The organism is Paraburkholderia sp. SUR17 (assembly GCF_029536165.1).
Lineage (GTDB): Bacteria > Pseudomonadota > Gammaproteobacteria > Burkholderiales > Burkholderiaceae > Paraburkholderia > Paraburkholderia kururiensis.
The window spans coordinates 2523406-2580149 of the sequence record NZ_CP120508.1 but is presented as its reverse complement, the minus strand read 5'-3'; the positions used below and the strand labels follow the sequence as shown (position 1 = coordinate 2580149).

The following is a 56744-nucleotide window of genomic DNA, read 5'->3' as shown; positions in this document are numbered from 1 at the left end:
ACATGGAAGTCTACGTGTGCGAGTTCGGCGTCGAGCTCGAAGCGCTGCCCGAAACCATGACGATGCATGCGAGCGACGATCCCAAGCACCGTAATCCGTTCGGCACCTTTCCAATCGGCGAGGACGGCGGTCTGTTGATGCCGTATGAAACGTTGATCAATCCGCAAGTCGTTGAATCCACACCGCTGCATTTTCCGTGGCAGCAAGTGAAAGCCGAACTCGACAAGCTCGAAGCACTCGGCGCGGACTACGTCGGACGGCGTCTGTACATGATGTACAACCCCGTCACCGGCCGCACCAACGGCATCACGCCGAACTTCTTCGCAACAATGACCATCCGCCCGCCGAAGATCGTCGATCGTCCGCATCGGCATGTGTCTGCGGCGATCAACTATTACTTCTCCGGCAGCGGCTACAGCATGGTTGCGGGCAATCGCTACGAGTGGAAAGCGGGCGATCTGATGCTCTCCGCGCCCGGCTGGGCCGTGCACAACCACGCGTCCTACGACAACTATGTCTACGAACTGACGATTCAGGATCAGCCGCTCAACATCTACATGCAGTCGCTGTTGTGGCAGGAAAGCCTGAAGGAACCGCCCGCGCTGCTCGGCACGCAAACGGGGTTTTCGACCAACCGCTCCAGCGCGAAAGCGGCCTGATTTCATTGTCGAGGAAAGCAAAATCATGCGTGAGCTCTCATGGCTGAAGGGGTCGATTACGCCGATCGTCACGCCGTTCCAGAAGGATCAGGTCGATTACGACACGTACGCGAAACTGATCGACTGGCAGATCGTCAATGGCGGGCACGGCGTGCTCGTCAACGGCACGACGGCCGAACCGAGCGTGTTGAGCGTCGAAGAACGCAATCGCCTCGTCGACGTCGCGATCGAAGCAGCGCAGGGTCGCGTGCCCGTGCTCGCTGCGACGGGCTCGCAATCGCATGCGGAAACCGTCGCACTCACCGAACACGCGGATAAAGCGGGTGTCGACGGCATGCTGGTGGTGACGCCGTACTACATCCGTCCGCCACAGCGCGGACTCGTCGAGTATTACGTCGATATCGGCAGGCGCACCGACAAGCCGCTGCTGATCTATCACATTCCGGGCCGCGCGGCCGTCAATATGGAACTCGCCACCGTAAAGGCGATCCGCGAGCGTGCGCCGAATCTCGTCGGCATGAAGCATGCGGTCAACGACATGGGCTTCGTTACGCACATGCTCGACGCGTTCGGTGACGATTGGCGCGTGTTCGTCGGGCTCGAAGAGTTGAGCTTTCCGATGCTAGCGGTGGGCGCGTGCGGGCTGATGAACGCGGTCGGAAACCTCGCGCCGCGCAAGGTCGCCGATCTCGTCGAAGCGGTCGAGCGCAACGATTACGCGACCGCGCGCAAGCTGCATTTCGCGCTGTTCGAGCTGAACCAGTCGGTGTTCTACGACACGAACCCGATCCCGATCAAATACATGATGAAGCGCATGGGTCTGCTGCGCGAGAATGATCATCGTCTGCCCATGATGCCCGCGACCCGCGAACTCGAAGCGCGTCTCGACGGCGTGCTCGATCGCGCCGGTCTGATCTGATGGAGACGACGATGAGCGAGCGAATTCCCCGCCTGGAAATGTCCGACATGCGCGCCGACCTCGCCGCGTATCTGACGCCGCGCGTCGAGCGTTTGCGTTATCTCGGCGAACTGTTCAAGTGCGCGGGCAACGCGCCCGACGTCACGCTGACCTTCATGCATTTCACCGATGCGCTGAAGGAGGCGCTGCCGGATCGCCTGACCGAACTCGGTGCGCTGACGGTTGCGAGTTTCATGGAGAACCGCTATGAGCGGCATCAACACGAACGGTTAAGCGAGAAACTCGGTTTCGCGCGCGAGTGGATTGCGGAGATCAAGCGGCTCGAGCCATCGACATCGACAGCGTTGAATGACATTGATCGAGCCGCGCAAGCGTATGCGCTCAAGGCGCTGCGCACGCGTGGGCTCGACGCGCAGGCTGAATTCGACGCATTTGCCGCGCTCGTCACGCCCGCCGAGGCGATGGCGTTCGTGTTGCTGATCGGCCGTTACGTCACGCATGCGATCGCGGTGAATACGCTGGGCCTGCAGCCGCCCGTGCCGTCGATTTTCGACAAGGAAAGCTGATATGTCAGAACCGGTCTGGATTTCGGAGCAACAGGTTGTCGCGATGATGAACCTGTCTGGCGCGATCGCGGCGCTGGAAACAGGCCTCGCGCAACAGGCGAGCGGTGCGGCGACCAACATGAGCAAGACGCATGTCGCGTGGGGACACAGCAATCTTCACGCGATCGGCGCGGCGTTTCCGCGGGCGCGCATGATTGGCACGAAGACCTGGGCGCACACGGACGGCGGCGCGTGTCCGCTGCTGGTTCTCTTCGATAGTGAAAACGGTCAGTTGCGCGCGATCGTCGAAGCGTTCGCGCTCGGACAGATGCGCACGGGCGGTATTTCGGGGGTTGCGACGAAATGGCTCGCGCGGCCGGACGCCGACGTGTTCGCGTTGATCGGTACGGGCAAGCAGGCGATCTCGCAGCTTGCGGCCGTCGCGGCGGTGCGGAAGCTGAAACTCGCGCGTGTGTTCAGTCCTACGGCCGACAAGCGGCGCGCGTTTGTCGACAAGGCGCGCGCGAAGTTTACGGGCATCGAAATCGTCGAAGCGAAGTCTGTGGAAGAGGCCGTCGCCAATGCACCGATCGTTACTACGGTCACGCGCGCGACGGAAGCGTTTCTGTCCGCGTCGGCGCTAGCGCGTGGGACGCACGTGAACGCGGTCGGTGCGATCACGTGCGACCGCGTCGAGCTCGTCGACGACGTGTTCGCGCGTTGCACGAAAGCGGTCGTCGACGACGCCGGCACGGCGCGGCGTCTGTCGACGGAATACATTCGCGCGTTTTCCACGGGGAAAAACGAAGCCGACGGCTGGAGCCGTGTGCTGCCGCTGTGCGACGTCGTCGCGAAACGAATCGCGCGCGATGCGGACGATGATCTGACGATCTTCAAGGCGATGGGAATGGGTGTTTCCGATCTGGCGCTCGGCATGCGGCTCGTCGAACTGGCGCGCGAACGCGGACTCGGCGCGCCGATGCCGCAACCTCGCCGCGAAGCACCGCGGCTCGATTGAGCGGTCGATTCAGCGGTCGTAGAGGCGCTGCATCAGCTTGCCAAGCAGGGCGACTTCGGCTTCGGTGAGATTCGCGGTCCATGCGGCTTCGTACGCCTCCAGTTCCGCGTCGAGCCGCGCGAGCGCTTCGCGGCCCGCTTTCGTCAGCACGAGGAACTGATTGCGTTTGTCCGATTCGTCGGTGGCGCGCCCGACATAATTGAGGCCTTCGAGGCGCGACATGCTGCGCACCAGATTGGTCCGCTGCACGTGCAGGGTATCGGCGATGGCAGTCTGCGTGACGCCGTCGTTCGTTTCGAGCAGCGCGAGGATGCAGTAATCGACGGGACGAATGCCGTGCTGGTCAAACACGGGTTCGAGTAGCGCGTTCTTGAAGTTTTCTATCTGGCGGATGTGATAGCCGAGGCGGCGCTGCAGGAATCGCTGATCGAGCGTGGCGCTGCTCCAGCCGCCTGGAGTCAGCGCTTTGGTATTCAGCGTGACGTCGAGGTTGTCGTCGGAAGGCATGGGTGAGTCTGTCCTGAAGCGGTCGATAGAAGTAGTGGGGCAGTCTAAGTAGAACTACCCATGGAGTGCAAGCAAACGCGTATCTAAGATACGTATCAATGATACATGATCAACGATACCCGTTACCCGGAGAAAACATGAACTACGAAACCTTGCGCGTCGACATCGATAACCGTACCGCCACGATTACGCTGAATCGTCCGAACAAGCGCAATTGTATGAGCCCGCAACTGCATCGCGAGATGACGGATTTGCTGGAGAAGCTGCGCTACGACGACAACGTCTCGGTGCTGGTGTTCACGGGCGCGGGCGAAGCCTTTTGCGCGGGGATGGACCTGAAGGAGTTCTTCTTCGAAACGAAAGATTCGCCCGCGCGCTTCGACGAAACCTTCCGCACCGCGTGCGAATGGCGCGGCCGCACGCTGCGCTACTACCCGAAGACGACGATCGCGATGATCAACGGCTTCTGTTTCGGCGGCGCGTTTTCGATCGTCGAAGGTTGCGATCTCGCGGTCGCTGCGGATAACGCGACGTTCGGCTTGTCCGAAGTGAACTTCAAGCTGTTTCCGGGCGGCACGGTGTCGAAGTCGCTCGCCAATCTGCTGCGTCCGCGTGAAGCACTCTTTTATGCGCTGACGGGCCGCCCGTTCGACGGCACGGAAGCGGCGCGCATCGGCCTGATCAACTACGCGGTGCCCGCGAGCGAATTGCGCACCTTCACGATGGACATCGCGCAGGAGATCGCGCAGAAGGATCTCACTGCGTTGCGCGCAACAAAGGACGGCTATCGCTACGCGCTCGAAATGAGCTGGGACGCGTCGATCAACTACACGCTCGCCAAGCAGGTCGAACTGAAATCCCTGCAGGCGAGCATGGAAAGCGGCGACTGGGTCGAAGCCGGCATCAACGATTTCCTGAAGGGCGAATACAAGCCGGGCCTGGAAACGCATGGCCAGAGCGCGCAGCGCCGTTCGTAACGTCATCGCACGATCACGGAACCGCACGCATGCACCCGACCACCGCCGCCTTCGATGCGCTCACGATCGGTCAGCGCTTTCGCAGCGCAGGCCGCACGCTCACGCCAACGGATCTGTCGTTCAGCTGCATGTTGAGCGGCGACTGGCACCCGATTCACGCGGACGTCGAATATTGCCGCGCCGAAACGGGCGGCGAGCGGCTGCTGCACGGCTCGTTCGGCATCATGCTCGCGATGGGCATGGCCACCATGCTGCCGATGTTCGCCGAACGCGTGATTGGTGCGACGGGGCTGCGCGAGTGGCGTTTCGGCAAACCGCTGCGCGTCGGCGACACCGTGCATATCGACGTAATCGTTCATGACAAGCGGATCACGTCGGACGGCGCGCGCGCGATCGTCGAGCGCCGTCTGATTCTGCGCAACCAGCGCGACGACGTGATTCAGGAAGGGACTATCGGCACGATGATCCAACTGGGGACACAGGATGAATCTCGGTCAACTGATCGAACGTAATGCGCGTCTGTTCGGCGCGCAGCCTGCGATCGTCTTCGAAGGCCGCGCGACCACGCATCGCGAGTTTCGCGATCGCGTCGTGCGGCTCATCAATGCGCTCGTTGCGCTCGGCGCGAAGCATCAGGACCGCATCGCGATCCTGTCGCAGAACCGCACGGAATATCTCGAGTGCTACGGCGCGGCGGAACTCGGTGGTTTCGTTGCCGTCGGCTTGAACTACAGGCTGTCGGCGGCCGAACAGCTCGCGGTACTCGGGGATTGCCAGCCCGCCGTGCTGGTGTTCGAGGCGCAGTATCGCGAGCGCGTCGAAGCGTTTCGCGGCATGCTGCCGGACGTGCGCTTCGTTTGCCTCGACGACGCACCCGCCTGGGCGCAAGCGTACGGAGACCTGCTCGCCAGTGCCGATGCGCATGCACCCGCAACGCGTGCCACCGACGACGACATCGTCTATCTGATGTACACGAGCGGCAGCACGGGCAAACCCAAAGGCGTGATGCTGTCCAACGGCGGGCAGTATCTGCAGGCGGCGAAGCTGGCGCTCGCGCATGCGTCGCAAACCGACGACCGGATGGAAGTGGTGATGCCGCTTTATCACATCGGCGGTCTCACCGAACAGCACGCGTACGCGCTGGTCGGCGCGGTCACGTATTTGCATCGCGCGTTCGACCCGCTCGCCGTGCTCATGTCGATCCGCGAGCATCAGTCGACAGCCGCGCATCTCGCGCCGATCATGATCCACCGCATGCTCGATGCAATGGAAACGACGTCGCACGACGTCGCGTCGCTGCGCACGGTCGTGTATGCGTCGGCACCGATGTCGGTGAGTCTGCTGCGGCGCGCGATCGACCGCTTCGGCGCGGTGTTCACGCAGGTCTACGGGATGACGGAAGTGACGATCAGTTCGCTGCTCGCGTGCCAGCACGATCCCTACGGCGGCGGGCTCGCAGCCCAGCGGCTCGCGTCGGGCGGACAACCGTGTCACGGCGTCGAGGTCCGCATCGTCGATGGCGACGGCAAGGATGCAGCGCCGGGCGAGATCGGCGAAATCTGCATCCGCTCCGATGCGATGTTCAAGGGCTACTGGAACGCGCCGGAAGCCACGCGCTGCGCGTTTTCCGGCGACTGGTTCCATACGGGCGACGTCGGTTATCTCGACGACGACGCGTTCGTGTTTATCGTCGACCGCAAGAAAGACATGATCGTGTCGGGTGGCGAAAACATCTATTCGCGCGAAGTCGAGGAAGCGATCATGCGCCACCCGCAGGTCGCAGAAGCGGCCGTGGTCGGCGTGCCTGACGACGTGTGGGGCGAGTGCGTGAAGGCGTTTGTCGTGTGTCGCGCGAACCAGGCGCTCACCGAAGCCGACATTCTCGCGCATTGCCGCACGCTGATCGCGAGCTACAAGAAACCGCGCAGCGTCGAATTCATCGCCGCGCTGCCGCGCAAGCCATCGACCGACAAGGTCGACAAGATGGCGCTGCGCGAAGCGTACTGGCGCGGCCAGGCGCGGCTGGTGTCGTAGCACGGCGAAAGAAGACAGCAGCGAACAACGAGACAGGACGAGACGGACCGGCACGCCTGCGCGCCGGATAGGCAGGCCGAACGAGACCGGCGCTGCGCTTGGCGCGCACACGCCGGCCAACAGGAGACGGACATGGCTTCACGCGACACCCCGATCGACGTTTCGCGGCTGATCAATCATCACGCGATTTCGAAGTTGCAATACTGGATTTTCGCGGCCTGCTTTCTGGTCGCGGTGCTCGACGGTTTCGATTCGATGGCGATGGGCATCGGCGCGCCGTGGATCGCCGCCGCGCTCAAGCTCGATCACCGGCTGCTCGGACCGGTCTTCTCGGCGTCGCAGGGGGGCTTCGTGATCGGCGCGATGGTGCTCGGGCTGATCGCGGATCGCTGGGGACGCAAGCGCACGCTGGTGCTGTCCGTGGTGATCTTTTCGGTGTTCTCGTTCGTGACCGCGTCGGCGGGATCGTTCGAGGCGTTGTTCGCGTATCGCCTGCTGGTGGGCGTGGGGGTGGGCGGCGCGGCGCCGTGCTTCGTCGGGCTTGCGTGCGAATACGCGCCGGCGAAGACGCGCTCGAACGTGATCGCGTGGATGTGGACGGGCATTCCCGTTGGCGGCATCGCGGGCGGTCTATTTGCCGCCAACGTAATGCCGCTGATGGGTTGGCAGTCACTCTTCATCGTCGGTGGCGTGGTGCCTGGCGCGCTCGCGGTATTGATCGCGCTGACGGTGCCGGAATCGTACACGCGGCTCGCCCGTACGCCGCATTCGACGGAGGCCGTTGGCAAGCTGCGCGGCATCGTCGAACGGCTGGTACCGGGCATCGCGCTGCCGGCCGACGCGCGTTTCGTCGCGGCGCAGGACGCACGCGAGAAAGTGCCCCTCAGCGTGCTGTTCTCGCACGGCAACGGTCGCCGCACGGCCGCACTGTGGACCGCGTGCTTCTTCGTCTGGCTCACGCTGACGGCGATGACCGCGTGGTCGCCGTCGCTGCTTAAGATGGCGGGGATGACGCCCGCTCAGACGGGCGTCGCGATGACGATGAGCATGGTCGGCGCGACGCTCGGCACCGTGTTCATGGGCAAGCTGATGCAGTGGCTCGGCGCGTACGCGGCGATCGTCGGATCGCTGGTCGTGGCGGCACTGTCGTCGTCGGCAATCGGCCTCTTCACCGGCGGGTACTGGTTGACGATGATGTTCGTGCTGGTCTTTGGTCTCGCGATCGCCGCGGCCGTGGCCGGGCTCGTCGCGATCGCGGCGATGACGTACCCACCGGAACTGCGCTCGACGTCGGTAGGCTCGGCGGTCGGCGTCGGACGCATCGGCTCGTTCATCGGCCCGCTTCTGATCGGCGGCGCGATCGCGATGCAGCCGGGCGCGCGGGGCTCGTTCGTGGCTATGGGGATGACCTCGCTGATCGGCGCCGCCTGCGTCGCGGTGCTCAGCGCCGCGACGCGCCGTGGCCGCAGCGAACCCGCCGCGCCCGCCGACGCGCTCCCGCAATGATTCGACGGTTCCCGAACCTCACGATCCCTGGAGAATCCACATGACGTCCGCTTTCGGCACGCCGCCTGTCCACGATCTCTCGTCGCGTGTCGCGTCGCTCGTCCCTGCGTCGAAGGGGCTGTATTGGGGCGGCGAGTGGCATACACCCGCCGGCGCGCGCATGTTCGACACGATCAATCCATCGACGGGCGCGCGCCTCGGTGCGGTGTTCGAAGCGACTCCGCACGACGTCGATGCCGCAGTCGCTGCCGCGCGCACCGCCTTTCCCGCGTGGGCTGCAACACCGCCGCTCGAGCGCGCGCGTCGCCTGCGCGAAGCCGCTGCGCGCATCCGCGCGAACGCGCACGATCTCGCGCTGCTCGACGCCGCCAATTGCGGCAATCCGGTCGGCGCGATGCGCGCGGACGCTGAGATTGCCGCGACGCAGCTCGAATACTTCGCTGGTCTCGTGCTGGAAGTGAAAGGCGAAACCTTGCCAACGGGCAACGGCTCGCTGAACTACACGGTGCGTGAGCCGCTCGGCGTGATCGCGCGAATCTTCCCGTTCAATCATCCGTTTATGTTCGCGGCGGGCAAGATCGCGGCGCCGCTCGCGGCGGGCAACACGGTGATCGTCAAGCCTCCCGAGCAGGCGCCGCTGTCCACCGTGCGTCTGATGGAACTACTCGCCGATCTGTTCCCGCCCGGCGTGCTCAACTGTGTGACGGGCGGCCGCGACACGGGCGCGGCGCTTGCCGCGCACCCCGGCATAGCCGCAATTGCATTGATCGGCAGCGTGCCGGCAGGCAAGGCCGTGCTGCACGCTGCCGCTGACACGATGAAGCACGCGCTGCTCGAACTCGGCGGAAAGAACGCGATGATCGTGTTCCCCGACGCCAACTTCGACAAGGCCGTCGCGGGCGCGGCGCGCGGCATGAATTTCACGTGGTGTGGGCAGTCGTGCGGATCGACGAGCCGGTTGTTCGTGGAGGATTCGATTCACGACCGCTTCGTCGAAGCCCTCGCAGTGCGCGTCAAGGACAGTTACGTACCCGGTCCCGCGACCGATCTGCGCACAACGATGGGCGCGCTCGCGAGCAAAGCACAGTTCGACCGCACGATGCGCTACATCCGCGCGGGTGTCGAAGAGGGTGCGCGGCTCGTGTGCGGCGGCAAACGGCCGGACGACCCGCGGCTCGACGGCGGCCTGTTCGTTGAGCCGACGATCTTCGCGGATGTGGACGCGTCGATGTCGATCGCGCGCGAGGAAATCTTCGGGCCGGTGCTGTCGGTGATGCGCTGGCGCGATGAAGCGCAGCTGTTCGACGCGGTCAACGCACTCGAACTTGGCCTGACGGCAGCGATCTGGACGACGAGCCTGAAGACCGCGCATCGCAGCGCGGCGCGCGTCGAAGCCGGCTATGTGTGGATCAACGACTGCTCGATCCATATTCCGGGCGCGCCGTTCGGCGGCTACAAGCAATCGGGCATCGGGCGCGAAGAGTCGAAGGAAGAACTGTACGAATTCACGCGCCTGAAGAACGTCAACGTCGCGCTGGCCGACTAGCGGTTTTATCAATGTAGCGAAGCAGTGGTCGGCAAGTCATCAGAGTATTTTTGTTATTTAGTATGCCTAATAATATAAAGCAAAAATTATTAAGGAGACGCACAATGAAAAAGATCGTCGCCGCCACAGCTGGCATCCTGTTCTGCCAGCTCGCCGCAGCGCAGAGCAGCGTCACGCTCTACGGGCTGATGTCGGTTGGAATCGAATACGTCAATGCGGAGAAAGGACACTCGAACATCAAGATGCTGTCGGGTACGATGCAGAACTCGCGCTGGGGCCTGAAAATCCGTGAAGATCTGGGGGGCGGCTACGCGGCGATCGCGCAGCTCGAAAACGGCTTCGATATCACCAGCGGCGCGTTCCAGCAGGGTGGCCGCATGTTCGGGCGGCAGGCCTTCATCGGCTTGTCGTCGAACCAGTTCGGTTCGATCACGTTCGGCCGGCAGTACGACCTGTTTTGGGACGACCTGCAGCAGTTCGAAGCGGCTACTGCGTCCCACAGTCTCGCTGTGCATGTCGGCGACAACGACAATGCATTCGGTGGCTTTCGCTATAACAACTCGGTCAAATATGTGAGCCCTGAGGTCCACGGACTGTCGGTGCAAGGTCTGTATGCGTTCAGCAATCAGGCCGGTTCGTTCGGCGCGAACCGCGCGACCAGCTTCGGCATCAGCTACCGACAGACGAGTTTCCGCGCCGCCGCCGCGTATCTCGACATCGACCGACCGGGCAACGCGATTCCGACAGGCGCCGTCACCGACGACTACGTCGGTGCGCCATTCATCCTGTTCCACACCAGCCCACTTAGTACGGCCATCGGCGTCGAGCGGCAGCGCGAGTTCGGAGCCGGCGGCGCGTACATGTTCGGCCCGGTGACGTGGAACGTGCTGTTCTCGGACGTCCGCTTTCGATATCTCGATCAGACGTCGCTGCACCTCGACAACTACGACACCTCGCTGACATGGCAGGTCACGCCGTCGATCCTGCTCGGTGCATCCTACATCTACACGAACGGCAACTACGGCGGCGTGCCGTCGAACGCCCCGATGCACTGGCAGACCGGCTCGCTGAATGTGACGTATTCGCTGTCGAAACGCACCGACATCTATGTCTTCAGCGATGCCGTGTGGGCGTACGGCGCGCGGGCGACTGCAGTCACGTGGCTTAATTCGCCGTCGAGAACGAAGCAACAGGTCAACGTAATCGCAGGGATTCGTCAACGTTTTTAAGAAAATTGGTGTAACCGGGTAACCTTTTTGAGAAAGGAATTACGGGTATGCGAAGGCGTTTCATGTTCCTGCTTACGCTCATCGCGCTCCCTTTTGCGTCAGCGGCGGCAGACTTGCATCGGCGAACAATCGCAACGGGCGATGGCGCGATTGAATATCTGGATTGGGGCAGCGGCCCATCGATAGTAATGGTTGCCTCGCTGGGGCGCGGCGCAGAGGATTTTGGGGTAATCGCCTCCGAACTCGCCGACCGAGGTTTTCGCGTGATTGCGCCTCAACCTCGCGGCATCGGGCAGAGCACAAGCCCATCAAATCCGATGACTCTGCATGACTATGCCGCGGACGTCGCGGCGGTAATCGAGCAGACTGGAACAGGGCCTGCTGTGGTTCTCGGCCATGCTTATGGCAATACGGTTGCACGAACGTTAGCTGCGGACCGGCCAGACCTGGTTAGCGGTGTAATTCTCGTCGCCGCATCTGGACGAGCGCCCCTCGACAAAGATGTTCGTGCAGCTATTGCGAAGGCCTCTGATCTATCAGTGCCCGCTGCGCAGCGGCTGCAAAGCCTGGAGGTTGCGTATTTCGCGAAAGGCAACGACGCCAGGGTTTGGCTAGACGGGTGGTATCCGGACCTTCAAAAGCGCCAGTGGAAAGCGTTTAATGCTAGCAAGCCTGATGAATACATCACGGCCGGAGGACGTGTTCCCATTCTCGACATCCAGGGCGAAGAGGATGCGGTGATACCGGGTAGATACTCGCAAGACTTGCGTCGTGAGTTGGGTGAGCGTGTGTCGGTGGTAGTGATTCCACACGCGGGCCATGCGCTGATTCCCGAGCAGCCGACTGCGGTAATGAATGCAATTGCCGATTGGCTTCGTTTGCTGCAGCGTTCGTCTAGACCCTGACGACATTCGGCTTGTCGGCAGATGACGTTGAGCGGTGGCGGACCTCGCTCATATCCATCTCATTCAATATTCGGACTCGATAATCTACCGGCAGCGAGATTCGGGCGTGACGGTAGAAATTTTTCCAGAAAGCCAGGCGTGGTGCGGGTTTGCAGGCACATTGAGGGCGCGTGGTTGGTGACGGTAAAGTTGTACCAACCAGGAGAACGAGAATCGATGCTCACGGAGTTTGCACTTCGCAACCTCAAACCCCGCACAGCCTTGTACAAGATCGCCGACCGTGACGGCATGTACGTCGCAGTCTCTCCGGTGGGCACCCTTTCTTTTCGATACGACTACCGCGTTAATGGGCGATGGGAAACGCTGACAATCGGCCGCTATGGTCAATCCGCATCGCTCTCTAACTGTGGTCCGAATTAAAACTGGGGAGGGGCAGAATTGCTATGCGATTGCCCGGGCATTTGCGGCGCGTAGGGGCAAAACCTCACTCGCGCACACAGCGAACGGGCGGCTTCGCAGAATCTCATCGGAAACCTTGAATACATCAACCGCGTGTTTGAGAAGGCGTGCCTGTTCGTTCATCGCCTCTGAGGCTGCCGATGTCTGCTCAACCAGAGCCGCATTTTGTTGCGTGACTTCATCGAGCTGCACCACCGCCGAATTCACTTGCTCAATACCCTTGTGCTGCTCGGCCGAGGCAGCAGCGATCTCTCCCATCAAATCCGCCACATGGCGTACGGCGGACACCACTTCGTTAATCGTACGACCGGCTTCGTCGACCTGTTCCATGCCGGCCGCCACGCGATTCACCGATTCTCCGATCAGCTCTTTGATTTCCTTCGCCGCTGTTGCCGCACGCTGGGCCAAACTGCGCACTTCGCTCGCGACCACTGCGAAGCCGCGTCCCTGTTCACCTGCGCGTGCTGCTTCTACGGCTGCGTTCAGCGCGAGAATATTCGTCTGGAACGCGATGCTTTCGATTGTGCCGGTGATGTTGGCGACTTTCGCGGAACTGCTTGATATGTCGCGCATCGTATGAACCACGCGCCCGACTACTTCGCCGCCGTGCGCAGCGACCTTGCATGCACGCGATGCGAGCACGGTGCCTTGTGTCGCGCTTTCGGTGTTATGACGCACCGTTGCGGTTAGCTGCTCCATGCTCGCCGCGCTTTCCTGCAGTGACGCGGCCTGTTCTTCCGTGCGCGAACTCAGATCGGCGTTGCCTGCCGCAATTTGCCCTGAAGCGCTGGCAATGGTCTGGGCGCCAGTTCGAATCCGGGAAACCATACCAGCAAGGTTACTGTTCATCGCCTTGAGTGATTGCAGCAACTGGCCCGTCTCGTCGACAGTGGTTACCTCGATGCGGCTGGTGAGATCCCCGTCGGCCACGCGGTTCGCTAAGGCAAGGGCACGAGCGAGAGGCCCCGTAATGCGCCGTACCACGATACTGGACAGTCCGATTGCGACGAGAAGCATCAGGATCAGTAGCCCTGACTGGATCAGCATCGCTCGATTCTCGCGGTTTAAGCGCGCGTCCAGTCGGGCCTGAAGACTGTCCAGCGCGCGGGCATTGAGTTCAAAGAGGGGATCGATTGCAGCCGTGAACGTTTTGACGTAGTCGATTGCCGCGTAGTGCACGGCGCCGGCATTGACGATCTCTCGACTGGCCAGATCCAGCGCCTTGCTGATCGGTGCGTTCGCACGATCCCGCGCCGCTGCGAGTGCGGTCTGGAGTTCGGGCTTCGCCCGGAATACTTTGTCGAAAGCCTTGCGAAGATCTTCCATCTGGTCCGAGGCTATCTGCGACAACGAGGCCAGCATGGCCCGATCCGTCGGGCTGGCCTCTCCCCTTGTCAGAATGCCGGCGCCCCTCGACCTTGTCTGGCTCAGCGTTTCGGTCAGCTTCGGCAAGCTCACGAGTGCCGCCCTCACGAGATAGTGCGTTCCCCCCTCGGAATCGAGCGCCAGTCCAGTGTCGTCAAGCAGGAGATCAACGACCGATAGATACTGGCCAATAACGGCCATGTGCCGCACGGCGGATTCCCTGTCGCTGAGCCTGCGCGCATCGACCGCCGCAGCAAGCTCACGCCATTGAGAGGCAGCGCTTTCCCATGCGCGCGCCATATCGGGGGACAGTCCTTGTGTTTTCAGACGGAGGTCGATCTTGACGAGGGCCTGGTCCACTGCTACCCGTGTCTCTTCGCGAGCCGCGAGGACAGAGTTGTCTCCGCCAAGCATGGTTGCGGATAACGCCCGGTGCCGCAGTGTCAATTGAATCAGCGATAGGAGTCCGCGTGCCGACTCCAGCCCAGCTTGTTCGGTATTGGCGGCGCTGACGGCGTTCAACGATGACATGAACTGGAGGTATGTTGGTACGGCTATGACGGGAAGAATCGCAATTCCCAACACGAGAAGCTTTCGGGCGATAGGCAGGCGATCAATAAACGATGTCATCGATTTCATGATTGCTTCACTTCGGGATTGACTCACGACCTGTTGTTACGCGTCGAAGGCCTGTGCGTTGCCGACGTGGGCGACGCTGGTCCGTTGCATTCTCGCAGTGCTTCTCCAGGCGATTTCAAGGCCGTGAGTAGGGACGCGCCGGGCGTGCCGCGCGTGACGATGTGGGAAGCCCACGGCCGGGACGGTTCAATCCTTGCCGGCATACGTGTAACCGAGCGCGGGCGGCAGGGGCCCCTTGATACGGCCGCCTTGCTGCTTTTGCTCCCACGCGTGCGCAAGGATGCCAACCGAGCGCGAGAGGATGAAGAGCCCTCGCGCGAGCGCCGGTTCAAAGCCGAGCTCGCCGTAGATCACCGCGGTCGCGCCGTCGATGTTCATCGGAAGTTTCCTGCCGGTGCGCTGCTCGAGCGTGCGTTCAATCAGGCGTCCCACTGCGGCGTGACGGCCCGCAATCACGCCGCGCTGCTGCGCATCGTCGGTGAGTGCAAGCAGCCTTACCGAGCGCGGATCGACCGGGTGAAACCGGTGGCCAAAGCCGGGAATCATCTTTCCATGCGCCATCGTGAATTCCGCGAGCGCTTCTTCCAGCGCCCGCTCGAGCGGCTGGGCGACGGCCTTCGCAAGGGCGCTTTCATAGAGTTGCAGACACTGTTCGCCGGCACCGCCATGCACGCCGTCGAGCACGTTGATGGCCGACGCCATCGCGGCATTGAGCGGCACGCCGCACGTTACGCTCATGCGCGAAATCGAGATAGACGGCGCCTGAGGACCGTGATCCACAGCTGCCACCAGCGCGGCTTCCAGCAATGCGAGCTGCGCGGGCGTCGGCTCGTCGTCACGCAGCATCAGCCAGACCATCTGCGCGTAGCTGACGTTGCCGATCAGCGTCTCGATAGGCCTGCCCTTGATACGGATGACGCCCGGCCGGATGTCGATGATGCGCGTGGTCCACCAGGTCTTCACCTGCGATAACAGGTCGATGGCTCTCTCATAAGGGATGTTCATGTCGTCTCACCCTATATCGTTCCATTGGCATGCCATAGCGCGATCTCATCCATCGTAAAGCCTGCTTCAAGAAGGATTTCATCACTGTGCTGTCCGAGGGTCGGCGGTCCCTGTTCGACCGACTGCGGTGCGCCGTCAACCTGGAATCCGCAGCGCGTGACTGCGATGCTGTCCCGCTCGGGATCGTTGATCGGCAACGTCATCGTTAGCTCGCGATGGGCCACCTGGGGTTGCGCGAGCGCCTGCGATACGTCCAGCACCTGCCCGGCGGGAACGCCCGCGTCATTCAGGCGCTTTTCCCACCATGACGCGTCATGCGCGGCGAGATACCCCTCGATCTCCTCGGTGAGCTGTGCCCGGTTCAGCTTGCGTGCCTCGCGTTCAGCAAAGCGCGGGTCGGAAACAAGCGCCGGCGCGCCGAGCAGCCGGCACAGCGTTTCGAACTGCTCCTGCTTGTTCGCGGCAATGTTAAGAAGTCCTTCCCGGGTTCTGAACGTACCTGACGGACTCGCGGTGAAGTTGTCGTTTCCCATCGGCATCGGACTGCGTCCGGCGATTAGCTGGTTCGACACGATCCAGCCCATCGTGACGATGGCGGAATCGAGCATCGACACGTCGATAAAGCCGCCAATACCATCGCGTTCGCGGCGCACGAGCGCACTTGCGATGGCAAATGCCGCGGTAATGCCGCCGATCGTGTCGCACACTGGATAGCCGACGCGCAGTGGGGCCGAGTCTGCGTCACCGGTTACGCTCATTACGCCGGCGCGCCCCTGGATGATCTGGTCGTACGCAGGTGCGGAGGCGAGCGGCCCGCTCTGGCCGAAACCGGAGATCGCGCAGTAGACAAGCTCGGGACGCACCTCCCTGAGGGCGTCGTAGCTGAGGCCTAACCGGTCCATTACGCCGGGCCGGAAGTTTTCCAGCAGGACGTCCGCGCTGGCCACGAGTCGCCGGAAAACAGCCTTTCCGCCCTCGCTTTTCAGGTTAAGCGACAGTGAACGCTTGCCGGCGTTCTGCGCCAGGAAGGATGTGCCCATGCCGCGCCGGTTCAGTCCGGCATCCGCGCCCAGTTGACGTGCGAGGTCGCCGGTATCTGGTGTTTCGATCTTGATAACGTCGGCGCCCAGCAACGCGAGCTGATAGCCGGCGAACGGGCCGGCCAGCACGTTAGTCAGGTCGAGCACCCGGACGCCCGCCAGTAGTTTGCTGCTCATGGATGCCCTGACTGGATTTCGACCGTATTCGCGTTGTACGAATAGAGCCAGTCGTAGCGCTCGGCTATTGGCGCGGCACTCCATTCCCGTTCCAGGTACAGGGCCGCCGACGCCTCAGTGGCGAGTTCCGGGCTGTGAAAGCGCTCCGTGTTGTCCGTCGCACCTCGGACCATCCGGCTGGTGCGCCCGATTCGCGCATGTTCGTAACGCAACAGCGCCCGCGGGACGCCTGATGGCTCCTCGCCCGCAAGGCAACGTGCCAGCACCGTGCCGTCTTCGATAGCGTGGACTGCACCCTGCGCGAGAAACGGTAACGTCACATGTGCAGCATCGCCGAGCAGCGAAATGCGGGCCTGCGTCCATTGCGGAATGGGCTCGCGTTTCATCAGAGCCCACTTCAGCAGGGTCGGCGCCAGCCGGATCATGGTCTGCACGTCCTCATGCCATCCCCCGAAATCATCGAGGCACTCATCAACGGTGCCTTGCTCGAAGCTGGCTTTGGCGGTCCAGCTCTTGCCTTCGATAGTGGCGGCGAAGTTCATGATTTCGCCGCCACGCAGCGGATAGTTGACAGCATGGCCGCCAGGTCCGATCCACGTGGATCCGACCGACTGGCGCATATGCTCCGGCAAGCTCTTCATCGGGATCAACGCGCGCCACGTCACCATGCCGGAGAACGCTGCGTCGGTATCGGGCCACAATGCATTGCGGACCACCGAACGCACGCCATCGGCGCCTATCAACGCGTCTGCGGTGATGCGCTGGCCGTTTTGCAGGATCAGGGTGGCGCCGCTGTCATGCTGCCCGCAGCCGGTTACGGCGCTGTCCAGATGAATTGCGTCGGCCTTGAGCGCGCGTACGCGATCAGCCAGTGTCTGATGTAGATCGGGCCGGTAAACGGTCAGGTAAGGATAGCCATAGCGCTCGATGACGGACTTGCCGAGACTGAACATCGGCCAGGGCTTGCCCGTGTTCCACAGGCGGAATTCCTTGCGCGCCGGGTCACAGGAGAGAGCCCTTAGCTGCTCGAATACGCCAAGCGAATCGAGTACCGCATTGCCATTCGGACTGATCTGGATGCCGGCACCTACCTCCCGCAACTCGGACGCCCGTTCGTAGACATCGACGTCGATCCCCCGCTGCAGCAACGCGGCTGCTGCGGCAAGACCGCCAATTCCACCACCCGCTATCAGGATATGCATGAAGTTTCCTCTTGTATCTGGTGCTACACGGCGGCCGCGACTTCGTCGCGCAGAAGGCCCAGGGCGCGCATGACGGGCTCATCGCTGACACGCACGAGATGCGTGTCGCGGTCCACCTCATGCTGATAGGTACGCCATGCCGGCATGGCGATCATGTCGCCCTTCGCCCATCGCATTTCGGAGTTGCCACAACGCGTCGTACCGCGGCCTTCGATAACAGTGAAGATTGCGTTGGCGGTGGTGCGGTATCGTGGCGAAACGAATCCCGCTGGCATGCGTTGCACGTGGACGGCCGTGCTCTTCAGCGCTGGCGCGCCGAGTTCGATCTCGCGTTGCGCCATGCCGTTTGTGGGTGCTGTCGCCTTGTCGAGCGCCGCGAGCGACGCCTCCCACCTGAACGCAATCGGGGACTGCGCAACGCTCACGACGTTCTGCTCCAGCCTGTCAGGGTGGCGCTCGAAGAACATCGGCTCGAGCAGGTGGACGAGCGGCACGTCGAGTACGTCTACCCAGAAGCACTCGTCCGGGCCTGCATTCGCGTGAGAATGCCAGCACCAGCTGGGCGTCAGGAGAACGTCTCCCGGCCGCATTTCAACCCGCACACCGTCAACAACCGTGTAGGTGCCTTGTCCTTCGAGAATGATCCGCAGCGCGTTGGGTGTATGGCGGTGAGCGTCGGCGACCTCGCCCGGTTTGATCGACTGGTATGCGCTGACAAGCGTGCGTACCGTCGCATACAGGTTCCCTTCCACGGGGTTCCGGAGTGTGAGGTTGCGGCGGTCTGCCATGCGGTGATCCACCAGGTGGCCGGCACGTTCGAGAATCGGTTTGACGTCGGCGTATCGCCAGAGCATGGGCAGAAAGTTTTCGCGCGGTTCGCTCCACAGTGATGGAGTCTTGCGATGCCATCCGCCCTCCAGGTTGAGGGCGTCGATTGCAGCATAGAGTTCTTCGAGGGCGCTCATTTTTGCTTGATGATGTCAGGAGTGTAGGGCTGCGCAAACACCTCGGTTGCGCCACCTGTGCCGGCCACGACGTCAACGGTCATTTCGCCGACCCGCTCGATCCGGATGCGCACCTTGTCGCCGTCGCCGACTTTCCCGACACCTGCGGGTGTGCCGGTGGCCACGATGTCGCCGGGATACAACGTCATGACCGCAGATGCCATCTCGATCATCCCAGGGATGTCGAGCACCAGGTCGTGCGTATTGGCGTGTTGCCTGAGTTCGCCATTGACCCACAGCTTCATGTCGAGATCGGCGGGGTCGCCAACCTCATCGGCCGTGACGATCCATGGGCCAACGGGGCAGAACGTGTCGTAAGCCTTGCGAAATACGCGTTCTTCCCGTCCGCGCACAACCATGTCCAGCAGGCAGGCGTAGCCGAACACGTACTGCTGCCAGTCGTCACGCGCAATGTCACGACCCTGCCTGCCGATGATGACTGCAAGCTCAGACTCGTGATGAACCTCGCGGGTGGGAACATTCGGCAGGACGACAGGTTCGTCGGCACCGGACAGCGAGGAGTTCGGCTTCAGAAAAAAGCCCTGGTGCGTGGCCCGATAGCTGGCCTGCATTTCTCGCCCGTGGTCGTGGTAGTTCACCGGAAAGGCGATGACCTTGTTCGGCCAGGGGACTGGCGTGAGCAGCGTCACATCCTTGAGAGGGACGCGCGGGAGCTGGCCCATCGCAGCCTCGATGGACGGCTTCAGTTGTTCGAAGTTTGCGATGAGGCGCGTGGCGCCGATGGGAGGCCACATGGCCGGGTCCTCACCGACGGTACTCGTGACGTCGACGATGTAATGACTGTCGACGACGATACCGAGTTGTCCTTCATTAAATCGCGCAATTTTCATGGCAGTCGAAAGAGAGGTGGGTAAGCGCCGATGGGGACCGCGGGTCGTCCGGCATGACTTGATCCGGCATCGGTCTTGTCGGACGGCGGGAAATCACGCGCTCGGGCTGGTTTGCAGGCTGTATTGCCGTTCGGCGTCTTTAAGACTCGCGTATTTCCTGCCTGCCAACCCGTAGTGGATGGCAGCCCAGAGGAGGATCGGGGTGGCGCTCAGCAGCGCATACTGGAGGCCTGAGGCGCTGGCGGAAGTACACAACGCAGCGATGTTCGCTGGCACGTCAGCCGCCGCGTGGACGCCAGCCGACGCGCCATGTCCCGCAACCACGCAAAGATGTGAAAAGTCGGGACGATCGAAAATGCGCCTCGCGAAAAAATCGCTGAGAAAGCCAAGATACCCGGGACCAAGTCCCTGTCCGACCAGCGCCATTGCGGAGAGAGTCAACGCAGACGCGGTGGCACGCATACGGGGCTCAAGCAGCGAGAGAATCACTGCAAACGCAGGGCCGTTCCAGAAGTTCATGCCAACTGCAAAGCCGACCAGAAGTGCCACACCTGTGGCAGCAACGGGCTGCAGGAATGAGATGCCGGCAAGCACTGCGGCGGCGACGCATCCCAGCGCCGGGATATAACCGTTCCACGCGGCGTTTCGCTTTCCGAGCCTGTCCGAGAGATAGCCGCTCAGGAGATTTCCCGTGAGACCGCCCGCACCGCCGATTATTCCGAAGGCGAGACCTGCCTGCCCGAAGTTCATGCCGTAGACACGTACGAAATAGAGAGGCAGAAAGAGAAAGATTGCAGACATGGCGAACATGCCGAGCATGACGGCGAAAAGCATATGACGCGAAGCGACATTGCCCAGCATCCTGCGGATGACCTCGGTGAGCGGCGGCACGCCGACGCCACTGTCTGAGGTGGCGCTATTGCCGCGCACCGGTTCCTTGACCGTCAGGTATGCAAGTGCACCAACCAGCACGCCAGGAATGCCGACGTAGAAGAACGCATGCTGCCATCCATAGTTCCTGATAAGCGGTGCGCCGATGAATGAGGCCATCAGTACACCGATTGGCACACCAGCGGCATAGACCGCAAATATCAACGAACGCCTTTTGCCTGAAAAATAGTCGGCGAGTAGCGAGTAGGCGGCAGGGGCCGATCCCGCCTCGCCAATACCTACGCCGAGACGGAAGGCTGACAACCCGGCATACGTCGTCGCCGTTCCGCATCCGATTGTCATGACCGACCAGAGAACAATGGTGAGGGAGATGATGACCACGCGGCTGAAACGCTCGGCGAGTCGCGCAATCGGAATGCCAAGAATGGTGTAGAACAGGGCAAACGCCAGACCAATCAACAGGCCAAGCTGGCCGTCGGTCAAATGCATTTCTGCTTTCAGGGCTGGTGCGGCAATCGACATCAATACGCGATCCATGAAGCTGAACGCGTAGATCAATGTGGTAATCGCCAGCACCCATAGTGCGTACGGTCTGGAAACGCCGGCATGTGAGTTCACGTGCGGGGCGGCAGTGGCTTCGGTGAGCTTACGGGGCAACATGGTGTGCTCCAGGGGCATGGGCAGATCATTTACGGAACGGCCACGCTTCCCGGCCTCGACGCATCCGTCCGGCCAATCGTGGACGTGGTACGCAGCCGTTGTGGTTCAGGCGGTGAAGCGGGGCACAACGAGACAAAGGGTCGCTCTAGAAGAGGTGACGGATTCCCGCCACGACGACTGTCTGCGTCGCATTGCTCGAAGGGGCGAGCAGATAGGTGTCGGCAGTCGCCCCCGTCGCATGCTGATAGTTGCCAAAAACGTAGACGTTCGTGCGCTTCGAGAACAGGTAGTTCACGCTCAGCTGCCCCATGTTCCAGTGCGGAGCCGCATTGAATCCGCCGCCGTACTGCCCCTTCGTGTAGACATAGGCCGCACCCAGAATGATGTAGGGCGTGATGGAGTACGAAGCGTTGACATCGAAGTTGTCGAGATGCAGCGAGGTATTGTCGAGATAGTCGTAACGGACGTCAGTGATCATTCCATTCACGCGTACCTGCCCCAGCAAGTACTGCGCCGCGCCGCCGAACTCGCGCTGACGGCGCACGCCTACATTCCTGTGAATGGGACTTGTATGGAAAAGCAGGAACGGTGCCCCGGCGTAATCGTCGGTGACCGCGCCGCTGGAGTTCTGCGTGGTGCCCGGGTAGTCGGTATTCAATGCAGCCACCGCCAGCTTTAACGGACCGTTCTCGTAGGCAGCACCCGCGCTCACCGAGCGATTGACGCCCCACTGGCCAGGCGCATTGCTCATCGCATACATCACAGAGCCACGCAGGCCATTCATTGCTGGCGACTGGTACTTGATCGAGTTGTTATAGCGGTAGCTGCCGAACAGATTGTCGTTATCTCCAATGTGTGTTGCAAAGCCGAGTGCGGCAACCGGGGCTTCGAAACGGTCGAGATAATCGAACGGGATGTCGTACTGGCGACCGAGCGTCACCGTGCCCCATGAATTACTGCCCAGGCCGACGTAAGCCTGGCGCCCGAACATGCGGCCGCCTTGCTGGAATTTGCCGTTGGTACTGTCGAAGCCGTTTTCGAGCACGAAAAGAGCTGAGAGACCGCCTCCAAGATCTTCAACACCACGCAGGCCCCAGCGATTGTTCTGCATCGTGCCGGGAATCATCTGCACGGCCGCATGCCCACCCACGTTACTGGTCCAGGCGACGCCTGTGGACAGAATGCCATAGAGCGAAACCGAACTCTGCGCGTGCGCGGTCGAGCCGCCCGAGAGCAGGGCGGCCAAAGAAGCCAGTGCTGCGCTGCGGCGTAGCGCCGTATTGCGTAATGCGGTCTTCATCTGTGTCTCCATTGCGTCGTTATAAGAGTGGATACAAAACCAGCAGGGGCCCGCCCGAAGGCGATGGCACCGTGTACTACGCTCTCCATAGCTCAGGAAGTCGGACCGGGAGAACTCCAGAAGCAAGCCCTTTTCACGGCGCCCTGCGAGTCCCGGTCCTCAGGACGGCCGCGGGTTATCAGCTGGTGAGGCCGAAAACCTTGCGTGCGTTGTCTTCGAAGATGAGTTGCCTGTCGCTCTGGCCAAGCCAGTCAAACCCGGCGATGGTCGGCGCGATATGGTCGTGTGGCCGCCCGGTGGCATGGTCGATGGTCGAGCCGACACCTGGGCATTCAGAACCGAAGAGGCAACGGTCAGCACCCACGGTCTTGATGAGCAGGCGCAGCGCTTCTTCGGAATAAAGCACCGTGTCGTAGTAGAGATTGCGCATCCCATCAAGGAAATTAACGCCGCGGCGGCCCGCGCTCGACTGGAAGCGGCCGATCTGATAGGGAATCGCGCCGCCGCCATGCGAACAGATCACCTTCAGCGAGGGAAAGTCCTTGAAGACGTTCGAATGCACGAGTCCGTAGACCGCTATCGACTCTTCATTGACAAAGTGCAGGGTATAGGGGGAGCGCTCCGAATGTGAACCCGTGGCGTGAATATGCATCGGAATGTCGAGTTCGCAGAGCTTCTCGTAGAGCGGGTACCAGTAGCGGTCGCCGAGCGGTGGCGCTTCGGTGCCGGTGTTCTCGTATGGATCCGGGTTGAACAGCACACCGCGAAAGCCCATCTTCACGCAGCGCTCGAGCTCCGGCAGCGTCTGGGTAACGGGTTCGCCCGCGACCTGGGGCAGGCCAGCCACCGGCACGAATCTGCCAGGAATCAGGGCGATGGTTCGCGCGATGATGTTGTTGGTCTCTTCCGTGAACCAGTGCACGAGCTTGCCCGGCCTGGCACTGTGCATCATCTGGAAGGGGCGGGGCGAGAGCATCTGCAGGTCGGTACCGATACGGTCCAGTGCTTCGACATGGCCACACGGGCCCATTTCCTTGCGATTCATCGCCTCGATGATCTGTGCGTCGCTCACTTCCGGCATGCGGCGTCCGTGCGCGCCAAGATGCGAAAGCAGATTGGCTTTGTAGACCCAAAGTTCGGCTGGGGCGCTGACGTGGCCGTGGCAATCGATAATCATGACTGTGTCGTGTAGAAAGTGATGTTGTCAGTAGTCGGTGGTCCGTCTGGCGTCACTGCCAGACCGCGAACCCGAGGCCGATACCGGTGCCGGCACGTGTGCGGTAGACCGGAATGTAATGGTCGTAGACACACTCGAGTTCGCCGAGGGCCCCGGCCATCGTGATCCAGTTGCGGATTTCGGACGATCCCGAGCAAAGCGATTCCTGCGCAATGCTGGTCAGCGTGTCCTTGTCGCGGTTCTTGATGGCGTCGATGATCTTCCGGTCGAACGCCGCTTCGCACAGAAAGTGACTCAGTCCACCGGAGGCGATGATTGCCACCTTGGCATCGATGGGGGACGCGGCCAACGCTTCGGCAATACAGCCGCCGATGTAATGGCAACGCGCCGAGGTCGGGTTGTTGGGTGGGAAGTAGGTGTTAATGAGCACGGGCAACATCGGAACACGAAGGTTCTTCATGAGCCGTTGATAGACGAAACCATAGGCGTGACCAAACGCACGGCGCTGCGGGTCGGGCACATCGTTGCTCGTCGCCACGTCGACGCCGCGGGCGATGAGCCCGCGAATCAGGTCCTCGGCCAGCTTCGGCGCGCCCGGAAAACGGCGAGGCAGATCCATTGCGTAGCCTGCCCAGAACGCCTTGTCGCTCCAGGTCAGCTTCGGGTGGGGCAGCTCCGTTTCTTTCATCACCACTTCTTCGCCGCGGTAGACCGAGATGGCGGGCAGGTTGTCGTAGCCGAAGAGTTCATCCTGGTCGTCGCCGATTACGAGTACGACGTCGGGACGCGCCGCGTGCAGGTAGGCCTCGACGCGGTCGAGGGCTGCTTCGGCCTCGCGGGCTAGCCTGGGGAAGGCGCCTGGATCGCTCTCGCTCGCGTACGGCGTGCCGCGCTCGGCAACGAGCTCGTCGTAGGTGAGCTTGCGGCCGTCGAGCGTGTAGAGCGCCCGACTGCGAAGATCGTCTTCAGCGCGTCGCTGCCAGTGATCGCCTGGCAGGACGAGAATCGGACTGTGGGACGTGCCGACAGCGAGAGTAATGCTGGCCATATGATGTATTCCCCAGGCGCAGACGCGTGGTCCGGCTTCAGAAGTTGTAGAGTTCCAGCGTGCGCTCGCCTGAGCGCAGGCGTTGCATCACTGTGGTTTCCCTGGCTTCGCGCGCCGCGGCGCTGGATATTGCCTCCGCCGCGCGGGCGCGCGGGACGGACACGACTCCATCGCGATCGCCGACGATGAGATCGCCCGGCTGGACGACGACATCACCCAGTCGCACCGGATAGTTGATCCAGCCGCGTGCACCCGCGTCCTTGCCGGTGCCCCGAATGCAGAGCCCCGCCGCGAACACGGGAAAGCCGAGCGCTTCGAGCTGGTCCGCGTCGCGCACGCAGCCGTCGATAACGAGTCCGCCCAGGCCGCGTTCGCGCGCGGCAGTAGACATGATTTCTCCCCAGTATCCGAAGTCGGGCTTACCGCTGACGTGAACGACGAGAACATCGCCTGGACCGGCAATGTAGAGCGCGCGATGCAGCCACAGATTGTCACCACCCGGGGAATGGACGACGACGGCAGGTCCGCAGACCCGCATGTTTGCGGCAACCGGTTTGATGGCTGACGGCAGTGCGCCGATGCGCCCAAGCGCCTCGTGCAGCGTAGATGACGCCATGCGCGATGCCTGCGCAACGATATGAGTTTCGGGTCGCTCGATCGTGTCGCGCACGGTCGGGAACTGTCCGGGTGCGCATGTGAAGGGTGCACTCATGATTCCACCCGCGTCTGCAGGTGATGGTAACGATGCAGCTCTCTTGCCTCGCGCAGGCTCATGCCCAGACGTACGGCGGAACGGATGGCGTTTTCCGCGGACTCGATGGCCTCGGCCATGTCCAGCACCCGGGCCTCGTGCTCCTGGGGAATCACTACGACACCATCGGCGTCGCCGCGCACGAGATCGCCAGGCGCAACGCGGACGCCGCCGATATTGACCGGAACCTGGGTCGCTTCTACCTGGACCCGGTCCTTGCCGGTGCGCATGTAGTTCCCGAGGCTGTAGACCGGATAGCCGAGTTCGCGGCAGAGCGCGACGTCGCGATTGACGCCATCGATGAGCGTGCCCGCGAGTCCACGGCGATGGGCGACTTCGGTCAGAATGTCGCCCCACACCGTCGCATCGTCACGGCCGCCGTTATCGAGAACAATGATGCAGTCGTCCGGCACGTCGTCGATGTAGTCGCCAACCGTGCCAGCTGGCTTGCCTGCCGGGCCGTAGCGAAGTGTCCAGGCGCGGCCCGCCATACGGAAATCGGGCGAAGATGGCTTGATGTGGTAGCACTGACCGTTGATACCGCATCGATCCAGTGCATCGCTCAATGTCGCCGTGTCGAGCCGGCCCGTTCGCTCCACATTGGTGTCACTCATGATTCATCCTTGTATTGCGTCGCCAAGCAGCATGTGCTCGTAGTCTTTTCCCATCACCTCGGTGACCGGGCGTCCTGCCAGCAGATCCTTCGTCATGGCCGCTTCCCGTGCCGCAATCTGCTCCGCCATGGCAATGACTGCCGCCGCGCCGCCCGCTGGCACGAAGACGACGGCGCTACCGTCTGCGATGACCAGGTCGCCAGGCCGTACGACCACGCCCCCCACGCAAACCGTCGCGTTGACCGAGTCTTCCTCAACCCGCCCGCGTGCCGTCCTTGCGGTGAGCGCCCTGCAAAACACGGGCAGGTTGTGTTCGTGCGCTTCATCGATGTCCCGCACGGGGCCATCTGCGATAACGCCACCGATTCCCTTGAGCGCCGCAGCGAGCGAAAGAATGCCGCCCCAGCAACCCGCATCAATACCGGTGCGCTGTTCGACGACGATGATGTCTCCCGCGCCGGCGAGTTCGATGGCTGTCGTGCCAAGGTGGCGAACCGGCCCGTCGCGGCGCACCGCTGCACCCGCGGGCACGAGCCGGAACGTCACGACCGCGCCCGCGATCTTCTGGTTCGATGTCCGTCGTGGCAGATCTGTCGTGACCTGTCCTGCAATTCCGAGGCGATCCAGCGCGTCGGAGACCGAGCATGTATCAAGCCGTTTCAGGCGCTGAATGAGATCGTTGTTCATAAGTAACGCTCGTTAAACCGGGGGCATGCGGCGTGCCATCTTCGGAACGTGCGGCAGTCATCAGGCTGACCGCCATGGCATGTGCACGGCCGCTTCGTCGAGGTGATCTGGATGCCTGTCAGAGCAGGGCCCGCCATTCAACCTCGTCCCTGAATACGCCGGAGATCGGACCGGTGCTGGGGTAGTCGATTTCCTCATGGCGCGCCAGGGTCGGCACAGAGTTGTCCATGAATTCGCGCAGAGCCTTCAGCAGGCAGCGTCTTACCGCCAGGATCGCGCCGTCACCGGCGCCGAGATATTCCTTCGACCGGTCCACGATCGGCCCCATGCTCACCATGACGGCAAAGTCTTCCGTGCCGAGCATCTGCGTAAAGCCCGTAAAGTGTCCCTGCTTCATTGCGTCCCGGTCCTGCCCCCAGTTGTCCTCGGGCGGCCCCGGCGGCAGCGGCGGCCACGAATCAGGATCTTCGTACGCGTGGGTCTTGTTGGGCACCAGCTTCTCGTTGACGCGATAGGTCATCTGCCAGTAGTAGATGTTCTCGTCGTCAATGGGCACGGAGAAGAAGATGCTGCCGCCCTGGATGTCGGCACGGTTCGGCGAAACGATCCCGAACCACGGCAGGACGAACGAGTTGGTGCGAACGTACGCGCGACCGTCCTTGAGCGCGCGTACGGCTGCATAGCGGAAGCCGAACGGCTTTTGCGCGATGTGGTACACGGGCGCCATGTTTTCCGACGAGAATTCGATGTCGCCGAAACCGACGAGCCAGCTCTGGTGGAGCACGCCGAGATGGGCCGAGTCCATGGTGGTCTCGACGCCCTGCAGCCAGTTTGAGTTGACCTTCTGCCGGAACACGACGAAGTTCTCGCGCGGCAGGCCGACGAACGGCAGTTCGGGGAATCTGGGCGGCGTATCGCCCTCGCCCAGCCACACCCAGACAATCCCGGCTTCCTCCCGCACCGGGTAGTGTCTGAGCGGGACGTGTTTGCAGTACTCGGCTTCGTTATTCGGCTGGGTCGGCACCGCCACGGTCACACCGTCGACGTTGAACTTCCATCCGTGAAAAATGCAGCGCAGCGCGTTGTCTTCGTTGCGCCCCAGCGCGAGCGACGCGCGCCGATGCGGGCAGGCTTCATCGAAGAATCCGACCTTGCCACTGGTTGCACGAAATGCAACGTACTGCTCTCCGAACAGCTGCACCCGAAGTGGCTTGCCGTCGGCCTCCAGCTTGTCCGACAGCGCCGCAGGAATCCACCAGTTTTGCCTGATCATCTGTCCCATAGGCGCGCCGTTACTTACGCGGGTCAGCAGATCATTTTCTTCCCTGGTCAGCATTTAGAACTCCTCATGATGAGATCCGGTTTAACAGATATCCGAAAGACGTACGTTCCGTCAGGCGGCGGGGGGCGGCGTCTGGCTGCGGCGTGCGTCGAAGAATTCGGCAATCCGTTTCGCGACGTCCGTGTTGGCGGAGCGCGTCATGGACGTGATCATGGTTTCCGCGAACAGTCCTTCACCGACCGGCATCTCCGAGATCCGGCTGATGCCGTTGATGATTGCGTAATTCGTGGCCGCCGCGTTGCCGGCGATGCGCTTTGCCAGTTCGCGTGCTTTTGTGAGACCCGCTCCGTCGTCGGTGACGTAGTGCGCGAGGCCAATCTGGTACGCGTCGTTCACATTGAGCACACTGCCTGTGAGCATCATTTCGGTGACCCGCGAGGCGCCAATGAGTCTCGGGATGCGCACGGAGCCGCTGCCTCCGAGGAAAATACCGCGCTGCCCTTCGGGCAGCTGAAAGAACGCCGACCGCTCGACGACACGAACGTGTGTCGCCGCGGCAAGCTCGAAGCCGCCGCCGATAACGCCGCCGGTCAGAACGCTGATGACCGGTAGCTCGCCGTACTGGATGAGGTCGAAGGTACGGTGCCATGCCCGGGAGCGACGCATGCCGGCGAGCACGTCGGGGCTGCGCTTGCTCATGAGCTCGAAAAGATCCAGGCCAGCGCAGAAGTGTTCGCCCTCGCCATGCAGAATGACAACACGCGCGCCTTCCAGGCCGGTGGAGAACACGGACTCGAGTTCGTCAAGCAACGCGTCGTTGATGGCGTTGCGCTTGTCTGCGCGGTTCAGTTTGACGAGCGCGACCTCATCTTCGCGTTGGACGTCAATCAGTGGCACAGCTGCTGTGGACATATCGGTAGTCATGGATCTTTACAGGGAAAGGAATCTCTTCTCGACGCTAGGCTTCGATTATTACGACGTTGGCGTCGGGTTTATCGGCGTAGAGCGCTTCTACGTCGCCCGCGCGCCGCGCAAGCACGGCACGCTGATTGATATAGCCCTTGTCGGTGATCTCGCCGCCATCGCTCGATGGCGGGTCGTTCAGCAGCATCACGCGCCGGATGCGCATGCTGCTACCGGTGTGGCGTTCGTTATGGCGCAGCAGTGATTCGCGCAGCGCGTCGTGCAATGGCGCGTGGCAGGCAAGCTGCCGCTCGTCGCGCAGGCCGAAACGTTCGTGGCACGCGTCCGGGTTCGGCCACGCGAGAAGCGCCACATAGGGCAGGTCCGCGCCTGTCACGACTACGTCGCGCAGCAGGGGAGCGGTGCTGCTGATCACCTCGACGCGCAGCGTCCCGACACGCACGAAGATGCCGGACTGCAGCTTGAATTCTTCGGCAACCCGACCGGCAAAGGCGAGTCCTTCCTCCGGTCTTGCCGGATCGACGAAGGTCATGGCGTCGCCCAGACGGTAGTAGCCCTCCTCGTCGAAGGCGAGACGTGTCAACTCCGGTTGTTCCAGATAGCCCGCCATGACAGAAGGGCCACGGGCGCGGATTTCGTATCGTTCTTCGTCTAGCGGCACCAGCTTCAGTTCGACGCCGGGCTGCGGAAGACCAACCAGTCCCGCCTGCCCGGTCGGCCAATGCACCACCGTGGTCGCGGCGCATGTCTCGGTCGAGCCATAGCTGGACACAAACGGAATGCGGTGCCCGAGATGGCGCACGGCCTGGGCTTGCAGGCGCTGGTAGAGACTGTCGGGCAGCTTCGCGCCTGACGAGGTCAGCCGGCGCAGGCGCACGAAGAACTGCCGGCCGAGCATCTCGTCGGCTTCCAGCGCGTCCGCGAGCATGGCGTAGCCCGCCGGTACGCTGCTGAAGCGGGTGGGCGAAACCTCCCGGAGGTTGCGCAGCGTCCTGGCGAACTCGCCCGGTACGGGACGCCCGTCGTCGATGTACATCGTTCCGCCATCGTTCAGGATGCTGTTGAAGATGGCGGTGCCGCCAGCGACGTGGCTCCACGGCAGCCATTCGAGCAGCACGGATTCCGGTGCGACGGGATCGTGGCCCACGGTCTGCGCGTGCATGGCCATCGATACGCAAAGCATGCGCTGCGTGACCGGCACGACCTTGGGCTCTCCAGTCGAGCCCGAGGTGAAGAGGTATTTGCCCACCGTATCGTGCGTAATGCTGTCGAGGGATGCCTGCACCTGCGGGCTCACGGGCGTCTCGAGAACCGTGTGCCACGCCGTACCGTGGATGTCATCGGCTGGATCGGCGACATATACAACGCGCGCGCCATGTGGGGCGATGGCGTGCAGTGCTGCGCGGAACTGCTGCGCACTCTGCACGAAGATCACTGCGGGCCTGATCAACGCGACCATCGCCCTGAGTTTCGCGTAATCGGTGCTCAGCAGGGAATAGGCGGGGGTCACCGGTACATAGGGGAGGCGCGCCTGCATGGCGGCGAGCTCGATGACGGCGTGCTCCAGGGTGTTGCCGCTCAGCACCATCACGCTGCGCCCGTCGAGCCGTTGTGACAGCAACCATTGGGTCACGGCATCGACCTGGTGGCCGGCCGCGCCGTAGCTGAGCGTGCGCCAGTCGCCCGTCTGCGTACAGCGTTGTTTCAGCCATGGCCGCGCGGGACGTTCGAGCGCACGACGTCTCAGCACGGCGGGCAGATGCACCTCGACCGGACCCAGCGGCACCTTGCTGCGCATCAGGACTGCGCCGTCGGCCCGCTCGACAACGTCGAGGTTCCGCTCAAGGAACGGGAGATTGATGAAAGGGAACTGGGAAGTCATGTTCAGCGGGCCATCTTCGAAATCGTGCAACGGCACGACCAGGTCACTTAGTAAGGCTACCTTATATAAAGTTGGCCGGCGAATCCACATGGTACAAACCCTATCGGCGCATTCTTGGAATTGTCGGGCAACACATGATATAAGGTAGCCTTACTATTTGGGGTGTATGGCACCTCAAGGCGCGGCGTGCAGCTTCCCGTTCACCCGTTGCCGCGCACCAACCATGGAGGGGTCAGTCAACATGAGTATCAAGGGCGCCGCATATATCGCCGGCATCTACGAGCATCCCGTACGCCGGGCCGAGGGTTTGACCACTGCGCAGATGCACGCGGACGTCGCGCTTGGTGCGCTGGAGGATGCAGGGCTGGGTCTTGATGACGTGGACGGCTACTTTTGCGGCGCGGATGCGCCTGGCCTCGGCGCCCTCACGATGGCCGAATACATTGGCCTGCGCAACCTGCGCCATGTCGACACGACCGAATCGGGCGGTTCGGCGTATCTGTTGCACGTTGCGCACGCTGTGGAGGCGATTTCGTCGGGCCACTGCAATGTGGCGCTGATCACGATGGCGGATCGCCCGCTCGCGGCTGGCGCGGGCACAAGGCTCGCCGGGGTCGATCGCGACACGATGCCAAACCTGCCGTTCCAGGCCGCCGTGCCACCTCATCCGATGTACGGGTACGCGATGGTGGCGCGGCGCCATATGCATGAATTCGGCACGACGCCCGAGCAGCTCGCCTGGGTGCGGGTTGCCGCCTCGCATCATGCCCGGCACAACCCGAGCGCCGTGCATCGCGAAGTCGTAACCGTACGCGATGTGCTCGATTCGCCTCTGGTTGCCGATCCGCTGCATCGCCTTGATTGTTGTGTCGTGACGGATGGCGGGGGTGCCGTGGTTGTCGCGCGCCCGGAAATCGCGAAGCAGCTGAGGCGTCCCAGGGTCAAGGTCATCGGGACTGGCGCGGCGGTGAAGCACCCTGACGGCGGACGTATCGATCTGCTGGTCTCGGCCGGCGCGCGTTCCGGCGCTGCGGCATTTGCGGGGGCAGGCATTACTCCAGGGGACATCGGTTATGCGTCGCTGTACGACAGCTTCACCATCACGGTAATCGTGCAGCTTGAAGATCTCGGATTTTGCGCGAAGGGGAAGGGCGGCCCGTTCGTTGCGGACGGCAACCTGATTGCAGGCGAGGGCCGCCTGCCATTCAACACAGATGGCGGCGGCCTGTGCAACAACCATCCAGGCAATAAAGGCGGGATGACGAAGATTCTCGAGGCCGTTCGCCAGTGCCGGGGTGAGGCGCATCCGGCCGTCCAGGTCGCTCGCCGTGAGTTTGTGCTGGCGCACGGCACGGGCGGCAATCTGGCCGGCGCGCATGCGGCCGGTACCTTAATTCTGCAAGCGGAGTAAAACCATATGAAACCGGATCAGGGATATCCGCCGGCACCGGTCGTGTTTCCCGGCGACGAGCCGTTCTGGGAGGCCACGCGTTCGGGACAACTGCTCGCGAAGCACTGCGGCGCCTGCGACACGCTGCACTACTACCCGAGGGTGCGTTGCCCGTTCTGTGGCAGCCAGGCGACATCGTGGCGGCATTTGTCGGGGCGCGGTGAGATTCATTCGTACTCGATTGTGGAACGCAGTGCCCGACCCACGGCCCCTGCGATTATCGAGCTGGAGGAAGGGTTGCGTATCAGCTCCGCGATCCTCGACGCTGACGTGCGTGCGCTGAATATCGGGGACCCGGTAACGTTGTATGTCGTGCCGGCGCACGACGGACAACACGTGCCCGCCTTCACCACACTTGCCGCGGAGGCCGCCAGAGCGTACTCAGAGGCCGCGCGGGCGGCGCTGGAAATGCCGCAGCCGCCGGGCGGGCGCGTATTCCGGCACGCCGCGGTAATCGGCGCCGGCAACATGGGCGTAGGCATTGCAATGGCCATGCTGTCGGGTGGCCTTTCGGTGCACCTCATTGACCAGTCCGAGGCTTTGCTTGCCGTTGCGACGGATCGTATCGCCGGGTCGTACAGCCGTGATGTAGCGCGTGGACGTCTTACCGAGACTGAGCGTGACGTCAGACTCGCACGCCTTTCGTGGGGTCAGGACATGGCGGACATTGCAACCGCCGACGTGGTAATCGAGGCGGTCTGGGAAGATCTTGCGCTCAAGCAGCAGCTGTTTGCCCAGATCGATCGACACGCCGCGTCCGGAGCGCTGCTTGCGACCAACACGTCCACGCTGGACGTCAACCTGATTGCGGCCGCGACGCAACGTCCGCATTCCGTTGTGGGTCTTCATTTCTTTAATCCTGCAAACGTAATGCGGCTCATCGAGGTGGTTCGCACATCGTCGACGTCGCCTGAAGCGCTCGAAGCTGCGCGCAGTCTCGCTTCGTCGGTCGGCAAGGTGGCGATCGTGGTGGGTGTATGCGACGGTTTCGTGGGCAACCGCATGATGATCGCCCGCGAGCGGCAGGCCGCGCGACTTCTGCTCGAGGGGGCGCTGCCGGAGCAGGTTGACCGTGTGCTGCGCAAGCTCGGCCTGCCGATGGGAACGTTCGAGCTGCAGGACATGGCGGGAGGGATAGAGCTGACATACCGCGCCCGACAGCGCGCGGGGCAAAGAGACTGGCTGATCGAACAGCTCCATGCGCGTGGCCGTACCGGACAACGCGCCGGGCGCGGCTATTACCGCTATGAGCCCGGCAAGCGGCGCGCGCTCGTGGACCAGGAGGTGACGGCATTGATCGAGGAAGCTTCACGGCTGGAAGGTATCGAGCGACGTGTGCTTCCCGATGAAGAAGTACACGACCGTCTCGTGCTCCTGATGATTAACGAGGGCGCGAGGCTCCTCGCCGAACGCGTTGTCGAGCGCGCCAGCGACATCGATCTGGTATGGCAGCTCGGCTACGGATGGCCGGACTGGAAAGGCGGCCCCATGTATTACGCGGACATGCTCGGACTGCCTTCAGTCGTCACGAGACTTACAGCACTTTGCGCCCGACATGGAGAGCAGTTCCGGCCTGCGGAATTGCTCGTACAGCTCGCCGAAGCTTCAGGCCGCATCAGCAACATCAAGATATCAAGATAACCCCATGCCAACCTATCGCGCGCCAGTCAGGGACTGGCTCTTCATTCTTCACGATTATCTGCGGGTGGAGGAACGCAAGGACCTTCCCGGCTTTAACGAACTCACTGCCGATCTGACTTCGGCCGTCCTCGAAGCCGCAGCCCAGTTTCATGAGGAGGTGCTGCACCCGCTCAATCAGGCTGGTGACGGCGAGGGAGCCCATTTTCTCGATGGTCGGGTCCGCACGCCCAGCGGTTTCAAGGCTGCCTGGGACGCCTATCGCGAGGCCGGCTGGCACCGCCTGAGCCTGCCGCAGGACCTGGGCGGCGCCGGACTTCCGCCGGTCATGGCGGTGCCGGTGTCGGAGATGCGCGCGTCCACTGGCCATTCGTTTTCGATGTACAGCAGTTTCTGCGCACCCGCGGCCAGCATGCTTGCAGCGCTGGCCCCTGAATGGATCAGACGCCATGTCGTACCTCGTCTCTCGGACGGTGACTGGACCGCGACGATGTGCATGACGGAGCCGCAGGCCGGTACCGACCTGCGCCAGATTTCGACGCGCGCGATATGCCAGCCGGACGGGACGTGGCGCATTCACGGACGCAAGATTTTCATCTCCGGCGGTGATCACGACCTGACTGACAACATCATTCACATCGTGCTTGCCAAGGTACCCGATGCGCAGGGACGCGTGACGGCGGACCTCTCATCGGTGCACGTGTTTCTGGTGGCGAGGAACATGATTGATCCTCATACCGGCGCACAAGGCGAACTGAACAACGTCTTCGCACGCTCCATTGAGCACAAGATGGGGATCGAAGGCAGTGCAACCTGTGCACTCGATTTCGAAGGCGCGGTGGCGTGGCGCATTGGCGATACGGGCGGGGGAGGTACCGCCGCCAACATGGCGCCAATGTTCCATCTGATGAATTACGCCCGCGTAGGCACCGCTTTGTCCGGGGTTGGATACGCTGAGATCGCCCGGCAGAACGCGGCGGACTACGCGCGCGAACGCCGCTCGGGACGGGCGGGTTCAAAGCTGCGCGACACGGCGCAGGCGGCGGACCCCATCATCGCGCACGCAGATGTGCGGCGCCTCCTGCTCGAAGCGCGGTCTTTTGCTGAAGGTGCGCGTGCAGGCGCCATGCGCGCGGCGATGTGGCAGTCGATTGCCCGGTCGGCACCCGACCTGCAGGAGCGACAGGCGGCCGCCGACATGCTCGATATCCTGACGCCTGTGATGAAGGCATTCTTTACGGACCGTGGCTTCGATGCTGCGGTCGCGTGCCAGCAGGTGTTCGGTGGACACGGCTACATCAAGGATTACGGCATCGAACAGTTCGTACGCAATGCCAGGGTCGGTCAGCTATACGAAGGCGCAAACGGAATTCAGGCCACTGATCTCGTACACCGCAAGCTGTTCGCGCACGAAGGTCGCCCCTGGAAACACTTTGCGCGAGCGATTTCCGGTTTCGTCGACCGTCATTCAGATGATGTGCAACTCAAGCCATACACGGTCCCGCTGCGCGATGGGCTGCAACGCCTTGGCGCGTCCATCACGTGGCTGAACACAGACGGCCGCGCGAGCTATGGCCTTGCCGATGCCGCGTCATACGACGTTCTCACTGCAATGGGCATCCTGTACGTCGGCTGGATCTGGAGCGAAATCGCCGCGGTAGTACTCGACGGTTCGGGATGCCGGTTCGTCGACGAGACCACACGCCTGACCAAGCTGGCATTGGCAAAGACGTGGATGCAAAGACAGATGCCGCTGCTCGAGGCTATCTGCCGTCGCATTGAATGTGGCAACGACAGCCTTCTGTCCATGCCCGACGAGTGGATTTGACAAGACCGTCTGTGTGCGCCCGTGAAGCCGGCTCCGGTCAGGGCAATGAGGGTGGACTGCGCGCGCGGGTCTTCGGCTCGATGATTTTGTTAATCCCATGAACGGATCAGGAATTTTATGAGCGAATTACCGCTGACCAAGGTCCGCGTCAAGTCCATGACACTGCTTGCGGATAGCGTTGTTGGCCTCGTACTGGAGGCGCTGGACGGTCGCGACCTGCCCGCCGCAGGCGCTGGCTCGCATGTTGATGTCCACCTGACTGCAAAGCTCTCCCGAAGTTACTCCGTCGTGCGCTGGGATGGCTCGCCAAAGCGTTATGAAATCGCGGTCGCCAGAGACGCCAGTAGTCGTGGCGGGTCGCGGCACATTCACGAAACGCTGCGCGTGGGCGATGTCCTGCAGATCGGTGAGCCTCGCAATCTGTTTGCGCTGGTAGAGAACGCGAGCTTGAGTGTGCTGTTCGCGGGCGGCATTGGAATTACGCCGCTCTGGTCCATGGTGCAGCGACTCGAAGCACTCGGACGTCCCTGGGTACTGCACTACGCGGCGCGTGACCGTGGCCGGGCTGCGTACATCTCGGATATCGAACAGCTATCTGCGGCTTCGGACAGCGGCAAACTGCACGTCTATTTCGACAACGAGCCAGGCGGACAACGGCTGGATATTGCGACGGTTCTTCGCGAAACCCCGAGCGATGCGCATGCATACTGCTGCGGCCCCCAGTCGATGCTTGACGCGTTCGAAGCGGCAGCGGCGGGCCGGCCTGCGGAGACGGTACATCTGGAGCGGTTTGCACCCGCGCAACAACAGGGTGCCAGCCGGGACTTCACGGTTGTACTGGCGAAATCGGGGCAGTCATTCGAAGTTCCGCATGATCAGTCGATTCTTGACGTGCTGCTCGAAAACGGCGTCGACGTTCCGTATGGCTGCATGCAGGGGGCCTGTGGGCTTTGCGAGACGCGCGTCCTGGGTGGGACGCCTGATCATCGGGACAGCGTGTTGTCTGCGGAGGCCCGGGCTGCCGGGCAAAGCATGCTCATCTGCTGCTCGCGAAGCGCGACCCCCCTGCTGATGCTGGACGTGTGATTTTCTTTTCGCATCGTCCAGCCTGTCGAGGACGTTGGCAGCCGCCTGCGCGTCGACAGCGTGCAGGAGGTGAACTGCCAGCTTCAAGGTGTGGCCGGGTCGAGTTCCACAGCCTGCCTGGCGAGTTGGGCACTGCGCACCCGGCTCATCAGGATGCGCAGACTGGCGACATCTTCACCACTGAGGCAACTAAAGAAGTCACGTTCGGCTTCGTCGATCCGGGATTCGCACCGGACCAGAACCTTGCGTCCCGCTGCAGTGGACGAGATCAGCATGGTGCGTTTGTTGAGCTGGGTCGATTTCCGTTCGACGAGTTTCTTGGCCTCAAGCGCGCGGATGAACTCGCCCATGGACTGTGCCGTCATCATCGTCTTGCGTGCCAGGTCGGCCGACGATACGGGCTCGTGGTGCGCAATCAGGTTGAGGACCATGTATTGACCAGCCGTGATGTCGATCGCCAGCAGACATTCGTCGAGCCTGCGACGAATGAGTTGCTCGACTTGCTGGATATAGAAGAAGGTGCGAGCGCTAACGGACATCGGATCCCACTTGTTGTCTTGGGGCTCGGGCCCATTCCGAGCGTTGGATCAGACGAGTATACCGCCATTCCGGATAACGAAAATGGTCCGTTAGGTAGAGAAAAGCCGGAACCGTTCGGCGAGGTAAGGGCTGATGGGCCATTGGGCGCCGCGGTGACGCTGGAGTCCGGCGGCAGCACACCGGGCGGGCAGAAGAAGCCTGTTACCAGTATTTCCTGAATCAGCGGAACGGGCGCACAAATGACTCGAATCCTGGCGCCGCTTACGCGGAAGAATTCCGCGGGGCTTCAGACCAGTCAGCGGACTGGCGCCGGTCCCCTGACGACAAACAAGGAACGGATATGAGGGTGTTAGTCGCAGTCAAGAGAGTGGTCGACTACAACGTGAAGGTCCGCGTGAAGACGGACGGCACGGGCGTCGACATTGCAAACGTGAAGATGTCGATGAACCCGTTCGACGAAATTGCCGTCGAGGAAGCCGTGCGCCTGAAGGAAGCGGGCGTGGCGACCGAGGTGATCGCGGTGTCGGCGGGCGTGGCGCAGGCGCAGGAAACGTTGCGCACGGCGCTGGCCATCGGCGCGGACCGGGCCATCCTGATCGAATCGAACGAAGACCTGCAGCCGCTCGCCGTGGCGAAGCTGCTCAAGGCCCTGGTCGACAAGGAACAGCCGCAACTGGTCATCCTGGGCAAGCAGGCCATCGACGACGACTCCAACCAGACCGGCCAGATGCTTGCCGCACTCGCGAACCTGCCGCAGGCGACGTTCGCCTCGAAGGTCACCGTGGCTGACGAGGGTGGGCAACTGCGGGCGACGGTGATGCGCGAAGTGGACGGCGGTGCCGAAACGCTCTCGCTGAAGCTGCCCGCCGTGGTCACGACCGACCTGCGCCTGAACGAGCCGCGCTACGTGACGCTGCCCAACATCATGAAGGCGAAGAAGAAGCCGCTCGAGACCATCAAGCCCGAGGACCTCGGCGTGGATGTGACGCCGCGCCTGAAGACGCTGAAGGTTGCCGAGCCGCCAAAGCGCTCGGCCGGCATGAAGGTGCCGGACGTGAAGACGCTGGTGGAGAAGCTGTCGGCTTCAGTTAGTGCTTTAGCACTTACTGGGGCCCCATGCAGGGCGAAGACCGAAGCGAAGGTGCTGTAAGGGAGCGACGACAAATGACGATTCTGGTAATTGCGGAACACGACAACGCGACCGTGAAGGGCGCGACGCTGAACACGGTGGCGGCTGCGACGAAGATCGGTGGCGACGTGCACGTGCTGGTGGCCGGCCACAACGCGCAGGGCGCGGCCGAAGCCGCAGCGAAGATTGCGGGCGTATCGAAGGTGCTGCTCGCCGACGCACCGCAGCTCGAAGCGGGCCTCGCGGAAAACGTCGAGGCGACGGTACTGAACATCGCGAAGGACTACTCGCACATCCTCGCGCCGGCTACGGCGGCGGGCAAGAACGTGACGCCGCGCATCGCGGCGAAGCTCGACGTGGCGCAGATCAGCGACATCACGGCCGTGGTCAGCGCCGACACGTTCGAGCGCCCTATCTATGCGGGCAACGCGATCGCAACGGTGCAGTCGGGCGACCCGATCAAGGTCATCACGGTGCGCACCACGGGCTTCGACGCCGTGGCGGCCGAAGGCGGCAGCGCGTCCATCGAGAAGATCGAGGTCGCGCCGGACGCCGGCATCTCGCAGTTCGTGAGCCGCGAAGTGACGAAGCTTGACCGTCCCGAGCTGACGAGCGCGAACATCATCGTCTCGGGCGGCCGGGGTCTCGGCAGCGGCGAGAACTATACGAAGGTGCTGGAGCCACTCGCCGACAAGCTCGGCGCAGCGCTGGGCGCCTCGCGTGCGGCAGTGGACGCGGGCTATGTGCCCAACGACTACCAGGTGGGCCAGACCGGCAAGATCGTGGCGCCGCAGCTGTACGTGGCGGTGGGCATCTCGGGTGCGATCCAGCATCTGGCCGGCATGAAGGACTCGAAGGTGATCGTCGCGATCAACAAGGACCCCGAAGCACCGATCTTCAGCGTGGCCGACTACGGTCTCGTCGGCGATCTGTTTGCGCTCGTGCCCGAACTCGTCGCCACGGCCTCGTAAGCGGCAAGGAACAAGCGGACGCCCGTCACCGCAGCGTCCACCTGTTTGCACGGCGATGAAAACTGATGTGCTGCCCGATTGCTGCCCATGTTGGTCTCCGCTGCCCTTGTCCTGGGCCGGGGGGGGGGCTGTTCCTGCCGCGACCGGCTAGCGAAACGCGCTCATTTGCGACGAGATCATCTGCAGCATCTTGTTCGACGCAACGGACAACGTGCGTCCCACACGCGTCACGAGATGCGCTTCGGCGTTCTGAAGGATCGGGTGTTCGATGGGAATGGCCTTCAGTTGCCCAGCCTTGAGTTCGCCGACAACAGCAAAAGCCGGTAGCACCAGGATCCCGAGTTCGGAAAGGGCGAACTGCTTCGTGATGTTGATGGAGTTGGTCGTGACCCCGCAACGCTATTTGGACGTTCTATCGAGATAATGTTGAGCCGCGCGGATCACGTGCCGCTCCGCGAGCAGCGCAGCGAGTGCCGCGTCGCCGGACTGGACGGCGCGCAGAATCGCCGCGTGCTCTTCCCAGGTCTGCCGTATTTCGTCTTCCGCCGCATTCACGAACAGCATTCGCGTGCGATCGCGCAGCGTTCGCATGAGGTCGGCGAGCATGGTGTTTGCACCCGCTGCATAGAGAAGATCGTGAAAGCGGGCATTGAGGTCGAGCAGTTTCGCCGTTTCTCCAGATGCCATCTTGGCATTGCCTTCGGCCAGAACGTCGGCGACCTTGCTGGCGAGTTCGGGGGTGCAATGCTCCGCGGCCAGTCGGGCGTTTAGCCCCTCGAGGGTAGCCCGGATCTGCACCATTTCGCGCGCGGAAGCGGGGTCAAGCGATGCAACGATTGCTCCGTGGCGGGGCCTGACTTCCACCAGCCCCTCCGCAGCCAGCGCACGCAAGGCCTCGCGAACGGGTACACGCGAGACGTTCAGTTCTTCCGCGATGCGCCCTTCGATGAGACGCGTGCCCGGCGCATAGGACCCTGAGGTAATGGACTCCCTGATCCGCGCGGTGACCAGTTCGGACAGCTGGCGGTGAAGAATCGGAGCGGAACCGGGCCGCTCCCGATTGTCTGCCGGATTGTCTGCCGGATTGCCTGCCGTGGTCGCTGCGATATCCGACGGTGTGTTCATTGGGCGTTCACGCTCGTTAATGCGGCCGGATTGCCGACTATACAAAATCAATCGCCAATTCTAGCGCACTCCCGGTTTTTTGTAGACAGTACACTCGCGCGGACCATTGACCGACGCGCCAGGTGCAGCCGGCCGGCGCAGCGCCGGCCGGCTTGCCTGAGCGGCGCTCGCCCACCGAGGGCATTACCCCGCATGCACGCGGCTCGCAGCCACACGGCCCAATAGCGGAACGATGATCGCCGCCGCAATGCACGTCAGCGCGCTAACGGTGGCGAGACTCAAGCCCGGAATCAATGGGAGCAGCCCGCGCAACACGCCGCGAGCCGTGGGGTCCGCCAGCACCAGTTCGCCAGCGATCCAGCCGAGGAGGCCCGCGCCAGCGTATACAAGTGCCGGCACGCGCTCGAGCACCGCAAGGATAAGCCGGCTGCCGAACGCAATGACGGGGGCGCCCATTGCCAGACCCACGAATGTGACGACGAGCTGAGATTTCTCCGGTAGCGACTGGGCCACCGCGGCCGTGGCCAGCGCGTTGTCCAGGCTCATCGCGAGATCGGCCCACATGATGGTCGTCACCGCTCGCCACAACGCGGTGGTCTGGCTGACAGATGCACCGTCCTCGCCCGGTCGTACGAGCTGCACGCCAATCCACATCAACAGCGCTGCGGCGATCAGATGCATGAAGGGGATGGCGAGCAGCTTGCCGATCACCCCGATCAGCACGACCCGGAGCACGATGCCAAGCCCGGTGCCGAGCAGGATCCCGAGACGCTGCTGCCTTGCGGGGAGGGAGCGGCAGGCCATTGCGATGGCGATCGCGTTATCCCCCCCTAGCAGCACGTTGACGAAGACGATCTGGATAGCCGCCCAGCCGTCATGCGCCAGCGTTTCCGAAACGAACAGGGTCATGGAAGGTACCGTTCAACTGATCGCCACGGCGAAAAGGGTGGCGGCGATCAGGCCGCAGACCACGGGCACGAAAAGGGCACGCACCGCGTCCAGCACCGGCACGCGCGCGAAGCCCGTGACGGCGATGAGCGAGGACCAGGCAACGAGCGTCCCGCCTCCGGTCCACACGGCGCCCATCTGGCCGATGGCGGCGAGCGTGGAAGCCGGCATGTGAGCCATCGGAGCCAGCGCGCCCGACAGCGAGCCAGTCAGCGGAAGACCGGCGAAGCCGGAACCGTCGATGCCGGTGATCATCCCCGTCAACAGCACGCCGAACGACACGAGTATCGGGCTGTGCGGAATGAACTGACTGCACGCCTGGACCAGTTCGAAGAGCAGCGATGGGACGTGGGCGCCGGACTCGATGCCGAGGATCGGACCCGCGGTGCTGCTGTCGCCGACGAAGAAGAACCCGGCAATCGGCAGCACGGCGCCCATGGCCTTGAACGCGAACACGAAGCCATCGATGATGTGCGACGCTGTGCGGTCGAGGAAGCCTTTGCGTCCGTAGGAAAGCGTCGTCAGCATCATCAGGACTGCTGCCATTCCGCCGATCAGCGAAGCCGCATCGCCGCCGCGAATGACGGACGCTCCGACGAGATCCGGCCGGGTCATCACGATCACCACCGCAAGGAACGTAAGCGGCGTGATGATGGAGAACACCTTCGACCACATTCCCCTTCTTGGCGGGAACACGGTATCCACCATCGACGGCAGCGTGAGCACTGCCGCCCCGGAGGAAAGGTCCGGCACGGCTTCGCCGACATCTTTGGCGTCGTCGTGTGCCCCGCTCGTGCTGCGTGCGAGTTCGGCTTTCGCAAAGCTGCCTTGATGAGCCTCGGGCTCGCTGCCCGGGTACAGCTCGCCCGAGAATTCCCATTCGGTCAGATTTTTCGCGCCGGCTTCCTTGACGTTCTTGCGCACCGTGAAGTACCAGCAGAGACCAAGTGCAACAGCGCCCGCAACGATGGACAGCAGCAGCGCGGTGTTCGCTACGGGCAACATGTCGGTTCCCGCCGCCTTGGCGCTGATACCGGGCGCAACCTTGATCACGTAATCCGACGACAGGGCCATCCCCTGGCCGGCAATGGCAATGGCGACGGCGGCGCCCAGTGGAGGAAGTCCTGCATAGATCGCTGCTGGAATAAGGATCGCGCCGACCAGCGGCACCGCCGGCGTTGGCCAGAAGAACAGCGAAATCAGGTAAGTGATCAACGCGAGAATGAAGAAGGCCGCGTGACCGTTGACCATGATCTTTCTGAATGGCCGCACCATCCTCACGTCGGCGCCGATTTCTCGCAGCCCGTTGAGCAGGGCCGTCATCAATGCGATGACCAGAAAAATGTTGAAGAGCTCGTGAGCGGCGGTCAGGCTGCCCATGAAGATGGCCTGCAACGCGGTGAGTACCTTGCCCGAGTACGCGAGCGCCACAGCGAAGGTGGCGAGGATGGCGGGAACGACAACGTTCGCGCGGAAAATCATGGTGACGACAATGGCCACTACGCCGACCAGATAACAGAAGTGGGCCGGCGTGAGGGCGGTGAGAGGGTGCATGAGGAACCTCGGCTCGGATAGTGGGGTGTGCAGACAACGTGGTTTTGTGGGGCGGCCTCTTTCGAGGACCGTCGGACGCACTTCGGTGCCGCTATACCGTTAGAAGCTGTGCCGCAGACCGACGCCTATCGAGGCCTGTTTCTGGTTGCTCGACGGTTCGATGAACTGCGTGACCTGGGCCACCGCGGCATCGCCCATCGCGCGCTGGAACGTGGCGAACGCATAGAGATCCGTACGCTTTGAAAGACTGTAGGTCGCCGTCGCGTTGTACTGCAGGTAGCGGGGGTCGCCATCGTTGGCGTCGATCTTGCCATCGGTATACGTGACGCCGAGTCCGGCGGAGAACGCCGGGGTAAAGAAGTAGACGCCGTTGACTTCGTAGTTCATGAAGTTGACGTTCTGGCCTTCGAAGCCGGCCTTGTAGGTCGTGCTCGTGATGTCGCCGCCCAGCTTGACCGGGCCGAACCGGTAGGCCGCGCCGCCGCCGACCGTCAGGAACGAATGCGCGACCGTCACGAACTGGCCGATGGCGGAGTTCGTGGCTTTCCAGAACGTCCCGGCCGACCGGTCTCCGGGCTGCCGCGCGTAGGTCATGCCGAAGCCGACATATAACGGACCGTCGTCGTAGCTGCCGCCGATGCTCCACATGCTGTCCTTGCCGAAGCTTCCGGCCTGGCCACCGAAGCTGTACAGCGCGCTGCCGGTGAACGCCCCGTAGGTTTTCGTGTATTTCACGGAATTGTCGACGCGTACGCCGCGGTTCGTGAGATCCATGTCGCCCGGATGCTCCATGTAGACGGACCAGTCCGCGGCGGTGAGATGAGCAACGTAATCCACCATCGATTCGTATTGACGGCCGAAGGTCAACGCACCCCAGCGGTCGTTCTGGATTCCGACGTAGGCCTGACGGCCGAACATCAGGCCACCCTGGCCGAGCGATCCGTCCGTGACGTCAAAGCCGTTCTCGAGCCGGAAGATTGCCTGCGTTCCGCCGCCCAGGTCTTCCCTGCCGAGCAGCCCGAAACGGCTGCCGCGCGTCGTGCCGCTGCTCATTGCCCATGTTTTCCCGCCTCCCTGGTTGGTTGTGTACTGAATCGAGGCGTCAATCAGACCATATAACGTGACACTTCCCTGTGCATGCGCGGCGGCGGCGGTGCACGAAAGTACGGCAGCGGTACAGAGCGTCTTGTTCATCGATATTCCTGTCTTGAGAGTGGGTGCATGAAGCTCGGGAATGGGAATCGCCAAGAGGAAATTCTGTACAAAGTATGTCGTATACAAAAAAGTCGAGCGCAAATTTTGATTCGGGTGTACCCCTGGTAGCAGTCGAGCGGATTGCGGAAATTGTTTTGGCGTGCGTCGGAACGGCGTGCTGGCGGCGCACTGTCCATAAAAGCAGCGCGAGTCAGCAGGGACGACGGAATGACCGGTGTAAGAAGGTAAGCCCGGATCTTTTCAGCACTGATCTGTTTTTAAGTACATCGTATACCGTGAGAGGCGCCATGAACTTTGGCGCGTCGACGCTAAGTCACGCCAGGGCTCGGGCGAGCGCGTTCGCCCACGTGGCCGTTCCCTTTGCGTAGTCGCTTCCGTTGCTGGTGCGCCAGCAGTCAGCGGTTTTCTGGCGGGCCTGCGCTGACGGTTTGCCGTGCTCGAAAATCAATGGCGATTTTTGCCGAAATCCTGAGACATGGATTTCTCATGCCGCACGATCACGAAGCTCGGCAAAGCGCGGGCGCGCATCGAATGGTTTTCGCCGATCTCGATCCGGCCGCCGTCACCCATCGCCAGCGACGCCGAGCGTCGTCAAACTGCTGAACCGCCGATCGCGCAGGCCAGCTGCGAACGGGCTGCGAACGGGCGGCAAACGGGCTGCAGTCATACGCGTCAACGACGGGAGTGCCGCTATACGGCGATGGCGGGATTTCCCACGTTGCCAATGAAATGCAGGATCTCCCGCCCGAGGTATTCTTCGCCCGAATTGAAATGCGCGACGATCGACGTATGGTTGTGCCCCCGCAATTGAATCAGGCGTGGCGGGACGCCCCGATGGCGTAGCGCTTCCAGAAAGAACTGCACGCCATACTCGTCGAGATACGGGTTCTCGAATTCGGCCACCACGATCATCAGCGGGACGGTGGATCGCGCGACGTGCGTGAGCGGCGAGCGCTCGTGGTAGAGCGTCTCGTCGTCGCCGAAATAGGCGCGCACGGGTTTCGCGTTCGGATTGCCCGGGCGGGTGTCGGCGACCAGCCGCGCGCTGATCAGCACGAGGCCGGCGACGGGCGGCGGCGGAGTTTTGTCCGTGACGGCCGGGTCGAACAGGCAGGTTGCGGCGTGGGCGCCGCCTGCCGAATGGCCGATAACGAAGACCCGGTCCGGATCGATGTTCAGCCTGGCGGCATGCCGATGAACGTAGGCCAGCGCGTCGGCCACGTCCTGCGCTCCTCCGGGGTAAGGCGCTGCGTCGGCGAGCCTGTATTCGACGTTGATCGCGGCAAGCCCCTGCGATGCGAACCAGTAGCAGACGTTGTCGTATATCTCGCCGTTGACGCTTTTGTTGCCCCGAACAAACGCGCCGCCATGCACGAATACCACTGCGTCCAGCTTTCCATCGTCGGTGCGGCGGCCGCTTTCCGCGTGACGGGCGGCCGGCAGAAACGTATCGAGCGTGTGTCGCTCGTGGGGGCCGTAGCGCACGTCGCGTTCGACCACGATGCCGTCCCTGGGTGCAGCCGCAACGAGCGGCGTATAGCATTGGATGACGGTCTGGCGATGGCCGAGGATGTCGTGTCCCCAGCGTGGGCCGATGTCTAGCAGCAGGCGGCGCTGGTCGTCGGGCAGGGAGCCCAGCGGCTCGAGGGTCGATCGTCGGGTCACCATGATATGCACACATCCCCGTTCACGAATGTCTGGCAGGCCATGCGGTAGCCTGCCGCGATTTCGGCCGTGCTCAGGTGCCGTCTTTCCTTGTCCTTCACGGCGTCGGTATTTTCAAGACCCCGTTCGACCTTGCACTTGCATGTCCCGCAAAGGCCGCCGCCGCACTTGAAAGGGATTCCGCCTTTTTCGCGCAGGGAAACGCGAAGCAGATTGCTGTTGGGCGGCGCGCTCACGCACTTGTTGTCGTTGCTGAGGAAAGTAATCTGGATCATGCAGAAAGCCTGTTCTATTCACGTGGCGGGATCGAAACGAAGACGTCACGTGGCGGACACATCGGTTCGCCGCACCAGCCGTGCATTGGAATTGCGCGTGCCGACCAGTACCTGGAGGGCGCTGAACGCGGTGTCGCGGTTGGAGAATTTTTCGAGGAACCGGATCGGCATGTCATTGACCGTCGCGTCGCCCGACTCATCGATGATGCGGATTCTGGCCTCGCCGTACACCGCCGCGATCACGAATGTCGCGAGATGGCGCTCGCAATACAGGTAGTCCCATGCCTCCGCGGGCGTCAGTTTGCCGATGGCTTCGGTCCGGTACTGCCCCGGCTTGCTGGTGAGAATCACGTAGGCGACGGGGCTGATTGCCGTGCCGTTCACGTCGTCTCCCGGTCGGTTTGTTCGAGCTCGATGTCGTGCTCGATCCACAGCTGGCAGGCGAGACGGTAGCCCTGCTCCAACCGCTCGCCGAGCTGTTTCCTTTCCTTCCAGTTGGGCGGCGGAAGATGTTCGCCGCCGGCATGGACGACACACGCGCATCGGGAGCACTTTCCCATGCCGCACTCGTAACGAAGATGCGGGTAGGGGAACTGCTTGATTCCGGCGCGAACCACCAGATTGGTGTGTTCCTTGACTTCGTCCCGGTAGGTCTGTCCGTCCCGGTGAAATGTGACCATCGGCATTACCGTCCTTCCTCTGCGTCGGATGGGGTGCGATCTGGCGTCGACCAGTCTTGCGGCGAATTGTATCAACTCGATGGAACATTGTATACTTTGTTCGAATCGGTCAAGGGAGTCGATGCGGGCAACTGAGTCGTGTCTTCCGTGGTTTGGGCGATGAGCCTTTATCGTCGGTGCTTCGGCACCTGAATGAGATACCGCTCCCCTGCGCATCGCAACTTTAAAGTATACAGTATTCTTTTATTCATCTATTCTATCCCCGCTGTCTGCTGTTCGGGCCGCAAGGTCGCGTTCTGCAGACGTCGTTCCCACCAGGATAAGGAGCAAAGAGATGGCCGAATTGATGAATCGAGACGAATTCCGCAAGGCGCTTGAAGAAGCCATCAAGGGCAAGAGCGCCAACAAGGCGCCGTTCAGCGTTGCGTGGGCGAGCGGCAAGCTCAGCCGCGCGCACCTCGCCCGCTGGGCCGAGAATCACTACCACTATGTCGGCCCGTTCGCCGACTACCTCGGTTACCTGTACGCCCGCACGCCCGACCATATGACCGAGGCGAAGGACTTCCTGCTGGCCAACATGTACGAGGAGGAGATCGGCGGCGACCGTCATACCGACCTGCTCATCCGTTTTGCCGAGGCGTGCGGCACGACGCGCGAGCGTGTGATCGACCCCGACAACATGTCGCCGACAACGCGCGGCCTGCAGGCCTGGTGCTACTCGGTGGCCATGCGCGAGGATCCCGTCGTCGCCGTCGCTGCGCTCGTGGTCGGGCTCGAATCGCAGGTGCCCTCGATCTATCGCAAACAGACGCCGACGCTGCGGGAAAAGTACAAGTTCACGGACGAAGAGGTCGAGTTCTTCGACCTGCATATCGTGTCTGACGAGATCCACGGCGAGCGCGGCTACCAGATCGTGCTCGAAAACGCGACTACGCCGGATCTTCAGCAACGCTGTCTGAAGATCTGCGAAATCGGCGCGCAGATGCGCCTGCTCTATACGACGGCGCTCTATTACGACTATGTCGAAAAGGAAATTCCGCTGCCGGAGCTGGGGCTCGCCGCCTGAGTCCGTCCGGGTCGGGCGTTACGGCCCGGCCGTTCTGTTCGTGTAGCGGCGGCCAGGTGAGCGCCGCATAAAAGGGGAAGTGGTGTGATGAGCGAATCCGCAACCGTATTCAAGAACCTGATCGCGGGGGAGTGGACCGACAGCGTCAGCGGGAAGACTTTCGCGAATATCAATCCCGCCGATACCCGCGACGTCGTCGGTCATTTCCAGTCGTCGGTGACAGCGGATGCACGGGCGGCGATCCACGCAGCGTCGGCTGCATTCGCCCAGTGGCGCCGCACGCCGGTTTCCGCGCGGGCCCGAATCGTCAACAAGGCGGCCGACTGGCTCGAGGCCCGTGCGGATGCATTTGCCGCGGAGTTGACGCGCGAAGAAGGCAAGCCGCTCGCGCAGAGCCGGGATGAAATACTCCGGTCGGCTCAGGTACTCCGTTTCTACGCGGTCGAAGCCCAGACGTTCACCGGTGAGACGTTTCCGGGCGACGATCCCGACCAGCAGGTGTTCACACAACGCGAGCCGCTCGGCGTGGTCACCGTCATCACGCCGTGGAATTTTCCGATCTCGATTCCGGCGCGCAAGATTGCCCCGGCGTTGATGGCCGGGAACACGGTGATTTTCAAGCCGTCGTCGGACGCGCCGCTCATCGGCTACCGGCTCGCGGAGGCGTTCGCGCAGGCCGGCATTCCCGCCGGTGTGCTCAATTACGTCACGGGGCGCGCGTCGGATATCGGCGCGGCGATTACCGAATCGCCGGCCGTGCGGGCGATCTCGTTTACGGGGTCGACTTCGGCGGGCGAGCACATTCATCGGTCGGTGCCGATGACGACGCGCACGCAGATGGAACTGGGCGGGAAGAATCCGTTGATCGTCATGGAGGACGCGGATCTCGACCGCGCGGTGGATCTCGCGATCAAGGGCGGGCTGTCGCTGAGCGGGCAGGCCTGCACGGGCACGAGCCGGCTCCTCGTGATGGAGCCGGTGCGCCGCACATTCACGGAAAAGCTGGTGGCCCGGGTCAAGAGCCTCAAGATCGGCAGCGGCGTCACGCCGGGCATGGACCTCGGTCCACTGGCGAATCGCAGCCAGCTCGACACGGTGCTCGACTACGTGGCGTCGGGCAAGGCGCAGTCGACGCACTTGATCGGCGGGGATCGACTGACGACCGATGGCTTCGAGCATGGCTATTACGTGACGCCCGCGGTATTCACGGACGTTCCGGAAAGCGCGCGCATCTATCGCGAGGAAATCTTCGGGCCCGTGCTCGCCATCGTTGCCGTGACGAGTTACGACGACGCGATCGCCAGGGCGAACGACACCGAATATGGTTTGTCGGCCGCCATTGCCACGTCGAATCCGCGCTATATGCACCGTTTCGCCGACGACATCGAGGCGGGCACCGTCAAGATCAACCGCACGACGACCGGCAACGTGATCAATGCGCCGTTCGGTGGGTTGAAGCGCTCCAGCACCTCGACGTTCCGCGAATCGGGCCGCGCAGGGCTCGAGTTCTACACGCAGATCAAGACGGTCTACCGCGGCCTGTAACGCGAACATGTGCCAACCGTTGCGCGCGGTTCGCGACAACGACATCCCATTCAATCGGAAACGCATCATGAAGAGTTCTCTCAAACTTGAACTGGCCGAGGCGCGTGTGATGGCCTGGGCCGCGCTGGAGCGAGCGCAGGCCATCAACGTACCGGAGTCGGTCTGCATCGTCGACGACGGCGGCTATCCGCTCGTGCTGGAACGGATGGACGACGCACGCATCACCGGGCCACAGATCGCATGGAACAAGGCGTTCACCGCGGCGGGCCACAAGCGCTCCACGCATCTGTTCACGAAGGCGCCCAATGGTCCCGCGTTGCCGGGCAACGAAGCGTTCGGCATTCAACTGAGCTTCGAGGGGCGCTTTGCCGCCTTCGTCGGCGGCTTTCCGATCGTCGTCGACGATCAGGTGATTGGCGGCGTCGGACTCAGCGGCGGCAACGGCGAGCAAGACACGCAGTGCGCCGTGGCGGCGCTGCAGGCGCTGCACGACCTGCTTGGCGCGAGCGGTCATCGCGTCGTCGTGGAAGCCGACATCAAGAAGTGACGCTGCCTGCCGCCTGGTAGCAGGCCGGTCCATTGTTTCGTTAGAGATGCGATATGGTCTATCAGATAGAAATGGCGGGAACCGGCGAGCGATTTGAGGCCCGCGCCGACGAGTCGCTGCTCAAGGCCGCGACCACGGCGGGAGTCGCGATTCCTCACGATTGCCAGTTGGGCGGGTGCGGGACGTGCCGTGTGAAGGTGGTGAGTGGCGCGCACGAGTACGACGAATTTCCGTTCGGCCTCTCGCAGGAGGAGGCGGATGCGGGTTTCGTGCTCGCCTGCCAGGCACGTGCGCGCAGCAACATGGTGATCGCTGCTGCACAGGCGGGTGCAGACGTGTCGGCGCCGATGCGGATCGAGTCCCGCGTCGTCGACATTAGCCCGCTCGGGCCGGATGTCCGGCGCCTCGCAATTGCGCTGCCGGAGCAGGTGGACCTGAAATTCAATCCCGGACAGTACATGAACGTGCTGCTGGGCGATGGCGAACGCCGGAGTTTTTCGATGGCCTCGTTCGCCGGTTTGCCTGTACTGGATTTCCATATCAAGCGGGTGCCGGGCGGCCGGTTCACCGATGATGGGCTGTCGTCGCTGAAACCGGGGGATCGCCTCGCTGTCGAGCTGCCGCTGGGCAGTTTCCGTTTCCACGCGGAGGACTATCGTCCGCTGCTGATGGTCGTGACCGGGACCGGGCTGGCGCCGGTCAAGGCCATTCTCGAATCGCTCATGGACGATCCCGACTGCCCGCCGGTATGGCTCTACTGGGGGGCGCGCAGCGAAGCGGATCTGTATCTGCACGACGAGATCCAGCAATGGGGCGCGCGTCTCTACGAGTTCGAGTATGTGCCGGTGCTTTCGCGCCCGGGCGCGGGATGGACCCGAAGACGGGGTTACGTGCAGCACGCGGTGTGCGAAGACTTCGCGGACCTCTCCGAATACGCGATCTATCTGTGCGGGTCCCCCGCCATGATCGACGACGCGCGGCGGCATTTCCTGGAGAAAGGCGCGAGCATCGATCACCTCTACGCAGACAGCTTCACTTTTCAGCACGACGCAAAAGCGCTGGCAAACAGCAGCCTGTGAGCGTTGCTTATGGCCCGGCAGGGCGCGTGTTCGTCGTGCCGGGCCCAATCCACCATGCAGTGGTGCGTGGACTGCATTTTTCCGGCACTCCTATTCTGGTTGAGAAAGGGCGATTCCATGATTCATTTTACGGATGCGCAGATCGACGAACTGATCGATATCGACGACGCCATCCCGGCGCTCGAACGGGGATTCCGCGATCTGGCGAACGGCCGCGCGGCCGTCCAGCAGCGCATACGTACGGAGGCGGGCGGCGTGAAGCTGTCGACCCTGGGGGCCGTGCTGCCTGAGCAGGGTGTTGTCGGCGCGAAGGTCTATTCGACCATTGGCGGGCGCTTCAATTTTTCGATCGTGCTGTTTTCCACCGTCGACGGTCGCCTTCTCGCCACGTTGGACGCCAATACGATCACGCGTATCCGTACGGCTGCAACGACGGTTTTGGCGGTGCGCGCGCTGGCGGCAAAGCACGCAAAGACGGCGGCCATTTTCGGCACCGGCGTGCAGGGCAGGGCGCATGCACTGGCGCTGGCCGGGCATACCGGGCTCCGGTCATTCCGCATTGTTGGTCTGGAGGCGATGCACGAACTGGCTGCGCAGGTCGAAGCCGCGGGCGCGTCGCGAGGCGTGGAGGCCGTGGTGTGCGACGCTGCGGACGCGGTTCGTGGTGCAGACGTTATCGTGACGGCGACCCGCGCCACGGGCGCGCTGTTCGACGGCACGACCGTGGCGCCGGGCACGGTCGTGGCGGCCATCGGTTCCAGCCTGCCCACGACGCGTGAACTCGACGACGCGCTGATCGCGCGCGCGTCACGGATCGTGGTCGAGTTGCGGCAGCAGGCGCGTGAGGAGGCGGGCGATCTTCTGCTCGCGCAGCCCGGCACGTTCCGATGGGCGGACACCGTCGAGCTTGGTGACGTCCTGGTGGGAAACGCGAAGGGCCGCGTACAGGACGACGACGTGATCGTTTACAAGGCGGTGGGCATCGGGTTGCAGGACATCGTTCTCGCCGGCATTGCGTGGGAGAAGCATCTCAGACGGCCGGGGTGCTCGCTCGTATACGCGCGGTAATTCCCTTCGGTTCGGGCGGGCGCCGGCAGCAGCCCCGTCTTTTCGTAGAAGCGGATAGTTTCGACCTTCGTGCCCGTCGCACGCGCGAGTTGTCCGATCGCCAGCGGCTCGTGTGGCATGCCCTTGACCCTGGAGTGACGACAGGGTCTATCGTAGTGACCGTGATGAAAACTGCCGTGATGAAAACTGTCGAGGTCGAAACGGTGAACGCTCCTTTTGCGCTGAAACTTCGGATTGAAGGCATGGACTGCGCGTCGTGCGCGCTGAAGATCGAGAACGCGATGAAACGGCTGCCCGGCGTGTCTGACATCAGTGTCAGCTTCGGTCAGGAAAGCCTGAGCCTGAAGTTCGAAGAGGGCCGTACGTCAATTGCCGCGATCGAGAACGTGGTTCGCACACTCGGCTTTACGCCAGTCGGCGGTCGCGGAGGCGAGCCGGCTGGCGCCGGGCGCTCCAGTGGATCCGGCCGTTCGCCCTGGTGGCGCACGCGCAAGGCCAGGCTTGTTGCCGCTATCGGCGTACTGTTCGTTGCCGCGGCATGGGCGGCGCACCTCACGCCGACCGTCGCGCGGTGGGCATGGACGGTCGCGGCTGTCGTCGCGATGGCGCCGTTCGTGCGGCGCGCGTATGCCGGCATGGTGTCCGGTACGCCGTTCAGCATAGAGACGCTGATGTCGGTCGCCGCGCTGGGCGCGCTGTTGATCGGTGCGGCACAGGAAGCCGCGGCCGTGATTTTCCTGTTCGCGGTGGGCGAAATGCTCGAAGGCGTGGCGGCCAGCAAGGCGCGCGCCGGCATCGAGGCACTCGTGGCCCTCGTGCCTCGCGATGCGCTGCGCGAGCGCGCCGGCACCCTGGAACGAGTGCCGGTCGGTCTGCTCGCGATTGGCGACGTCGTCGTCGTACGTCCTGGCGATCGCATCCCGGCCGACGGCAACGTGGTCGACGGTGCGGCGGACGTCGACCAATCGCCGGTCACCGGCGAGTCTGTGCCGGTCGCGAAGGCCGCGGGCGCTGCCGTGTATGCGGGCAGCGTGAGCATCAACGGCGAGTTGCGCATCGACGTGCAACGCGCGGCCGCCGATAACACCATCGCGCGGATCGTGCATAGCGTGGAGGTCGCGCAGGAATCGAAGGCGCCCACCGCGCGGCTGATCGACCGCTTCAGCCGACGATATACGCCAGCGGCGATGGCGATCGCGCTGCTGGTCGCCGTCGTGCCGCCGCTCGCGCTCGACGGGGCATGGCAAACGTGGATCTACCGCGGCCTCGCGACGCTGCTGATCGCGTGTCCGTGCGCGCTGGTCATCTCGACGCCGGCGGCGATCGCGTCGGGCCTCGCCGCACTCGCGCGGCGCGGCATCCTCGTGAAGGGCGGCGCGGCGCTCGAAACGCTCGGACGCATCCGGACGGTCGCGTTCGACAAGACCGGTACGCTGACGGCAGGCCGCCCGGAGGTGACCGACGTCGTCGCGCTGGCGGCCACGCCGGGCGAACTGCTCGCGAAGGCAGCCGCCGTCGAGCGCAAGGCGAGCCATCCGCTGGGCGCGGCCATCGTCGCGGCCGCGTGCGAACGCAGGCTCGAACTGCCGGCGAGTTTTGGCGCTGCGCTGACCGTGCCGGGCAAGTCGATTACGGCGCGTCTGAAGACCGGCTTCGTGTCCGTCGGCTCGCCGCGTTACGCCGCCGAGCAGGCCGCCCTCGACGATGCCGTCGCCGCACAAATGCAGGCGCTCGAACAGCACGGCAAGACGGTCGTCGTCGTACTGGAGGGCAAACGCGTGCTGGGGCTGATCGCGCTACGCGACGAACCGCGCAGCGATGCGAAGCGCGCAGTCGAGACATTGCACCGGATGGGCGTGGACACCGTGATGCTGACGGGCGACAACCGCCGCACGGCGGACGTGATCTCTGGTGTGCTCGGCGTGCGGTCGGTTGCGGAATTGCTTCCCGACGCGAAACTCGCGGAGATCGCGCTGCTGCGCGAGCGTGGCGCGGTCGCGATGGTCGGCGACGGCATCAACGACGCGCCTGCGCTCGCTGCGGCGTCGGTCGGCATCGCGATGGGGGGCGGCACCGAGATCGCGCTCGAAACAGCGGAAGCTGCGTTGCTGCGCGACGAGATGATGGGGGTAGTCGAACTGCTCGCCGGGGCCAAAGCGACGCTGGCCAACATCTGGCAGAACGTCGGGCTTGCGCTGGGACTGAAGGCCGTGTTCCTCTGCACGACGCTGCTTGGCGTGACGTCGCTGTGGATGGCCATTCTCGCCGACACCGGCGCGACGGTGCTCGTGACCGCGAATGCCTTGCGGCTGCTCCGCCGGAGCGGGGTTGCGGCGTGACGATGGCGATCTCCGGCTCGCCGCGCTGCGCGCCCTCGGGTTCGAGATCGCTATCTGCCTCGTCACAACGCACAACGAAAGCTGCACCTTCAACGACAGGGAGAGCCGGCTATTCGCCATCCAGGCGTGCCCATCGCCTCCTGCATCACGCGATTTTCTCGAGCCGCGAGTGTGGGGCGCCTGCATTGTTCGACATCGATTCGCGTACGTAGCGCGCGAACGCCAGCGCCGACGGCTGCGCCGTCGAGGGCAACCGCAGACAGATCGCGAACGCCGGAAGTGCAGGCAAACCGGCCGCATGTGGCTGGATCGTTTCGAGGTCGGGGGGGACCGTCGAGGCGAGCCACGCCGTGATCGCAAGGCCGGCACGCACCGTTGCAGCGGTCGCCTCGATATTCCCGCTCTCGAACACCGTGCGCCAGGCAATGTCCTCGCTCGCAAGCGCGCCGAGTACCACCGGACGAAACGCGCAGCGCTCGTCCACCATCGAAAGCGGCAACGGCCGCTTTTGCCAGGCCGCACTGCCGCGGCAGCTCACCCACACCAGCGGTTCGATGCGGATCACTTCTCCCCTGGCTTCACTCGCGACACATTCGACCAGTGACAGGTCGAGGCGTCCGCTGGTTACGGCGTCGCCGAGTTCCGGCGACGCGGCGCACACGAGCGAAAGCTCCACGCGCGGATGCGCTTCGGCGAATGCTTTCATTGCGGGCGCAAGCGGTGTCACGAGGTCGTAGGGCACACCGACGCGCAGGACGCCCTGCAGCGACTGCGCGTTCATGTCGGCCCAGATGTCGTCGTTGAGCTGCAGCATCTGCCGCGCCTTCGCAAGAAGTTGTTCGCCCTCGCGCGACAGTTCCAGCTTGCGTGCTTTGCGGATGAACAGCTGGCACGCGAGCCCGTCTTCCAGTCGTTTGATCTGCTGGCTGACGGCGCCCTGCGTCCGGTGCAGCCGATTTGCGGCCACCGTCATGCTGCCGCTGTCGGCAACGCTGACGAAGGTTCGGATCAGATCGAGGTCAAGATTTCGGGTCATCGACGCATTATGCGGCTTAATGGACGGCATCAATATTATTGCCTGTTCTGATGCGTGGGCAATCCGTACAGTACGAGCCACGACTACCCGCACGTGCACCCATGAGCTCGATCCTGCCGCTTCTCCTGTTCGTCACCGTCGCGACTTTCACGCCGGGCGGTGCCACCATGCTGGCTACCGCATCGGGCGGCCGCTTCGGCTTTGCGCGTTCGATTCCGCTGATGCTCGGCATCGCGATCGCACTGGCCTCGCTTGCCGCGGTCGCGGCGCTCGGCCTCGGCAAGCTGCTGCTCGCGATACCGGCGCTGCAGACCACCGTGAAAGCCATCGGCTCCGCCTACCTGCTGTGGCTCGCGTGGCGCATCGCGCGAAGCGGTTCGCCCAACGCCGGCGCCGGCCCCGCGCAGCCGGTCACGCTCATGAGCGGCATCTTGCTGCTATGGCTCAATCCGAAGAGTTGGGCCATGACGGTGGGCGCCGCAGCGTCTTTTGCGCTGCTCGCAAGCAGTCCGAGCCGACTCGCGCTGTTGCTGGGCACCGCGTTTGGTCTTGCCGCATGCGTCTCGCTCGCCCTGTGGTGTGCGCTCGGCATGCTGCTGGCACGGTTTTTCCGCACGCCACTTCATTGGCGCATTCTCAATCTGGCTATGGGCGTGCTGCTCGCTTCATCCATCATTCCGACCTGGAGGTGATCGTGTCAGTCCATCCATTTGCCGAGTCGTTCGCGCTGGAAGCCGCGTTCGGCGATGTGTCGGAATATTGGTCGCCGAAAGTCGTCGCACAGGTCAACGACCAATTCGTGAAAGTCGCGAAAGTACGCGGCCAGCTTGTGTGGCACGACCACGCGCACGAGGATGAACTTTTCTTCGTCGTGCGCGGGCGTCTGAAGATCGAATACGAAGAAGGGCGCGTTGTCGATCTGCCTGCCGGTTCGATGCACGTGGTGCCACGCTGCACGCTGCACAACCCGGTTGCCGACGAGGAATGCTGGATCGTGCTGATCGAACCGATGCAAACGAAGCACACGGGCGAAGTGGTGTCGCCGTTGACGAAGACGATCGAGGAGCAGTTGCGCTGAGTACGTTCGGTTCGTCGCTACGCGATGTCGAAGTCCTGGCCGCTATCGGACATTGCGCTATCGGACATTGATGGACGAT

The 56744-nt window shown here is 62.9% G+C and carries 53 protein-coding genes and 3 pseudogenes (1 of these 56 running past the window's edge); 26 read left to right on the top strand and 30 right to left on the bottom strand.

The window, feature by feature from the left end; genetic code table 11:
• The 4 genes in view from P2869_RS11260 to P2869_RS11245 are tightly spaced (at most 25 nt apart) and all read left to right on the top strand, a layout consistent with a single transcriptional unit that may run on beyond the window.
• Positions 1-659, top strand: partial view of an AraC family ligand binding domain-containing protein gene (locus tag P2869_RS11260; RefSeq protein ID WP_277596499.1) — the 3' portion only. 466 nt of this gene lie to the left of the window's left edge; the window shows 659 of its 1125 coding nt (coding positions 467-1125); its start codon lies beyond the left edge, outside the window; it ends in the stop codon at positions 657-659.
• Positions 660-684: 25 nt separating this feature from the next.
• On the top strand, positions 685-1578 hold the full coding sequence (gene dapA, locus P2869_RS11255; RefSeq protein ID WP_199540136.1) for a 4-hydroxy-tetrahydrodipicolinate synthase: 894 nt from the start codon (positions 685-687) through the stop codon (positions 1576-1578).
• 11 nt (positions 1579-1589) lie between these two features.
• The gene (locus tag P2869_RS11250) at positions 1590-2144 is read left to right on the top strand and encodes a hypothetical protein (RefSeq protein WP_199540135.1); all 555 of its coding nucleotides are present in this window, start codon (positions 1590-1592) and stop codon (positions 2142-2144) included.
• A 1-nt stretch (position 2145) separates the two neighbouring features.
• A complete protein-coding gene (locus P2869_RS11245) occupies positions 2146-3141 on the top strand; it encodes an ornithine cyclodeaminase family protein (RefSeq protein WP_277596498.1) in 996 nt (331 codons plus the stop codon).
• 9 nt (positions 3142-3150) lie between these two features.
• On the opposite strand, the gene P2869_RS11240 is transcribed toward P2869_RS11245, so the two are convergent.
• The gene (locus P2869_RS11240) at positions 3151-3648 is read right to left on the bottom strand and encodes a MarR family transcriptional regulator (RefSeq protein WP_017776262.1); all 498 of its coding nucleotides are present in this window, start codon (positions 3646-3648) and stop codon (positions 3151-3153) included.
• 137 nt (positions 3649-3785) lie between these two features.
• Between P2869_RS11240 and P2869_RS11235 the strand changes: the two genes are divergently transcribed.
• From P2869_RS11235 to P2869_RS11200, 8 genes and pseudogenes are all read left to right on the top strand, one after another.
• Positions 3786-4625, top strand: coding sequence for a p-hydroxycinnamoyl CoA hydratase/lyase (locus P2869_RS11235; protein ID WP_277596497.1), 840 nt, complete (start codon positions 3786-3788; stop codon positions 4623-4625).
• A gap of 29 nt (positions 4626-4654) precedes the next feature.
• On the top strand, positions 4655-5137 hold the full coding sequence (locus P2869_RS11230; RefSeq protein WP_042263368.1) for a MaoC/PaaZ C-terminal domain-containing protein: 483 nt from the start codon (positions 4655-4657) through the stop codon (positions 5135-5137).
• Positions 5109-6659 (top strand): AMP-binding protein, encoded by a 1551-nt coding sequence (locus P2869_RS11225; RefSeq protein ID WP_277596496.1) that lies wholly within the window; start codon positions 5109-5111, stop codon positions 6657-6659. The genes P2869_RS11230 and P2869_RS11225 overlap by 29 nt, the downstream gene beginning before the upstream one ends.
• A gap of 132 nt (positions 6660-6791) precedes the next feature.
• Positions 6792-8165 carry an MFS transporter gene (locus P2869_RS11220; protein ID WP_277596495.1) on the top strand — a complete coding sequence of 458 codons (1374 nt, stop codon included), beginning with the start codon at positions 6792-6794 and terminating at the stop codon, positions 8163-8165.
• A gap of 40 nt (positions 8166-8205) precedes the next feature.
• Positions 8206-9711: an aldehyde dehydrogenase family protein gene (locus tag P2869_RS11215; RefSeq protein WP_277596494.1), complete on the top strand. Its 1506-nt coding sequence runs from the start codon at positions 8206-8208 to the stop codon at positions 9709-9711.
• Positions 9712-9815: 104 nt separating this feature from the next.
• Positions 9816-10940 carry a porin gene (locus P2869_RS11210; RefSeq protein WP_277596493.1) on the top strand — a complete coding sequence of 375 codons (1125 nt, stop codon included), beginning with the start codon at positions 9816-9818 and terminating at the stop codon, positions 10938-10940.
• 62 nt (positions 10941-11002) lie between these two features.
• Positions 11003-11845, top strand: a complete 843-nt coding sequence (locus P2869_RS11205) for an alpha/beta hydrolase (protein ID WP_277596492.1) — start codon at positions 11003-11005, stop codon at positions 11843-11845.
• A 216-nt stretch (positions 11846-12061) separates the two neighbouring features.
• Positions 12062-12229 (top strand): annotated as a pseudogene (locus tag P2869_RS11200) (Arm DNA-binding domain-containing protein); the annotation flags it as partial.
• A gap of 57 nt (positions 12230-12286) precedes the next feature.
• Here the strand turns inward: P2869_RS11200 and P2869_RS11195 are convergent.
• The 16 genes from P2869_RS11195 to P2869_RS11120 form a co-directional block, all read right to left on the bottom strand.
• On the bottom strand, positions 12287-14308 hold the full coding sequence (locus tag P2869_RS11195) for a methyl-accepting chemotaxis protein (protein WP_277596491.1): 2022 nt from the start codon (positions 14306-14308) through the stop codon (positions 12287-12289).
• Between the two features lie 186 nt (positions 14309-14494).
• Positions 14495-15313, bottom strand: a complete 819-nt coding sequence (locus P2869_RS11190; RefSeq protein WP_277596490.1) for a citryl-CoA lyase — start codon at positions 15311-15313, stop codon at positions 14495-14497.
• A gap of 11 nt (positions 15314-15324) precedes the next feature.
• Entirely contained in the window at positions 15325-16530 is a 1206-nt protein-coding gene (locus tag P2869_RS11185) for a CoA transferase (RefSeq protein ID WP_277596489.1), read from the bottom strand.
• The gene (locus P2869_RS11180) at positions 16527-17732 is read right to left on the bottom strand and encodes an FAD-dependent monooxygenase (RefSeq protein ID WP_277596488.1); all 1206 of its coding nucleotides are present in this window, start codon (positions 17730-17732) and stop codon (positions 16527-16529) included. The genes P2869_RS11185 and P2869_RS11180 overlap by 4 nt, the downstream gene beginning before the upstream one ends.
• Before the next feature lie 23 nt (positions 17733-17755).
• Positions 17756-18697 (bottom strand): cupin domain-containing protein, encoded by a 942-nt coding sequence (locus P2869_RS11175; protein ID WP_277596487.1) that lies wholly within the window; start codon positions 18695-18697, stop codon positions 17756-17758.
• Positions 18694-19587 (bottom strand): fumarylacetoacetate hydrolase family protein, encoded by an 894-nt coding sequence (locus tag P2869_RS11170; RefSeq protein WP_277596485.1) that lies wholly within the window; start codon positions 19585-19587, stop codon positions 18694-18696. Before P2869_RS11170 ends, P2869_RS11175 begins: the two co-directional genes overlap by 4 nt.
• Positions 19588-19680: 93 nt before the next feature.
• Complete coding sequence (locus tag P2869_RS11165) at positions 19681-21138, bottom strand: MFS transporter (RefSeq protein WP_277596484.1); 1458 nt, start codon at positions 21136-21138, stop codon at positions 19681-19683.
• A 145-nt stretch (positions 21139-21283) separates the two neighbouring features.
• A complete protein-coding gene (locus P2869_RS11160) occupies positions 21284-22438 on the bottom strand; it encodes a porin (protein ID WP_017776277.1) in 1155 nt (384 codons plus the stop codon).
• 178 nt (positions 22439-22616) lie between these two features.
• Entirely contained in the window at positions 22617-23615 is a 999-nt protein-coding gene (locus P2869_RS11155) for an amidohydrolase family protein (protein WP_277596483.1), read from the bottom strand.
• Between the two features lie 52 nt (positions 23616-23667).
• A complete protein-coding gene (locus P2869_RS11150; protein WP_126878362.1) occupies positions 23668-24663 on the bottom strand; it encodes an extradiol ring-cleavage dioxygenase in 996 nt (331 codons plus the stop codon).
• A 37-nt stretch (positions 24664-24700) separates the two neighbouring features.
• Complete coding sequence (locus P2869_RS11145; protein ID WP_126878363.1) at positions 24701-25375, bottom strand: 4-carboxy-4-hydroxy-2-oxoadipate aldolase/oxaloacetate decarboxylase; 675 nt, start codon at positions 25373-25375, stop codon at positions 24701-24703.
• Positions 25372-26028 (bottom strand): RraA family protein, encoded by a 657-nt coding sequence (locus P2869_RS11140; protein ID WP_126878364.1) that lies wholly within the window; start codon positions 26026-26028, stop codon positions 25372-25374. Before P2869_RS11140 ends, P2869_RS11145 begins: the two co-directional genes overlap by 4 nt.
• 3 nt (positions 26029-26031) lie before the next feature.
• Positions 26032-26715 carry a hypothetical protein gene (locus P2869_RS11135; RefSeq protein ID WP_017776282.1) on the bottom strand — a complete coding sequence of 228 codons (684 nt, stop codon included), beginning with the start codon at positions 26713-26715 and terminating at the stop codon, positions 26032-26034.
• Between the two features lie 118 nt (positions 26716-26833).
• Complete coding sequence (locus P2869_RS11130; protein ID WP_026121754.1) at positions 26834-28051, bottom strand: Rieske 2Fe-2S domain-containing protein; 1218 nt, start codon at positions 28049-28051, stop codon at positions 26834-26836.
• A 57-nt stretch (positions 28052-28108) separates the two neighbouring features.
• Positions 28109-28921, bottom strand: a complete 813-nt coding sequence (locus P2869_RS11125; protein WP_126878366.1) for a crotonase/enoyl-CoA hydratase family protein — start codon at positions 28919-28921, stop codon at positions 28109-28111.
• A 34-nt stretch (positions 28922-28955) separates the two neighbouring features.
• A complete protein-coding gene (locus P2869_RS11120) occupies positions 28956-30803 on the bottom strand; it encodes an AMP-binding protein (protein WP_277596482.1) in 1848 nt (615 codons plus the stop codon).
• 241 nt (positions 30804-31044) lie between these two features.
• Here P2869_RS11120 and P2869_RS11115 point away from each other — a divergent pair, with 241 nt between their 5' ends.
• The 4 genes from P2869_RS11115 to P2869_RS11100 all read left to right on the top strand — a co-directional run bounded on the left by P2869_RS11115 (position 31045) and on the right by P2869_RS11100 (position 36805).
• Positions 31045-32214, top strand: coding sequence for a thiolase domain-containing protein (locus tag P2869_RS11115; protein WP_017776286.1), 1170 nt, complete (start codon positions 31045-31047; stop codon positions 32212-32214).
• A 42-nt stretch (positions 32215-32256) separates the two neighbouring features.
• Positions 32257-33894: a 3-hydroxyacyl-CoA dehydrogenase NAD-binding domain-containing protein gene (locus tag P2869_RS11110; RefSeq protein ID WP_277596481.1), complete on the top strand. Its 1638-nt coding sequence runs from the start codon at positions 32257-32259 to the stop codon at positions 33892-33894.
• 4 nt (positions 33895-33898) lie between these two features.
• Positions 33899-35719 carry an acyl-CoA dehydrogenase family protein gene (locus P2869_RS11105; protein ID WP_277596480.1) on the top strand — a complete coding sequence of 607 codons (1821 nt, stop codon included), beginning with the start codon at positions 33899-33901 and terminating at the stop codon, positions 35717-35719.
• Between the two features lie 117 nt (positions 35720-35836).
• Positions 35837-36805: a PDR/VanB family oxidoreductase gene (locus P2869_RS11100; protein WP_277596479.1), complete on the top strand. Its 969-nt coding sequence runs from the start codon at positions 35837-35839 to the stop codon at positions 36803-36805.
• Between the two features lie 83 nt (positions 36806-36888).
• Here the strand turns inward: P2869_RS11100 and P2869_RS11095 are convergent, their stop codons facing one another.
• Complete coding sequence (locus P2869_RS11095; protein WP_017776290.1) at positions 36889-37344, bottom strand: MarR family transcriptional regulator; 456 nt, start codon at positions 37342-37344, stop codon at positions 36889-36891.
• Between the two features lie 341 nt (positions 37345-37685).
• Here P2869_RS11095 and P2869_RS11090 point away from each other — a divergent pair, with 341 nt between their 5' ends.
• Together P2869_RS11090 and P2869_RS11085 are read left to right on the top strand one after the other, a co-directional pair.
• Positions 37686-38495 (top strand): electron transfer flavoprotein subunit beta/FixA family protein, encoded by an 810-nt coding sequence (locus tag P2869_RS11090; protein ID WP_277596478.1) that lies wholly within the window; start codon positions 37686-37688, stop codon positions 38493-38495.
• Between the two features lie 14 nt (positions 38496-38509).
• A complete protein-coding gene (locus P2869_RS11085; protein ID WP_277596477.1) occupies positions 38510-39445 on the top strand; it encodes an FAD-binding protein in 936 nt (311 codons plus the stop codon).
• A gap of 147 nt (positions 39446-39592) precedes the next feature.
• Here the strand turns inward: P2869_RS11085 and P2869_RS11080 are convergent.
• The 10 genes and pseudogenes from P2869_RS11080 to P2869_RS11035 form a co-directional block, all read right to left on the bottom strand.
• Positions 39593-39835, bottom strand: a pseudogene (locus tag P2869_RS11080) (LysR substrate-binding domain-containing protein); the annotation flags it as partial.
• A 9-nt stretch (positions 39836-39844) separates the two neighbouring features.
• The gene (locus tag P2869_RS11075) at positions 39845-40570 is read right to left on the bottom strand and encodes a GntR family transcriptional regulator (RefSeq protein WP_277596475.1); all 726 of its coding nucleotides are present in this window, start codon (positions 40568-40570) and stop codon (positions 39845-39847) included.
• A 183-nt stretch (positions 40571-40753) separates the two neighbouring features.
• Positions 40754-41479, bottom strand: coding sequence for a YjbE family putative metal transport protein (locus P2869_RS11070; protein WP_126878372.1), 726 nt, complete (start codon positions 41477-41479; stop codon positions 40754-40756).
• Between the two features lie 12 nt (positions 41480-41491).
• A complete protein-coding gene (locus P2869_RS11065; protein ID WP_277598118.1) occupies positions 41492-43072 on the bottom strand; it encodes a hypothetical protein in 1581 nt (526 codons plus the stop codon).
• Positions 43073-43171: 99 nt separating this feature from the next.
• Positions 43172-44266: a porin gene (locus P2869_RS11060; RefSeq protein ID WP_126878374.1), complete on the bottom strand. Its 1095-nt coding sequence runs from the start codon at positions 44264-44266 to the stop codon at positions 43172-43174.
• Positions 44267-44731: 465 nt separating this feature from the next.
• Positions 44732-44857, bottom strand: a complete 126-nt coding sequence (locus tag P2869_RS11055) for a hypothetical protein (protein ID WP_277596474.1) — start codon at positions 44855-44857, stop codon at positions 44732-44734.
• A gap of 120 nt (positions 44858-44977) precedes the next feature.
• Positions 44978-45955 (bottom strand): alpha/beta fold hydrolase, encoded by a 978-nt coding sequence (locus P2869_RS11050; protein ID WP_277596473.1) that lies wholly within the window; start codon positions 45953-45955, stop codon positions 44978-44980.
• Positions 45949-46227 carry a 2Fe-2S iron-sulfur cluster-binding protein gene (locus P2869_RS11045; RefSeq protein ID WP_017776300.1) on the bottom strand — a complete coding sequence of 93 codons (279 nt, stop codon included), beginning with the start codon at positions 46225-46227 and terminating at the stop codon, positions 45949-45951. Before P2869_RS11045 ends, P2869_RS11050 begins: the two co-directional genes overlap by 7 nt.
• A gap of 45 nt (positions 46228-46272) precedes the next feature.
• Positions 46273-46611: a hypothetical protein gene (locus tag P2869_RS11040; RefSeq protein WP_277596472.1), complete on the bottom strand. Its 339-nt coding sequence runs from the start codon at positions 46609-46611 to the stop codon at positions 46273-46275.
• Positions 46608-46913 (bottom strand): 2Fe-2S iron-sulfur cluster-binding protein, encoded by a 306-nt coding sequence (locus tag P2869_RS11035; RefSeq protein WP_017776302.1) that lies wholly within the window; start codon positions 46911-46913, stop codon positions 46608-46610. The genes P2869_RS11040 and P2869_RS11035 overlap by 4 nt, the downstream gene beginning before the upstream one ends.
• A gap of 328 nt (positions 46914-47241) precedes the next feature.
• Between P2869_RS11035 and P2869_RS11030 the strand changes: the two genes are divergently transcribed.
• The 5 genes from P2869_RS11030 (at position 47242) to P2869_RS11010 (ending at position 52212) form a co-directional block, all read left to right on the top strand.
• Positions 47242-47973 (top strand): iron-containing redox enzyme family protein, encoded by a 732-nt coding sequence (locus P2869_RS11030; protein ID WP_017776303.1) that lies wholly within the window; start codon positions 47242-47244, stop codon positions 47971-47973.
• A gap of 87 nt (positions 47974-48060) precedes the next feature.
• On the top strand, positions 48061-49518 hold the full coding sequence (locus P2869_RS11025; RefSeq protein ID WP_277596471.1) for an aldehyde dehydrogenase family protein: 1458 nt from the start codon (positions 48061-48063) through the stop codon (positions 49516-49518).
• A 67-nt stretch (positions 49519-49585) separates the two neighbouring features.
• The gene (locus tag P2869_RS11020; RefSeq protein ID WP_026121757.1) at positions 49586-50065 is read left to right on the top strand and encodes a heme-binding protein; all 480 of its coding nucleotides are present in this window, start codon (positions 49586-49588) and stop codon (positions 50063-50065) included.
• A 53-nt stretch (positions 50066-50118) separates the two neighbouring features.
• The gene (locus P2869_RS11015; RefSeq protein ID WP_277596470.1) at positions 50119-51144 is read left to right on the top strand and encodes a 2Fe-2S iron-sulfur cluster-binding protein; all 1026 of its coding nucleotides are present in this window, start codon (positions 50119-50121) and stop codon (positions 51142-51144) included.
• A gap of 117 nt (positions 51145-51261) precedes the next feature.
• Positions 51262-52212 (top strand): ornithine cyclodeaminase family protein, encoded by a 951-nt coding sequence (locus P2869_RS11010; RefSeq protein WP_277598117.1) that lies wholly within the window; start codon positions 51262-51264, stop codon positions 52210-52212.
• Here the strand turns inward: P2869_RS11010 and P2869_RS11005 are convergent.
• A pseudogene (locus tag P2869_RS11005) lies at positions 52176-52331 on the bottom strand (MerR family DNA-binding transcriptional regulator); the annotation flags it as partial. The gene P2869_RS11010 and the pseudogene P2869_RS11005 sit on opposite strands and share 37 nt — an antisense overlap.
• A gap of 45 nt (positions 52332-52376) precedes the next feature.
• Here P2869_RS11005 and P2869_RS11000 point away from each other — a divergent pair.
• Positions 52377-54551 carry a heavy metal translocating P-type ATPase gene (locus tag P2869_RS11000; RefSeq protein WP_277598116.1) on the top strand — a complete coding sequence of 725 codons (2175 nt, stop codon included), beginning with the start codon at positions 52377-52379 and terminating at the stop codon, positions 54549-54551.
• Positions 54552-54696: 145 nt separating this feature from the next.
• Here the strand turns inward: P2869_RS11000 and P2869_RS10995 are convergent, their stop codons facing one another.
• Positions 54697-55587 (bottom strand): LysR substrate-binding domain-containing protein, encoded by an 891-nt coding sequence (locus P2869_RS10995; RefSeq protein ID WP_277598115.1) that lies wholly within the window; start codon positions 55585-55587, stop codon positions 54697-54699.
• Positions 55588-55688: 101 nt separating this feature from the next.
• Here P2869_RS10995 and P2869_RS10990 point away from each other — a divergent pair, with 101 nt between their 5' ends.
• Together P2869_RS10990 and P2869_RS10985 are read left to right on the top strand one after the other, a co-directional pair.
• Positions 55689-56279: a LysE family transporter gene (locus tag P2869_RS10990; protein WP_277596469.1), complete on the top strand. Its 591-nt coding sequence runs from the start codon at positions 55689-55691 to the stop codon at positions 56277-56279.
• Complete coding sequence (locus tag P2869_RS10985; RefSeq protein WP_277598114.1) at positions 56279-56665, top strand: cupin domain-containing protein; 387 nt, start codon at positions 56279-56281, stop codon at positions 56663-56665. The genes P2869_RS10990 and P2869_RS10985 overlap by 1 nt, the downstream gene beginning before the upstream one ends.
• The last annotated feature ends 79 nt before the right edge of the window (positions 56666-56744 follow it).

Excerpts from the sequence above, each read along its gene's own strand:
- dapA (WP_199540136.1), top strand. The coding sequence starts at position 685 with ATGCGTGAGCTCTCATGGCTGAAGGGGTCGATTACGCCGATCGTCACG.
- P2869_RS11250 (WP_199540135.1), top strand. The coding sequence starts at position 1,590 with ATGAGCGAGCGAATTCCCCGCCTGGAAATGTCCGACATGCGCGCCGAC.
- P2869_RS11245 (WP_277596498.1), top strand. The coding sequence starts at position 2,146 with ATGTCAGAACCGGTCTGGATTTCGGAGCAACAGGTTGTCGCGATGATG.
- P2869_RS11240 (WP_017776262.1), bottom strand. The coding sequence starts at position 3,648 with ATGCCTTCCGACGACAACCTCGACGTCACGCTGAATACCAAAGCGCTG.
- P2869_RS11235 (WP_277596497.1), top strand. The coding sequence starts at position 3,786 with ATGAACTACGAAACCTTGCGCGTCGACATCGATAACCGTACCGCCACG.
- P2869_RS11230 (WP_042263368.1), top strand. The coding sequence starts at position 4,655 with ATGCACCCGACCACCGCCGCCTTCGATGCGCTCACGATCGGTCAGCGC.
- P2869_RS11225 (WP_277596496.1), top strand. The coding sequence starts at position 5,109 with ATGAATCTCGGTCAACTGATCGAACGTAATGCGCGTCTGTTCGGCGCG.
- P2869_RS11220 (WP_277596495.1), top strand. The coding sequence starts at position 6,792 with ATGGCTTCACGCGACACCCCGATCGACGTTTCGCGGCTGATCAATCAT.
- P2869_RS11215 (WP_277596494.1), top strand. The coding sequence starts at position 8,206 with ATGACGTCCGCTTTCGGCACGCCGCCTGTCCACGATCTCTCGTCGCGT.
- P2869_RS11210 (WP_277596493.1), top strand. The coding sequence starts at position 9,816 with ATGAAAAAGATCGTCGCCGCCACAGCTGGCATCCTGTTCTGCCAGCTC.
- P2869_RS11205 (WP_277596492.1), top strand. The coding sequence starts at position 11,003 with ATGTTCCTGCTTACGCTCATCGCGCTCCCTTTTGCGTCAGCGGCGGCA.
- P2869_RS11195 (WP_277596491.1), bottom strand. The coding sequence starts at position 14,308 with ATGAAATCGATGACATCGTTTATTGATCGCCTGCCTATCGCCCGAAAG.
- P2869_RS11190 (WP_277596490.1), bottom strand. The coding sequence starts at position 15,313 with ATGAACATCCCTTATGAGAGAGCCATCGACCTGTTATCGCAGGTGAAG.
- P2869_RS11185 (WP_277596489.1), bottom strand. The coding sequence starts at position 16,530 with ATGAGCAGCAAACTACTGGCGGGCGTCCGGGTGCTCGACCTGACTAAC.
- P2869_RS11180 (WP_277596488.1), bottom strand. The coding sequence starts at position 17,732 with ATGCATATCCTGATAGCGGGTGGTGGAATTGGCGGTCTTGCCGCAGCA.
- P2869_RS11175 (WP_277596487.1), bottom strand. The coding sequence starts at position 18,697 with ATGAGCGCCCTCGAAGAACTCTATGCTGCAATCGACGCCCTCAACCTG.
- P2869_RS11170 (WP_277596485.1), bottom strand. The coding sequence starts at position 19,587 with ATGAAAATTGCGCGATTTAATGAAGGACAACTCGGTATCGTCGTCGAC.
- P2869_RS11165 (WP_277596484.1), bottom strand. The coding sequence starts at position 21,138 with ATGTTGCCCCGTAAGCTCACCGAAGCCACTGCCGCCCCGCACGTGAAC.
- P2869_RS11160 (WP_017776277.1), bottom strand. The coding sequence starts at position 22,438 with ATGAAGACCGCATTACGCAATACGGCGCTACGCCGCAGCGCAGCACTG.
- P2869_RS11155 (WP_277596483.1), bottom strand. The coding sequence starts at position 23,615 with ATGATTATCGATTGCCACGGCCACGTCAGCGCCCCAGCCGAACTTTGG.
- P2869_RS11150 (WP_126878362.1), bottom strand. The coding sequence starts at position 24,663 with ATGGCCAGCATTACTCTCGCTGTCGGCACGTCCCACAGTCCGATTCTC.
- P2869_RS11145 (WP_126878363.1), bottom strand. The coding sequence starts at position 25,375 with ATGAGTGCACCCTTCACATGCGCACCCGGACAGTTCCCGACCGTGCGC.
- P2869_RS11140 (WP_126878364.1), bottom strand. The coding sequence starts at position 26,028 with ATGAGTGACACCAATGTGGAGCGAACGGGCCGGCTCGACACGGCGACA.
- P2869_RS11135 (WP_017776282.1), bottom strand. The coding sequence starts at position 26,715 with ATGAACAACGATCTCATTCAGCGCCTGAAACGGCTTGATACATGCTCG.
- P2869_RS11130 (WP_026121754.1), bottom strand. The coding sequence starts at position 28,051 with ATGCTGACCAGGGAAGAAAATGATCTGCTGACCCGCGTAAGTAACGGC.
- P2869_RS11125 (WP_126878366.1), bottom strand. The coding sequence starts at position 28,921 with ATGACTACCGATATGTCCACAGCAGCTGTGCCACTGATTGACGTCCAA.
- P2869_RS11120 (WP_277596482.1), bottom strand. The coding sequence starts at position 30,803 with ATGACTTCCCAGTTCCCTTTCATCAATCTCCCGTTCCTTGAGCGGAAC.
- P2869_RS11115 (WP_017776286.1), top strand. The coding sequence starts at position 31,045 with ATGAGTATCAAGGGCGCCGCATATATCGCCGGCATCTACGAGCATCCC.
- P2869_RS11105 (WP_277596480.1), top strand. The coding sequence starts at position 33,899 with ATGCCAACCTATCGCGCGCCAGTCAGGGACTGGCTCTTCATTCTTCAC.
- P2869_RS11100 (WP_277596479.1), top strand. The coding sequence starts at position 35,837 with ATGAGCGAATTACCGCTGACCAAGGTCCGCGTCAAGTCCATGACACTG.
- P2869_RS11095 (WP_017776290.1), bottom strand. The coding sequence starts at position 37,344 with ATGTCCGTTAGCGCTCGCACCTTCTTCTATATCCAGCAAGTCGAGCAA.
- P2869_RS11090 (WP_277596478.1), top strand. The coding sequence starts at position 37,686 with ATGAGGGTGTTAGTCGCAGTCAAGAGAGTGGTCGACTACAACGTGAAG.
- P2869_RS11085 (WP_277596477.1), top strand. The coding sequence starts at position 38,510 with ATGACGATTCTGGTAATTGCGGAACACGACAACGCGACCGTGAAGGGC.
- P2869_RS11075 (WP_277596475.1), bottom strand. The coding sequence starts at position 40,570 with ATGAACACACCGTCGGATATCGCAGCGACCACGGCAGGCAATCCGGCA.
- P2869_RS11070 (WP_126878372.1), bottom strand. The coding sequence starts at position 41,479 with ATGACCCTGTTCGTTTCGGAAACGCTGGCGCATGACGGCTGGGCGGCT.
- P2869_RS11065 (WP_277598118.1), bottom strand. The coding sequence starts at position 43,072 with ATGCACCCTCTCACCGCCCTCACGCCGGCCCACTTCTGTTATCTGGTC.
- P2869_RS11060 (WP_126878374.1), bottom strand. The coding sequence starts at position 44,266 with ATGAACAAGACGCTCTGTACCGCTGCCGTACTTTCGTGCACCGCCGCC.
- P2869_RS11055 (WP_277596474.1), bottom strand. The coding sequence starts at position 44,857 with ATGGGTGACGGCGGCCGGATCGAGATCGGCGAAAACCATTCGATGCGC.
- P2869_RS11050 (WP_277596473.1), bottom strand. The coding sequence starts at position 45,955 with ATGGTGACCCGACGATCGACCCTCGAGCCGCTGGGCTCCCTGCCCGAC.
- P2869_RS11045 (WP_017776300.1), bottom strand. The coding sequence starts at position 46,227 with ATGATCCAGATTACTTTCCTCAGCAACGACAACAAGTGCGTGAGCGCG.
- P2869_RS11035 (WP_017776302.1), bottom strand. The coding sequence starts at position 46,913 with ATGCCGATGGTCACATTTCACCGGGACGGACAGACCTACCGGGACGAA.
- P2869_RS11030 (WP_017776303.1), top strand. The coding sequence starts at position 47,242 with ATGGCCGAATTGATGAATCGAGACGAATTCCGCAAGGCGCTTGAAGAA.
- P2869_RS11025 (WP_277596471.1), top strand. The coding sequence starts at position 48,061 with ATGAGCGAATCCGCAACCGTATTCAAGAACCTGATCGCGGGGGAGTGG.
- P2869_RS11020 (WP_026121757.1), top strand. The coding sequence starts at position 49,586 with ATGAAGAGTTCTCTCAAACTTGAACTGGCCGAGGCGCGTGTGATGGCC.
- P2869_RS11015 (WP_277596470.1), top strand. The coding sequence starts at position 50,119 with ATGGTCTATCAGATAGAAATGGCGGGAACCGGCGAGCGATTTGAGGCC.
- P2869_RS11010 (WP_277598117.1), top strand. The coding sequence starts at position 51,262 with ATGATTCATTTTACGGATGCGCAGATCGACGAACTGATCGATATCGAC.
- P2869_RS11000 (WP_277598116.1), top strand. The coding sequence starts at position 52,377 with ATGAAAACTGCCGTGATGAAAACTGTCGAGGTCGAAACGGTGAACGCT.
- P2869_RS10995 (WP_277598115.1), bottom strand. The coding sequence starts at position 55,587 with ATGACCCGAAATCTTGACCTCGATCTGATCCGAACCTTCGTCAGCGTT.
- P2869_RS10990 (WP_277596469.1), top strand. The coding sequence starts at position 55,689 with ATGAGCTCGATCCTGCCGCTTCTCCTGTTCGTCACCGTCGCGACTTTC.